Source organism: Blastococcus sp. SYSU DS0541 (genome assembly GCF_054050875.1).
The window spans coordinates 1-56,913 of record NZ_JBJHAD010000012.1; the positions used below are offsets into that span (position 1 = coordinate 1).

55 protein-coding genes and 1 tRNA gene (1 of these 56 only partly in view) are annotated in these 56,913 nt (G+C 74.0%); 21 read left to right on the forward strand and 35 right to left on the reverse strand.

The genetic code is table 11. The features are described 5' to 3' along the window. Positions 1-322: uroporphyrinogen-III C-methyltransferase (locus ACI794_RS13685; protein ID WP_456616637.1), on the forward strand; the 322-nt coding region annotated here is incomplete at its 5' end. Between the two features lie 10 nt (positions 323-332). Here ACI794_RS13685 and ACI794_RS13690 read toward each other — a convergent pair. Then, positions 333-965 carry a class F sortase gene (locus tag ACI794_RS13690; RefSeq protein ID WP_456616638.1) on the reverse strand — a complete coding sequence of 211 codons (633 nt, stop codon included), beginning with the start codon at positions 963-965 and terminating at the stop codon, positions 333-335. After that, complete coding sequence (locus ACI794_RS13695; protein ID WP_456616639.1) at positions 943-1,779, reverse strand: hypothetical protein; 837 nt, start codon at positions 1,777-1,779, stop codon at positions 943-945. The genes ACI794_RS13690 and ACI794_RS13695 overlap by 23 nt, the downstream gene beginning before the upstream one ends. Positions 1,780-2,004: 225 nt before the next feature. On the opposite strand from ACI794_RS13695, the gene ACI794_RS13700 reads away from it, so the two are divergent. From ACI794_RS13700 to ACI794_RS13710, 3 genes are read left to right on the forward strand one after another with little or no spacing between them, the layout of a single operon-like run. After that, a complete protein-coding gene (locus tag ACI794_RS13700; RefSeq protein ID WP_456603805.1) occupies positions 2,005-2,940 on the forward strand; it encodes an ABC transporter ATP-binding protein in 936 nt (311 codons plus the stop codon). Next, positions 2,937-3,791, forward strand: coding sequence for an ABC transporter permease (locus ACI794_RS13705; protein ID WP_456603804.1), 855 nt, complete (start codon positions 2,937-2,939; stop codon positions 3,789-3,791). The genes ACI794_RS13700 and ACI794_RS13705 overlap by 4 nt, the downstream gene beginning before the upstream one ends. 3 nt (positions 3,792-3,794) lie before the next feature. Continuing rightward, on the forward strand, positions 3,795-4,088 hold the full coding sequence (locus ACI794_RS13710) for a helix-turn-helix transcriptional regulator (protein ID WP_456603803.1): 294 nt from the start codon (positions 3,795-3,797) through the stop codon (positions 4,086-4,088). Between the two features lie 101 nt (positions 4,089-4,189). Here ACI794_RS13710 and ygiD read toward each other — a convergent pair whose 3' ends face one another. Continuing rightward, positions 4,190-5,041: a 4,5-DOPA-extradiol-dioxygenase gene (gene ygiD, locus ACI794_RS13715; protein WP_456580214.1), complete on the reverse strand. Its 852-nt coding sequence runs from the start codon at positions 5,039-5,041 to the stop codon at positions 4,190-4,192. A gap of 86 nt (positions 5,042-5,127) precedes the next feature. Further along, positions 5,128-5,823 (reverse strand): (2Fe-2S)-binding protein, encoded by a 696-nt coding sequence (locus ACI794_RS13720; protein ID WP_456616640.1) that lies wholly within the window; start codon positions 5,821-5,823, stop codon positions 5,128-5,130. A gap of 133 nt (positions 5,824-5,956) precedes the next feature. Between ACI794_RS13720 and acs the strand changes: the two genes are divergently transcribed. The 3 genes from acs (at position 5,957) to ACI794_RS13735 (ending at position 9,488) form a co-directional block, all read left to right on the forward strand. After that, positions 5,957-7,906, forward strand: a complete 1,950-nt coding sequence (acs, locus tag ACI794_RS13725) for an acetate--CoA ligase (protein WP_456603801.1) — start codon at positions 5,957-5,959, stop codon at positions 7,904-7,906. Between the two features lie 149 nt (positions 7,907-8,055). Next, on the forward strand, positions 8,056-8,556 hold the full coding sequence (locus tag ACI794_RS13730) for a phage holin family protein (RefSeq protein ID WP_456603800.1): 501 nt from the start codon (positions 8,056-8,058) through the stop codon (positions 8,554-8,556). Positions 8,557-8,561: 5 nt separating this feature from the next. Next, on the forward strand, positions 8,562-9,488 hold the full coding sequence (locus ACI794_RS13735) for an alpha/beta fold hydrolase (protein WP_456603799.1): 927 nt from the start codon (positions 8,562-8,564) through the stop codon (positions 9,486-9,488). A 115-nt stretch (positions 9,489-9,603) separates the two neighbouring features. On the opposite strand, the gene ACI794_RS13740 is transcribed toward ACI794_RS13735, so the two are convergent. From ACI794_RS13740 to nth, 5 genes are read right to left on the reverse strand one after another with little or no spacing between them, the layout of a single operon-like run. After that, on the reverse strand, positions 9,604-10,785 hold the full coding sequence (locus tag ACI794_RS13740) for a MarP family serine protease (protein WP_456603798.1): 1,182 nt from the start codon (positions 10,783-10,785) through the stop codon (positions 9,604-9,606). A 2-nt stretch (positions 10,786-10,787) separates the two neighbouring features. After that, complete coding sequence (locus tag ACI794_RS13745) at positions 10,788-11,276, reverse strand: plastocyanin/azurin family copper-binding protein (protein WP_456616641.1); 489 nt, start codon at positions 11,274-11,276, stop codon at positions 10,788-10,790. After that, a complete protein-coding gene (locus tag ACI794_RS13750; protein ID WP_456616642.1) occupies positions 11,273-12,025 on the reverse strand; it encodes an NUDIX hydrolase in 753 nt (250 codons plus the stop codon). Before ACI794_RS13750 ends, ACI794_RS13745 begins: the two co-directional genes overlap by 4 nt. Continuing rightward, positions 12,022-12,594 carry a TlpA family protein disulfide reductase gene (locus tag ACI794_RS13755; RefSeq protein ID WP_456603795.1) on the reverse strand — a complete coding sequence of 191 codons (573 nt, stop codon included), beginning with the start codon at positions 12,592-12,594 and terminating at the stop codon, positions 12,022-12,024. The genes ACI794_RS13750 and ACI794_RS13755 overlap by 4 nt, the downstream gene beginning before the upstream one ends. Next, positions 12,594-13,394: an endonuclease III gene (nth, locus tag ACI794_RS13760; protein ID WP_456603794.1), complete on the reverse strand. Its 801-nt coding sequence runs from the start codon at positions 13,392-13,394 to the stop codon at positions 12,594-12,596. The genes ACI794_RS13755 and nth overlap by 1 nt, the downstream gene beginning before the upstream one ends. A 99-nt stretch (positions 13,395-13,493) precedes the next feature. Here nth and ACI794_RS13765 point away from each other — a divergent pair, with 99 nt between their 5' ends. Beyond that, the gene (locus tag ACI794_RS13765) at positions 13,494-13,733 is read left to right on the forward strand and encodes a hypothetical protein (RefSeq protein ID WP_456580204.1); all 240 of its coding nucleotides are present in this window, start codon (positions 13,494-13,496) and stop codon (positions 13,731-13,733) included. 140 nt (positions 13,734-13,873) lie between these two features. Then, positions 13,874-14,548, forward strand: a complete 675-nt coding sequence (locus ACI794_RS13770; RefSeq protein WP_456580203.1) for a Crp/Fnr family transcriptional regulator — start codon at positions 13,874-13,876, stop codon at positions 14,546-14,548. Positions 14,549-14,660: 112 nt separating this feature from the next. Here the strand turns inward: ACI794_RS13770 and ACI794_RS13775 are convergent, their stop codons facing one another. Genes ACI794_RS13775 through ACI794_RS13785 form a run of 3 tightly spaced genes read right to left on the reverse strand, consistent with a single transcriptional unit; the run spans position 14,661 to position 16,095 of the window. After that, positions 14,661-15,452, reverse strand: coding sequence for an NUDIX hydrolase (locus tag ACI794_RS13775; protein WP_456603793.1), 792 nt, complete (start codon positions 15,450-15,452; stop codon positions 14,661-14,663). Then, on the reverse strand, positions 15,449-15,928 hold the full coding sequence (locus ACI794_RS13780) for a RidA family protein (RefSeq protein ID WP_456603792.1): 480 nt from the start codon (positions 15,926-15,928) through the stop codon (positions 15,449-15,451). The genes ACI794_RS13775 and ACI794_RS13780 overlap by 4 nt, the downstream gene beginning before the upstream one ends. Then, entirely contained in the window at positions 15,925-16,095 is a 171-nt protein-coding gene (locus ACI794_RS13785) for a hypothetical protein (RefSeq protein ID WP_091929285.1), read from the reverse strand. The genes ACI794_RS13780 and ACI794_RS13785 overlap by 4 nt, the downstream gene beginning before the upstream one ends. A 109-nt stretch (positions 16,096-16,204) precedes the next feature. Here ACI794_RS13785 and ACI794_RS13790 point away from each other — a divergent pair, with 109 nt between their 5' ends. Genes ACI794_RS13790 through ACI794_RS13800 form a run of 3 tightly spaced genes read left to right on the forward strand, consistent with a single transcriptional unit; the run spans position 16,205 to position 20,770 of the window. Continuing rightward, positions 16,205-17,197 (forward strand): ArsA-related P-loop ATPase, encoded by a 993-nt coding sequence (locus tag ACI794_RS13790; protein ID WP_456603791.1) that lies wholly within the window; start codon positions 16,205-16,207, stop codon positions 17,195-17,197. Then, positions 17,197-18,423 (forward strand): ArsA family ATPase, encoded by a 1,227-nt coding sequence (locus tag ACI794_RS13795; RefSeq protein WP_456580199.1) that lies wholly within the window; start codon positions 17,197-17,199, stop codon positions 18,421-18,423. Before ACI794_RS13790 ends, ACI794_RS13795 begins: the two co-directional genes overlap by 1 nt. A 40-nt stretch (positions 18,424-18,463) precedes the next feature. Then, complete coding sequence (locus ACI794_RS13800) at positions 18,464-20,770, forward strand: transglycosylase domain-containing protein (protein ID WP_456616643.1); 2,307 nt, start codon at positions 18,464-18,466, stop codon at positions 20,768-20,770. 63 nt (positions 20,771-20,833) lie between these two features. Here the strand turns inward: ACI794_RS13800 and ACI794_RS13805 are convergent, their stop codons facing one another. Beyond that, positions 20,834-21,286 carry a GatB/YqeY domain-containing protein gene (locus tag ACI794_RS13805; protein WP_456603789.1) on the reverse strand — a complete coding sequence of 151 codons (453 nt, stop codon included), beginning with the start codon at positions 21,284-21,286 and terminating at the stop codon, positions 20,834-20,836. 51 nt (positions 21,287-21,337) lie between these two features. Here ACI794_RS13805 and ACI794_RS13810 point away from each other — a divergent pair, with 51 nt between their 5' ends. The 3 genes from ACI794_RS13810 (at position 21,338) to ACI794_RS13820 (ending at position 24,247) form a co-directional block, all read left to right on the forward strand. Further along, positions 21,338-22,249, forward strand: a complete 912-nt coding sequence (locus ACI794_RS13810) for a metallophosphoesterase (protein ID WP_456603788.1) — start codon at positions 21,338-21,340, stop codon at positions 22,247-22,249. Positions 22,250-22,309: 60 nt separating this feature from the next. Next, a tRNA-Pro gene (locus ACI794_RS13815) sits at positions 22,310-22,383 on the forward strand. 67 nt (positions 22,384-22,450) lie between these two features. Beyond that, complete coding sequence (locus ACI794_RS13820) at positions 22,451-24,247, forward strand: prolyl oligopeptidase family serine peptidase (RefSeq protein WP_456616644.1); 1,797 nt, start codon at positions 22,451-22,453, stop codon at positions 24,245-24,247. 65 nt (positions 24,248-24,312) lie between these two features. Here the strand turns inward: ACI794_RS13820 and ACI794_RS13825 are convergent, their stop codons facing one another. Further along, the gene (locus ACI794_RS13825; RefSeq protein WP_456616645.1) at positions 24,313-25,362 is read right to left on the reverse strand and encodes an aspartate-semialdehyde dehydrogenase; all 1,050 of its coding nucleotides are present in this window, start codon (positions 25,360-25,362) and stop codon (positions 24,313-24,315) included. Further along, on the reverse strand, positions 25,359-26,627 hold the full coding sequence (locus tag ACI794_RS13830) for an aspartate kinase (RefSeq protein WP_456580193.1): 1,269 nt from the start codon (positions 26,625-26,627) through the stop codon (positions 25,359-25,361). The genes ACI794_RS13825 and ACI794_RS13830 overlap by 4 nt, the downstream gene beginning before the upstream one ends. Positions 26,628-26,701: 74 nt before the next feature. On the opposite strand from ACI794_RS13830, the gene ACI794_RS13835 reads away from it, so the two are divergent. Continuing rightward, a complete protein-coding gene (locus ACI794_RS13835) occupies positions 26,702-28,297 on the forward strand; it encodes a phospholipase D-like domain-containing protein (RefSeq protein WP_456616646.1) in 1,596 nt (531 codons plus the stop codon). 56 nt (positions 28,298-28,353) lie between these two features. Here the strand turns inward: ACI794_RS13835 and fdhA are convergent, their stop codons facing one another. Continuing rightward, positions 28,354-29,568: a formaldehyde dehydrogenase, glutathione-independent gene (gene fdhA / locus ACI794_RS13840; RefSeq protein WP_456603784.1), complete on the reverse strand. Its 1,215-nt coding sequence runs from the start codon at positions 29,566-29,568 to the stop codon at positions 28,354-28,356. A 779-nt stretch (positions 29,569-30,347) separates the two neighbouring features. Between fdhA and leuA the strand changes: the two genes are divergently transcribed. Then, positions 30,348-32,081, forward strand: coding sequence for a 2-isopropylmalate synthase (gene leuA / locus ACI794_RS13845; protein WP_456616647.1), 1,734 nt, complete (start codon positions 30,348-30,350; stop codon positions 32,079-32,081). Between the two features lie 24 nt (positions 32,082-32,105). On the opposite strand, the gene mnhG is transcribed toward leuA, so the two are convergent. The 9 genes from mnhG to ACI794_RS13890 all read right to left on the reverse strand — a co-directional run bounded on the left by mnhG (position 32,106) and on the right by ACI794_RS13890 (position 42,691). After that, entirely contained in the window at positions 32,106-32,555 is a 450-nt protein-coding gene (gene mnhG, locus ACI794_RS13850) for a monovalent cation/H(+) antiporter subunit G (RefSeq protein WP_456603782.1), read from the reverse strand. Continuing rightward, a complete protein-coding gene (locus tag ACI794_RS13855) occupies positions 32,552-32,878 on the reverse strand; it encodes a monovalent cation/H+ antiporter complex subunit F (RefSeq protein WP_456603781.1) in 327 nt (108 codons plus the stop codon). Before ACI794_RS13855 ends, mnhG begins: the two co-directional genes overlap by 4 nt. Next, positions 32,875-33,477: a Na+/H+ antiporter subunit E gene (locus ACI794_RS13860; RefSeq protein WP_456603780.1), complete on the reverse strand. Its 603-nt coding sequence runs from the start codon at positions 33,475-33,477 to the stop codon at positions 32,875-32,877. The genes ACI794_RS13855 and ACI794_RS13860 overlap by 4 nt, the downstream gene beginning before the upstream one ends. Next, positions 33,474-35,270: a Na+/H+ antiporter subunit D gene (locus tag ACI794_RS13865; RefSeq protein ID WP_456603779.1), complete on the reverse strand. Its 1,797-nt coding sequence runs from the start codon at positions 35,268-35,270 to the stop codon at positions 33,474-33,476. The genes ACI794_RS13860 and ACI794_RS13865 overlap by 4 nt, the downstream gene beginning before the upstream one ends. Next, positions 35,267-35,797 carry a Na(+)/H(+) antiporter subunit C gene (locus ACI794_RS13870; protein WP_456580185.1) on the reverse strand — a complete coding sequence of 177 codons (531 nt, stop codon included), beginning with the start codon at positions 35,795-35,797 and terminating at the stop codon, positions 35,267-35,269. The genes ACI794_RS13865 and ACI794_RS13870 overlap by 4 nt, the downstream gene beginning before the upstream one ends. After that, positions 35,794-38,679 (reverse strand): Na+/H+ antiporter subunit A, encoded by a 2,886-nt coding sequence (locus ACI794_RS13875; protein ID WP_456616648.1) that lies wholly within the window; start codon positions 38,677-38,679, stop codon positions 35,794-35,796. The genes ACI794_RS13870 and ACI794_RS13875 overlap by 4 nt, the downstream gene beginning before the upstream one ends. 273 nt (positions 38,680-38,952) lie before the next feature. Then, positions 38,953-40,773, reverse strand: coding sequence for an ABC-F family ATP-binding cassette domain-containing protein (locus tag ACI794_RS13880; RefSeq protein WP_456603777.1), 1,821 nt, complete (start codon positions 40,771-40,773; stop codon positions 38,953-38,955). Between the two features lie 29 nt (positions 40,774-40,802). Beyond that, complete coding sequence (locus ACI794_RS13885) at positions 40,803-42,095, reverse strand: MFS transporter (RefSeq protein ID WP_456603776.1); 1,293 nt, start codon at positions 42,093-42,095, stop codon at positions 40,803-40,805. After that, a complete protein-coding gene (locus ACI794_RS13890) occupies positions 42,092-42,691 on the reverse strand; it encodes a helix-turn-helix domain-containing protein (protein WP_456616649.1) in 600 nt (199 codons plus the stop codon). Before ACI794_RS13890 ends, ACI794_RS13885 begins: the two co-directional genes overlap by 4 nt. 193 nt (positions 42,692-42,884) lie before the next feature. Between ACI794_RS13890 and ACI794_RS13895 the strand changes: the two genes are divergently transcribed. From ACI794_RS13895 to ACI794_RS13905, 3 genes are read left to right on the forward strand one after another with little or no spacing between them, the layout of a single operon-like run. Continuing rightward, positions 42,885-43,898 carry a pirin family protein gene (locus ACI794_RS13895; RefSeq protein ID WP_456603774.1) on the forward strand — a complete coding sequence of 338 codons (1,014 nt, stop codon included), beginning with the start codon at positions 42,885-42,887 and terminating at the stop codon, positions 43,896-43,898. Positions 43,899-43,908: 10 nt separating this feature from the next. After that, entirely contained in the window at positions 43,909-44,877 is a 969-nt protein-coding gene (locus ACI794_RS13900; RefSeq protein ID WP_456616650.1) for a pirin family protein, read from the forward strand. Further along, positions 44,877-45,299: a PPOX class F420-dependent oxidoreductase gene (locus ACI794_RS13905; RefSeq protein ID WP_456603772.1), complete on the forward strand. Its 423-nt coding sequence runs from the start codon at positions 44,877-44,879 to the stop codon at positions 45,297-45,299. The genes ACI794_RS13900 and ACI794_RS13905 overlap by 1 nt, the downstream gene beginning before the upstream one ends. Positions 45,300-45,347: 48 nt before the next feature. Here ACI794_RS13905 and ACI794_RS13910 read toward each other — a convergent pair whose 3' ends face one another. Continuing rightward, on the reverse strand, positions 45,348-46,106 hold the full coding sequence (locus ACI794_RS13910; protein WP_456603771.1) for a VOC family protein: 759 nt from the start codon (positions 46,104-46,106) through the stop codon (positions 45,348-45,350). Positions 46,107-46,168: 62 nt separating this feature from the next. Continuing rightward, the gene (locus tag ACI794_RS13915) at positions 46,169-48,232 is read right to left on the reverse strand and encodes a TPM domain-containing protein (RefSeq protein ID WP_456603770.1); all 2,064 of its coding nucleotides are present in this window, start codon (positions 48,230-48,232) and stop codon (positions 46,169-46,171) included. Positions 48,233-48,352: 120 nt separating this feature from the next. Here ACI794_RS13915 and ACI794_RS13920 point away from each other — a divergent pair, with 120 nt between their 5' ends. After that, a complete protein-coding gene (locus ACI794_RS13920; protein ID WP_456603769.1) occupies positions 48,353-48,715 on the forward strand; it encodes a Rieske (2Fe-2S) protein in 363 nt (120 codons plus the stop codon). Between the two features lie 78 nt (positions 48,716-48,793). Here the strand turns inward: ACI794_RS13920 and ACI794_RS13925 are convergent, their stop codons facing one another. From ACI794_RS13925 to ACI794_RS13960, 8 genes are all read right to left on the reverse strand, one after another. Continuing rightward, positions 48,794-49,966: an ABC transporter ATP-binding protein gene (locus ACI794_RS13925; RefSeq protein ID WP_456603768.1), complete on the reverse strand. Its 1,173-nt coding sequence runs from the start codon at positions 49,964-49,966 to the stop codon at positions 48,794-48,796. Continuing rightward, a complete protein-coding gene (locus ACI794_RS13930) occupies positions 49,963-51,003 on the reverse strand; it encodes an ABC transporter ATP-binding protein (RefSeq protein ID WP_456616651.1) in 1,041 nt (346 codons plus the stop codon). The genes ACI794_RS13925 and ACI794_RS13930 overlap by 4 nt, the downstream gene beginning before the upstream one ends. Continuing rightward, positions 51,000-51,941: an ABC transporter permease gene (locus tag ACI794_RS13935; protein ID WP_456603766.1), complete on the reverse strand. Its 942-nt coding sequence runs from the start codon at positions 51,939-51,941 to the stop codon at positions 51,000-51,002. Before ACI794_RS13935 ends, ACI794_RS13930 begins: the two co-directional genes overlap by 4 nt. A 31-nt stretch (positions 51,942-51,972) precedes the next feature. After that, on the reverse strand, positions 51,973-52,977 hold the full coding sequence (locus tag ACI794_RS13940; protein WP_456603765.1) for an ABC transporter permease: 1,005 nt from the start codon (positions 52,975-52,977) through the stop codon (positions 51,973-51,975). A gap of 103 nt (positions 52,978-53,080) precedes the next feature. Next, positions 53,081-54,790 carry an ABC transporter substrate-binding protein gene (locus ACI794_RS13945; protein ID WP_456603764.1) on the reverse strand — a complete coding sequence of 570 codons (1,710 nt, stop codon included), beginning with the start codon at positions 54,788-54,790 and terminating at the stop codon, positions 53,081-53,083. 312 nt (positions 54,791-55,102) lie between these two features. Beyond that, positions 55,103-55,702 (reverse strand): recombination mediator RecR, encoded by a 600-nt coding sequence (gene recR / locus ACI794_RS13950; protein ID WP_456603763.1) that lies wholly within the window; start codon positions 55,700-55,702, stop codon positions 55,103-55,105. Positions 55,703-55,746: 44 nt separating this feature from the next. After that, positions 55,747-56,085, reverse strand: coding sequence for a YbaB/EbfC family nucleoid-associated protein (locus ACI794_RS13955; RefSeq protein WP_166533398.1), 339 nt, complete (start codon positions 56,083-56,085; stop codon positions 55,747-55,749). Positions 56,086-56,219: 134 nt separating this feature from the next. Then, a protein-coding gene (locus tag ACI794_RS13960) for a DNA polymerase III subunit gamma and tau (RefSeq protein WP_456616652.1) crosses the window boundary here: on the reverse strand, positions 56,220-56,913 show its 3' portion. 1,712 nt of this gene lie beyond the right edge of the window; the window shows 694 of its 2,406 coding nt (coding positions 1,713-2,406); the start codon falls outside the window, past its right edge — the gene reads right to left on this strand; the stop codon is at positions 56,220-56,222.

Below are 56,913 nucleotides of genomic sequence, written 5' to 3' on the forward strand. Positions count from 1 at the left end.
CACCCACGAGTTCGTCGTCGTCTCCGGCCACCTGCCCCCCGACCACCCCGCATCCCTCGTCGACTGGCCCGCCCTCGGCCGCCTCCGCGGCACCCTCGTCGTCCTCATGGGCGTCGACACCGCCCCCGCCATCGCCGCCGCCCTCATCCAGCACGGGCGCGCACCCGACACCCCCGTCGCCGTCGTCTCCGACGGCTCCACCCCCACCCAGCGCACCCTGCGCACCACCCTCGCCGGCCTCCCCGCCACCCTCATCGAGCACACCGTCCGTCCCCCGGCGGTCTGGGTCGTCGGCGAGGTGGTCGCGCTCGCGGAGGGCTAGGTGGGTACAGCTAGGCGCCCTCGGCCAGGCTCGCGAACACCACGGTGTTCTCGGTGCTGGTCCCCGCGGCCTCGTCGAACTCGCCGCCGCAGGTCACCAGCGCGACGTCGGCCTCCGCCGGGTGGCCGTTGAGCGCGTCCGAGAGCGCCGAGGTCCCCTTGTCCAGGCCGGTGAGGGGTTCGCCGAGCACGCTCAGCCGCAGGACCGCGCCCTCGGCGTCGCGCAGCACCACCTCGTCGCCGGGGGCGAGCTCGTGCAGACGGTTGAAGACGGCCTCGCCGCCGTCCTGCTGGTGTCCCAGGACCACCGCCATCCGACCCGAGCCGGGCGCCGGGCCGTCGGACCACCACGAGGTGGTCAGCATCGACTCCGGGACCCCGTAGCCGTCGACGGTCTGCCCGGTGAACGGGTTCTCGTAGGCCACCGTGCCGCGGGCTTCGACCACGGTGTCCACGCCGATGGCCGGGATGGCCAGCCACGCGGGCACGATCGGCCCCGCGGCCGCCTCCTCCGACAGCGCGAACACCGCGTCGTCCCCGGCCGGCGGGCGGGCGGTGACGACCCACAGCACCGCGAGGCCGGTCGCCAGGGTGACGAGGAAGGCCGCGACGGTGCGGAGGTCAGGCGCCCGGGTCGGCCGCACGACGGGACCTCAGCCGGCCGGCGCTCCCCGCACCGGCCACGACGGCGAGCGCCAGGGCGCCCAGCGCTCGGGGGACGCCGTCGTCCTCCTGCTCCGCACCGGTGGGGGCGTACCCGGGGTAGGTGACGGGCTGCGCCACCGGGTGCTCGACCGGCGCGGGCACTGCGGGCGCCGGGTCCGGCGAGGGAGCCGGCGGCTCCTCCTCGGCCGGCAGCGCCGGGACGCAGGTGGGCAGGGTCTCGGCCAGCAGGTGCAGGCCCTCGACGACGGCGGAGTCGCTGACCAGCGCGGGGTCGAGGGCGCCCTGCAGCTCCTCGCCGAGGCCGAGCAGCCCCTCCAGGCCACCACCGCCGGCCACGCCCTCGAGCGCGTCGCGGAGGTCGGCGACCACGTCGACCAGCTCGACGGGGACGGCCACGAGCCCCTCGACCACCAGCTCGACGGAGTCCACGATGCCGGTCACGCAGCTCTCCGGGAGCCCGAGCGCCGCGGCCAGCTGCTGCAGCGCCGCCTCCAGCTCGGCCGGCACCGCCACGGCGGGCACGGGGACGACGTCGGGCTCCCCGTCGTCGTCGCCGGGCTCCGCGCCCTCCTCAGCGGGTGCGCCGGGGAGGCCCGGGGCCTCGGGGACCACGGGCACGGAGCCGTCGCCGACCACGCCCTCCAGGATGTCGGTCACCGGCTGCAGCGGGTCCGCCGGCTCGTCCGCACGGGCGAGACCGGGAACGGCCACGAGCGCGGCGGCGAGCCCCGACGCGACCAGGGCCCGGCGGCCGCGCGGCCGTCCGGTGCGGTGCAGGGAACGCGACGACAAGGAGTGCCTCCCGGTACTGGTACGTGTGACGCCACTTGCACACACGTAACGAGGTCGCGCGCCGGAGGTGACGGATCCGTCCGTCTTCGCGGAGCGTCTTCGCTCTCCGCAGCCGGACGGTGACGCCCACATGGCCGTCGGCGACGCCTCGCTCGGTGCACTTGTGCTGCGGATATAGCAGACCTACTATCTGGCGCACAGACGAGCGCACAGGGATGTGGCGGCATGGGTCCTCAGCGGGACACGTCAGGCGAACCGGTCGTCCGGACCCGGGGGCTGCGGATGGCCTACGGCGAGCAGGAGGTCCTCACCGGCGTCGACCTCGACGTCCGCCCGGGCGAGGTGGTCTGCCTGCTGGGTCCCAACGGCGCCGGCAAGACCACGACGATCGAGATCCTCGAGGGCTTCCGGCTGCCGTCGGCCGGCGAGGTGCAGGTGCTCGGGGAGGACCCGGCCACCGCGGGCGACGCCTGGCGCGCCCGCGTCGGCGTGGTGCTCCAGTCGTGGCGCGACCACGCCCGCTGGACGCCGCGCCGGCTGCTCACCCAGCTGGGCGGCTACTTCACGCCCTACTCGACCCCCGAGCGGCCCCGCCCGTACGACGTCGACCACCTGCTGGCCACCGTGGGGCTCGGTGAGCACGCCGACCGCAAGATCGGGACGCTCTCCGGCGGCCAGCGCCGCCGGCTCGACGTCGCCGTCGGCATCATCGGCCGCCCGGAGCTGCTCTTCCTCGACGAGCCGACGGCCGGCTTCGACCCGCAGGCCCGGCGGGACTTCCACGACCTGGTGCACCGGCTCTCCGACCTGGAGGGGACGAGCATCCTGCTCACCACCCACGACCTGGCGGAGGCGGAGAAGCTGGCCGATCGGATCCTCATCCTCGCCCACGGCCGGATCGTCGCGTCCGGCAGCGCGGAGGAGCTGACCCGCCAGGTCGCCGGCACGGCCGAGGTGCACTGGGCCTGCGGCAGCGAGCGCTACGTGCACCCGACCGACGACGTCGTCCCGTTCGTGCGCCGGCTCTTCGAGGAGCACGGCGACCGGCTCACCGACCTCGAGGTCCGCCGCGCCAGCCTCGAGGACACCTACCTGGCGATGGTGCAGCGCTTCGAGTCCGGCAGCCCGGCCGGACCGGTCCTGGAGGAGGTCGCCCGATGAACCCCACCCGGCACGCCATCGCGCTCGGCCTGCGCCGCGGCTGGACGGAGTTCCTGCTCAGCCTGCGCAGCCCCCAGGACCAGGGCTTCTACCTGTTCACCGCCGTCGGCACGCTGGCCTACCTCTGGTTCAACCGCGACAACGAGCTGGAAGGCACCGGGCTGATGTACCCGACGTACGCCCTGCCGAGCATCCTCGGGGCGCTGGTGGCCTTCGGCGTGGTCATCGGCCCGGCGTTCGCGCTGGCCATGGAGCGCGAGGACGGCACGCTGCTGCGGCACAAGGCGCTCCCCCACGGCATGCCGGGCTACGTGACCGGGCAGCTGACCTACCACTCCCTCGGCCTGTTCCCGTCGCTGCTGACCATCCTCGTGCCGAGCTTCCTGCTCTTCGACGGCCTGATGCACGGCGGCGCGGCCGGGTGGGGCACCGTCGCCTGGGTGATCGTCCTCGGCATGCTCGCCACCCTGCCGCTGGGCATGATCCTGGGGTCGGTGGTGCCGAGCACGCAGAAGGTGGGGACCTGGGGGATGCTGCCGGTCCTGCTGCTCACCGCCATCTCGGGCATCTTCTTCCCGATCCAGGTGATGTGGGGCTGGGTGCAGGCGGTCGCCCAGGTCTTCCCGATCTACTGGATCGGACTCGGGCTGCGGTCGGCGTTCCTCCCCGACTCGGCGGTCACCGTGGAGCTCGGCGACTCGTGGCGGACCGGTGTGACGGTGCTCGTGCTGGCCGCCTGGGCGGTGTTCGGTGCGCTGGTCACCCCCCGGGTGCTGCGCCGCATGGCCCGCCGGCAGTCCGGGTCGCAGGTGCAGGCGGCCCGCGAGGCCACCCTGCAGTGGGTGCACTGATCGGTGGCACCCGAACGACCCACCGGTGACCGCACCGGCGACGCCGTCCACAACCGGATCGCGCTGCTGCGCGCCGAGCAGCAGGTGACCCGGCGGGAGCTCGCCGACGCGCTCGGCGTCCACTACCAGACCGTCGGCTACCTGGAGCGCGGCGAGTACAACCCGAGCCTGCACCTGGCGCTGCGCATCGCCGAGTTCTTCGGCGTGCCGGTCGAAGCGGTGTTCTCGACCCGGCCCTTCCCCCGGATCACCGACCTCCACCGCGCCCCCGCCGAGGAGGGCCCCCGCACCGCCTGAGCCTCACCCGCGGGAATTGACCCCGGTGACGTGCTGGAACGGCCCCCTCGCAGGGACCCGCCGTGAGCCTGCGGAGGGTGGGGGGGCGACGGGGTCCTTCCTCAGATGTTGGCCCCGTCCGGGGGCGGACCCTCGGGCAGCGCCGCGGCGACGCCCGACCCCGACACCTCGGGGGCGTCCATGCCCACGCTGTAGGCGGTCATCGACAGCGAGCCGTAGGCGTACCCGTCGACGAGCACGTCGACCGGCGCGGAGGTGGCACCGGCGACGCCTGCGACGTAGAGCAGCGGGAGGAAGTGGTCCGGCGTCGGGACGGCGAGGTCGAAGTCGCGGTGCCCGTCCAGCCGGCCGAGGTCGGCGGGGTCGGTGAGCATGCGCTCCTTGGCGGCCTCGTCGAACCGCTGCGCCCAGTCGAAGCCGGCATCGGGCAGCGCCCGGCTGACGCCGCCGAGGTTGTGCACGACGTTGCCGCTGCCGATCACCAGCACGCCGTCCTCGCGCAGCGGCGCCAGCGCCGCCCCCAGCTGGAGGTGGTAGTCGAAGGGCTTCAGCGCGTTGATCGACAGCTGCACCACGGGGATGTCGGCGTCGGGGAAGGCGTGCATCAGCACCGACCACGTGCCGTGGTCGATGCCCCAGCTGTCGTGGTCGGCGCCGACCCACGTCGGGTGCACGATGTCGGCCACCTCCTCGTACAGCTCGGGCAGCCCCGGTGGCTCGTACCGCACGTCGAAGAGCTCCCGCGGGAAGCCGAAGAAGTCGTGGATGGTCCGCGGCCTGGGCATCGCCGTGACCGCGGTCGCCTGCACGTACCAGTGCGCGGAGACGACCAGGATGGCCCGGGGCCGGGGCACGGATCGGCCGAAGGCCCGCCAGGCCTCCGTGTAGCGGTTGCTCTCCAGGGCGTTCATCGGATTGCCGTGACCGAAGAACGCGGCAGGCATCACGGGCATCGCTGACCTCCGCTCTCGTGGCGTCGGCCGATCATCTCCCGCGGTGCCTCCCGGTGCGACGTCGCGGCCGCACCCGGAACGACCGCTCAGCGGGGCAGCCGGCGGGCCGCGTCCTCGAGCAGGATCCGCCGCTCGGCCGGCGGGCGGCGGGGGCAGGACAGGCAGGTCGCGCCGTGCGGGAGGCGGTCGACCAGGCAGCAGGACGCCCGCGAGGTGAACAGCACGCCGTCGACGTCGACGTAGCGGGGCGCCGGCAGCGGCGGACCGACCGCCCCGGCCAGCGGGACGGCGAGGGCGGTGACGGCGGCGACATCCCCGAGGGCCCGCCCGAGGGTCAGCAGCCCGTTGGCCAGCGAGTCGGTGGCGATGGCCCACAGCGGCCGGGGTCGCATCGCCCCGGCCTCGGCCAGCGCGGGGATCACCGCCGACAGCGTCTCGCGGAGCCCGGTGGCCGGCTCCTTCCCGATCGCGGACGACAGCGCGGCCACCGGGAGCCCGCCCGGGCCGAGGAAGACCGTGACGTCCCCGGGCCGCCCCGACAGCGGCCGACCGGCGGCCAGCCCGGCCAGCACGGGCGCCATGAGCACCGCCGACGCCGAGTACCACCACACCGTGGCCCGCACCCGCAGCTCGCCGGCGCCCCGGGCCGTGAGCAGGCGCCCCAGCAGCACCGGGTCGGCCAACCGCTCCACGGGGACGGCGACCGCCCCCGGCGGGGGGACCAGGCCGAGGGCCGCGGCGCCGGGGATGCGGGCTGCGACCTGCGCCTGCGGACCGCTCACCGGGCCAGTGTGGCCGGTCGTCGCTCCGCGCGTCTCGTGGGGCAGACGACCGGGCGCTACGGCCATACGGTGTGTCGTGGAACACGCTGCACCGCCGCGGGTGGCACGCGGCGCCGGACTCGGGAGGGACCCCATGAGCGAGACGACCCAGGTGGACGGCCGGACCTTCGCGCCGCCGGAGGCACTCGCGGCCCAGGCGAACGTCGGCCCCGACGTCTACGACGAGGCCGCCCGCGACCGGCTGGCGTTCTGGGAGTCCGCGGCGCGCCGGCTGACCTGGGACCGGGAGTGGGACGAGGTGCTCGACTGGAGCAACCCGCCCTTCGCCAAGTGGTTCGTCGGCGGCAAGCTCAACGTGGCCTACAACTGCGTCGACCGGCACGTCGAGGCCGGGCACGGCGAGCAGGTGGCCTACCACTGGGAGGGCGAGCCGGGCGACACCCGCACGATCACCTACGCCCAGCTCAAGGACGAGGTGAGCAAGGCCGCGAACGCGCTCACCGAGCTCGGCGTGAACGCCGGTGACCGAGTGGCGATCTACCTGCCGATGATCCCCGAGGCGATCATCTCGATGCTGGCCTGCGCGCGCATCGGCGCGGTGCACATGGTCGTCTTCGGTGGCTTCTCCGCCGACGCCCTGGCGAGCCGGCTCGACGACGCCGGCGCCGTCCTGGTCATCACCGCCGACGGCGGCTACCGCCGCGGTGCGCCGAGCGCCCTCAAGCCCGCCGTCGACGACGCGGTGGGCCGCAGCCCCGGCGTCCGCAACGTCCTGGTGGTGAAGCGGACCGAGCAGGACGTGGAGTGGACCGAGGGCCGCGACCTGTGGTGGGACGACGTCGTCGGCCGGCAGTCCACCGAGCACGCGTGCGAGTTCTTCGACGCCGAGCACCCGCTCTACATCATGTACACCTCGGGCACGACGGCGAAGCCGAAGGGCATCCTGCACACGTCCGGCGGCTACCTGACCCAGGTCGCCTACACGCACTGGGCGACGTTCGACCTCAAGCCCGACACCGACATCTTCTGGACGGCGGCCGACGTCGGCTGGGTGACCGGCCACAGCTACATCGTCTACGGGCCGCTGGCCAACCGGGCCACCTCGGTCATGTACGAGGGGACGCCGGAGACGCCGCACCGCGGCCGCTGGTTCGAGCTGATCCAGAAGTACGGCGTGACGATCCTCTACACCGCGCCCACGGTGATCCGCACGTTCATGAAGTGGGGCGAGGACGTCCCCGCCGGCTTCGACCTCAGCTCGCTGCGGCTGCTCGGCTCGGTCGGCGAGCCCATCAACCCCGAGGCGTGGCTCTGGTACCACGAGCACATCGGCGGCGGCCGCTGCCCGATCATGGACACCTGGTGGCAGACCGAGACCGGGGCGCACATGCTCACCCCGCTGCCCGGCGTCACCACCCTGACGCCCGGCTCGGCCCAGCACCCCTTCCCCGGCATCTCCGCGAAGGTCGTCGACGACGAGGGCAACGAGCTCACCGACGACTCCACCGGGCTGCTGGTGCTCACCGAGCCCTGGCCGGCGATGCTGCGCACCATCTGGGGCGACGACGACCGCTACGTGGACACCTACTGGTCGCGGTTCGGCACGAACGTCTACTTCGCCGGGGACGGCGCCAAGAAGGACGCCGAGGGCAACATCTGGCTGCTCGGCCGGGTGGACGACGTGATGAACGTGTCCGGCCACCGCATCTCCACGACCGAGGTGGAGTCCTCGCTGGTCGGCCACCCGACGGTCGCGGAGGCCGCCGTCGTCGGCGCCAGCGACCCGACCACGGGCCAGGGGATCGTCGCCTTCGTCATCCTCCGCGGGAACGCCGAGGACTCCGGCGACGAACTGGTGCAGACGCTGCGCAACCACGTGGCCCGCGACATCGGCCCGATCGCCAAGCCCCGCCAGATCATGGTCGTGCAGGAGCTGCCCAAGACCCGCTCCGGGAAGATCATGCGCCGGCTGCTGCGCGACATCGCCGAGAACCGGGAGCTGGGCGACGTCACCACGCTGACCGACTCGTCGGTGATGAACATGATCAAGGAGAAGCTCCCCGCCGCCCCCGCGGAGGGCTGACCCCACGGGCATAGGAAGCTCTCCCTGCGTCTCGACCCACGGGACCGCAGGGAAAGCTTCCTCTGCCTCGCCGAGATCAGGACGCGGTCCCGGTGATCATGGGGCACGATCGTCCTGACCAGCACCGCCCGACCGGAGGAGAGCCACCCGTGGCCCACAGTGTGTCGACCACCCGCACCGACGGCAGCAGTGCGGCGGCCGAGCCCTCCATCGGCACGCTGGTGCAGAGCGCGATGGCCGACGTCTCGACGCTGGTGCGCAACGAGATCGAGCTCGCCAAAGCGGAGATCGGTGCCTCGGCGAAGAAGGGCGGCATCGGGGCCGCCTCGTTCGCCGCGGCCGGCGTGCTCGCCGCCTTCGCCGGCATCTTCTTCTTCATCGCCCTGGCCGAGTTCCTCACCTGGCTCGGCCTCGCGCGGTGGATCTCCTACGCCATCGTCTTCCTCCTGCTGATCACGCTGGCCGGCATCGCGGCCCTCGTCGGGAAGAAGATGATCAAGAAGGTGGAGAAGCCGGAGCGCACGATCGAGTCCCTGCGCGAGCTCCCCGAGGTCATGCACCGCGAGGCCCCCGGCGCCCGGCACCGCGAGGTCCCCGTCGTGAGCGGCGGCAAGGTGGAGCTGCGCGGCAACGGGCCCTACCGGGTCTGAGGCCGATGACCGTCCCGCCGGACGGCCGTCCCGACGCCATCAGCGTCCTGCTCCCGGGTCCGTGGACCCACCGCGACATCTCCGCCAACGGCGTGCGGCTGCACGCGGCGGAGGCCGGGGACGGGCCGCTGGTCCTGCTGCTCCACGGCTTCCCGCAGTTCTGGTGGACCTGGCGCGCCCAGCTCACCGGGCTGGCCGAGGCCGGGTTCCGGGTGGTGGCGCCGGACCTGCGGGGCTACGGGGCGAGCGACAAGCCGCCCCGCGGGTACGACCTGCCCACCCTCTCCTCGGACGTCGCGGCGCTGGTGCGGGCGCTCGGTGAGCGCGACGCCGTCGTCGTGGGGCACGACTGGGGTGGCCTGCTGGGCTGGACGGCGGCCGCGCTGCACCCGCGGGTGGTCCGCCGGCTGGTGGTCGTCTCGACGGCGCACCCCCGGCTGCTGCGGGCCGGCATGACCGACCGCCGGCAGCGCCGGGCGCTGCGGCACACGCTCGGCTTCCAGCTGCCGCGGCTGCCCGAACGGCGGATGACCCGGATCGACGACGACCCCGTCGCCGACCTGATGCAGCGCTGGGCCGGCCAGGAGTGGGCCCGCACGGCCGACTTCGCCGCGGCGGTGGAGCGCTACCGCGCCGCGGCGCGCATCCCGCAGGCCGCCTACGGGGCGATGGAGTACTACCGCTGGGCCGGCCGGTCGCAGCTGCGCCCCGACGGGCTGCGCTACGCCCGCCGGATGGCCGCCCCCATCACCGCCCCGACCCTGCAGCTGCACGGCGCGGACGACCCCTACATCCTCCCGGGGACGGCGCGCGGCTCGGGCCGCTACGTCGCAGGCGCCTACGAGTGGCGCGAGCTCCCCGGCATCGGCCACTTCCCGCAGGAGGAGTCCCCCGGCGAGATCACCCGGGCCATCGCCGCCTGGGCCGCGTAGCGCAGCGGAGCGGCCCGCGGTGAGCGGATGGAACGGCCCCTGGTGAGCGGCTGGAACGGCCCCTTCGCAGGGCCCCGGCCTGAGCTTGCGAAGGCTGGGGGGCGAAGGGGTCCTTCTACTCGCAGGGCCCCGTCGGGACCTCGGTGCGGGCGACGTTGCCCGCCTCGGCGGCCCCGGCGACCTGGGGGCCGGTGAGCGCGTAGCCGGTCTGCGGGTCGTCGATCGCCGAGGCGAAGACCACGCCGAGCACGCTGCCGTCGGGGGCGAACAGCGGCCCGCCGGAGTTGCCGGCGCGCACCTGGCCGAACAGGGCGTAGACGTCGCGGACGACGGTCTGCGTGTTGCGGAAGTCGGGGCCGCTGATCTCGCCGCGGTCCCGGACGCGGGCGGGCCCGACGTACAGCGGCCCGCCGCCGGGGAAGCCCATGATGATCGCGTCGTCGCCGGAGTCGGCCGTGCCGGCGCTGAACCGCAGCGGCACCTGCGGCAGCCCGGGCACGGCGAGCACCGCGACGTCGATCTCCTCGTCGACCACGACCGGCACTGCGTCGTACTCCCGGCCCTCGGCGACCACGACCGGGTCGCTGACGCCGGCGAGCACGTGGGCGTTGGTCATGACGCGTTCCGGCGCGTAGACGAAGCCGGAGCCGTCGATCTGCCGCGAGCAGGACGGCGCCACGCCGCGGATCCGCACCACCGAGCCCTGGACGGACTCGACCACGGTGCTGTTCTGCAGCTCGGGGTCGGGGGCCGGGACCTCGCGCGCCTGCGTGGGGGTCAGCGGGTCGAGGACGTCGGGCAGCCCGCGCCGGTCGATGGCCTCGCGCAGGTCCTCGTAGACGGTGCGCACCTCGTCGGGGACGACCTCGTCCACGGCCTGCACCAGCGCCGACTGACGCACCTGCCCGGCCACCTGGGGGAACGGCGAGCTGGCCAGCGGGGAGGCGACCATCCACGCGACGAGCAGCACCGCGGCCGCCGACACCACCGCTCCGGCGACGGAGTCGACCATCTTGGCCGGCTCCCAGGTGACCCGGGAGCGCAGCGCCCGGCCCGCCGCCCCCGCCAGGATCTGGCCGAGCAGCGCTCCGGCGAGCACGACCACCAGCGCGGCGAAGACCCTGCTCACGCTGGAGCCGTCGATGCGGTCGGCGACCGGCCCGGCCAGCTGCGCGCCGAGGACGGCCCCGCCGAGGAAGCCGAGGATCGAGGTGGCCGAGACGAGCAGGCCCTGCCGGAACCCGGAGAGGGCGAACACGAGGGCGAGCGTGATGAGCAGCAGGTCGACCAGGGACACCGCTACCCGCTGACCGTCATCGTGCCCACCTGCCCGAGCTGGAGGTGGAAGGTGCAGGCGAAGGGGTACTCGCCCGGCGTCGTCACCTCGAACTCGATCGTCTCCTCCTCGCCGGCGGCGAGCAGGGAGAACCCGGCGTCGACGGGCTCGGGCAGCTCGGCGTCGGTGAACTCGAGGTTGTGCGGCATGCCCTCGGCGACGTTCACCAGGGTCAGCCGCACCGTCCCCGGCTCGACGGTGAAGGTGGCGGGGGTGAAGACGTAGTCGTCCTGGGTCTGGAGGGTGACCTCCTGGACGCCGTCCTCGGCGATCGTGACCTCACCGAGCCCCTCGGCGGCCGGCGCCGCGGTCGTCTCCGCCGCCGCGCCGCCACCGCCGCCGCCGCACCCCGTGAGCAGGGCCAGCGCGACCGCGACCGCCAGGGCCTTCTCGCGCGGGCCCGCCGCGAGCCGGCCAGCGGTGGTGGGCAGGGCGGTCCTCCTCGCGCTCATCGGGGCCGAACCGTACGCGCCGCGGCGCCGTCGGGCGCGGGATCGGCCACCGTCGGCGCGGCGGTGTCGCTCGCCGGGTCGTCGTCCCCGGAGCCGGGCAGCGTGTACGGGCGGAGCCGCACCGGGTCGATCGGCCGGACGTCGGCGGCGTTCCACGGCCGGGCCAGCCCCGCGGCCTCGAGGATCGCGTCCAGCAGCCCGGCGGTGAAGCCCCACACCTCCATGTCGGCGACGCAGAACGCCGGCCCGATGAAGCCGGCCGGGTGCCGCACGCGGTAGCGGTTGGCCGGGTCGACGAGGTCTGCCAGCGGCACCCGCGCCACGCGGGCCACCTCGTCCGGGTCGCCCACCGTGACGTCGCGCGGGTCGTCCCACCAGCCCACGACAGGGACGACCAGCCGGTTCGACGGCGGCACGAAGAGCTCCTGGAGCGTGGCCACGACCCGCACCCCGTCGGGGTCGACGCCCGCCTCCTCGTGCGCCTCGCGCAGCGCGGTGCCCACCGGGAAGTCGTCCCCCGGGTCGACCCCGCCCCCGGGGAACGCGGGCTGACCCGCGTGGCTGCGCAGGTGCGCGGACTTCTCGATCAGCAGCAGGTCGGGCCCGGCCGGCCCCTCGCCGAACAGGATGAGGACGGCGGAGCGGCGCGCGGTCGCGGTGGCCTGCGGCATGCGGTGGCGCAGCGGGAGGTCGTCGGCCCGCTCGACCAGCCGCTGCAGGTACGCGGGCAGCCCGTCGGTGGCGGTCACAGCTGCACCCCCAGGTGCTCGGCGACAAGCCCGCGGAGCTCCTCCACCGAGCTGACCGGACCGGCTTCGGTGTGCACCAGCCCGCCCTCGGCGTCGAGGAAGTAGGTGAACGGCAAGGCGTTCAGGCCCAGCTCCGCCATGAGCTGCCCCTCGCCGTCGTACGCGCTGGGGAAGGTGACGCCCGCGTCCTGCGCGAACGAGGCGGCCTGCGGCAACCCGTCCTTGCTGATCACGCCGACCATCCGGACGCGGTCACCGGCGAGCTCGGAGAACCCCTGGAGCAGCGGCATCTCCTCCCGGCACGGCGGGCACCAGCTGCCCCAGAGGTTGACCACGGTGGGGACGCCGGGGGCGCGGGCCAGATCGAGGGACCCGCCGCCGGGGCAGTCGAAGGACAGCGGGGGCAGGAGCTCGGCTCCGGCGGCCGCGGCGCCGGGCTGCTCGGGGCAGGCCGTCAGCGCCTCGGCCGGCGGGGACGACGACGGCGCAGCGGCCGCTCCCCCGCCGTCGTCCGAGGTGCAGCCGGCGAGGGCGAGCAGCCCGACCGCGGTGAGGGCGAGGCGGCGCATCACTCGGTGTCCGAAGCGCTCGGGGTCTTCACGAGCGCGAGCGCCAGCTCCGGGTCGACCGGGCCGATGCCGAACGAGGGGCACCACCGGGCCAGGCCGCAGGCGCCGCAGGCGGCCTTCTTCGCGTGGCACACGCGGCGGCCGTGGAAGATCACCCGGTGGCTGAAGTCCGTCCACTCCTTCTTGGGCACCAGCTGCGCGATCTCCGCCTCGACCTTGACCGGGTCCTCCTCCGCCGTCCAGCCGAACCGGCGGACCAGGCGGCCGAAGTGGGTGTCCACGGTCAGCCCGGGGACGCCGAACGCGTTGCCCAGCACGACGTTCGCCGTCTTGCGCCCCACGCCGGGCAGCGTCACCAGGTCGGCCATCCGGGCGGGCACCTCGCCGTCGAAGCGCTCGACGAGGGCCTGGCTCAGCCCCAGCACCGAGTTCGCCTTGGCCCGGAAGAAGCCGGTGGGCTTGAGGATGGTCTCCAGCTCCTCCCGGTCGGCGCCGGCGAGGGCGACCGCGTCGGGGTAGCGGGCGAAGAGCGTCGGCGTCACCTTGTTGACCATCTTGTCGGTGGTCTGCGCCGACAGCACCGTGGCGACCAGCAGCTCGAAGGCGTTGGTGAAGTCGAGCTCGCAGTGCGCGTCGGGGTGGATGACGGCCAGCTCGCGGGCCATGCGGCGGGCCCGGCGGGTGCGGGCCAGCGGGGTCTCCCCCGGGTCGTACGGCGACGCCCCGGTCAGTGCGGCTGGGGTGGGGCGCCGGACCCGGGTGGGGCGCGCGTAGGCCGGTGAGGACGCGGGGGCGGACACGCGGTCGAGGGTATGCGGCCCGGCTGACCGTCTCCCGGCGTGCCATGATCGAGGACGGTCCGCTTCCCCCGTCCCGCCGACGAAGCAGAGGAGATCGGGATGGTCGCCCTCAGTGTCATCCTCTTCCCGCCGCTGCTGATCGCCTTCCTGCTGGTGATGGAGCGGGTCGAGGAACCCCTCCGCCGCCCGGCGTCGCCGCGCGAGGTCAGCGAGTTCCTGGACACGGCCACGCCCGGCGAGGTCGACACCCTGGCCACCTCGGGCATCCGGCGGGCGCTGTTCCGCTGGCGGCGTCGCCGGCACCGCAGCCGGCGTTCCGAGAACCCGCCCCTGGTCTGAGCGGCCCGGCTGTGGCGCCGGTCATCTCGCTCCGAGGAGGGACGACCGGACCACCGAACGGGTGACCGACCGCACAGCCACCTAGACTCACGTCGGGCGCGGGCACCCCTGCGCCCGCAGACAGTGCGAGAGGACGTGCAGTGGACGAGGTGCTGGCCCAGTCGGGGCTCTTCCAGGGGCTCTCCGAGGATGCGGTGGACCCCGTCATCAGCCGTCTCGAGACGATCACCCTCCCCCGGGGTCGGGTGATCTTCAACGAGGGCGAGCCCGGCGACAGCCTCTACATCGTCATGACCGGCAAGATCAAGCTGTCCCGCCGGTCGCCCGACGGCCGGGAGAACGTGCTCGCGGTCATGGGCCCCTCCGACCAGTTCGGCGAGCTGTCGGTCTTCGACCCGGGGCCGCGCACGGCGACGGCCACCGCCGTCACCGACGTCAAGCTGGCCCGGATGCCGCAGTCGGTGCTGCTGCCCTGGATCGAGGCGCACCCGGAGATCGGCGAGCAGCTGCTGCGCGTGCTGGCCCGGCGCCTCCGCCGCACCAACGACTCGGTCGCCGACCTGATCTTCACCGACGTCCCCGGCCGCGTGGCCAAGGCGCTGCTGCAGATGGCCGACCGGTTCGGCAGCCGGGACAACGACGGGTTGCGGGTCAAGCACGACCTGACCCAGGAGGAGCTGGCCCAGCTGGTCGGCGCCTCCCGCGAGACGGTCAACAAGGCGCTCGCCGACTTCGTGCACCGCGGCTGGATCCAGCTCCAGGGCAAGTCCGTCGTCGTCCTCGACGAGGAGCGCCTGCGCCGCCGCGCGCGATGACGGCACCCCACCGCTGAACGCCAGAGGCCCAGAACCGCGACGGTTCTGGGCCTCTCGCGTTCAGTGCTGCAGGCAGGGGTGACGGCACCTGGCCGCGGTGCGACGCGGAGCGTCACGAGGGAAGCGGCACGGCCAGCCGGATGCGGGTGCCGTCGGGCAGCACCGCCCAGCGGCCGTCGGGGGTCTCCTCGAACCGCGGGCTGATCGGGTGCATCGGCTCCGGCGGGGAGCCGGCCAGCGCGGCGGCCACGTCCGGGAACCCTGCGAGCTGGCCCAGCGTGTGGGACGTCGGCGGCAGCATCGGGCGGGTGCCGCCGTGCAGCTCGGCCAGCGCGGCGGCCGGGCTCAGCCAGGCGGCCTCGTCGGCCTCCCCGGAGACGTCCCGCGCCTCCTGGCCGACCGGCAGGGCGGCGGCGAAGAACTTGGTGTCGTAGCGGCGGGGCTCGACGGGCGGGGTGATCCAGTGCGCGAAGGGGCGCAGCAGGTCCGACCGCAGCACCAGCCCCCGGTCGGCGAGCAGCTCGGAGAGCGACAGCTCGCGGCTGAGCAGCCCCTGGCGCTGCCGCTCCCAGTCGTCGCCGGAGACGTCCGGCACGACGCCACCGTCCGGCAGCCCCGCCAGCAGGACCCCGGCCTCCTCGAAGGTCTCGCGCACCGCGGCGCAGACCAGCTCGCGCGCCGTGCGCTCGTCGCAGCCGAAGGCGGTGGCCCACTGCGCCGGGGTGGGGCCGGCCCAGCCGATCTCCGTGTCGCCGTCGCGGGGGTCGACGCCCCCGCCGGGGTAGGCGGTCATCCCGCCGGCGAAGGGCATGCCCTTGGTGCGCCGCAGGAGGTACACCTCCAGCCCCGGCTCGCCGTCGCGCAGCAGCAGGACGGTCGCCGCCTGCTTCGGCTCGGCGCTCACCTCAGCTCGACGGTGAGCTCGACCTCCACGGGCGCGCCCAGCGGCAGCTCGGCCACGCCGACGGCGCTGCGGGCGTGCTGCCCGGCCTCGCCGAAGATGCGGCCCAGCAGCTCGCTGGCGCCGTTGACGACCCGCGGCTGCCCGGTGAAGCCTTCGACGCTCGCGACGTAGCCCACCACGCGCACGATCCGGGCCACGGAGTCCAGCCCCACCAGGTCGTCGACGGCCGCCAGCGCGTTCAGCGCGCACACCTTGGCGTCGGCCGCGGCGGCCTCGACGTCGACCGACCCGCCGACCTTGCCGGTGCGACGCAGCCCGCCGTCGACGAACGGCAGCTGGCCCGAGGTGAACACCAGCGACCCGGCCCGCACGGCCGGCACGTAGGCGGCGACGGGCGCCGCCACCGCCGGCAGCCGGATGCCCAGCTCGGCGAGCCGGGCGTGCCAGCCCTGCGCCGGCGCACCGGGCGCGGTCACACCGGCCGCTTGAGGTAGGCGACCAGCTGCTCGGCGCCACCAGGGCCGGGGAGCACGGTCACCAGCTCCCACCCGTCGACGCCCCAGGAGTCGAGGATCGCCTTGGTGTTGTGGATCAGCAGCGGGATGGTCGCGTACTCCCACTTCTGGCGGGCAGTTTCGCTCATGACCCCGACGCTAGCGCAGCCGGTGACCTGACCGGGCGGCCCCGTGCAGGGCCCCGCTCCGAACCTGCGAGGAGTGGGGGGCACGGGGTCCTTCTCCTAGGCTGGGGCGGTGCCCCCCGAACTGACACCCGCGCGCCTGCACGTGGTCACCGGCAAGGGCGGGACGGGCAAGACCACCGTCGCCGCAGCGCTGGCCCTGGCACTGGCCGCCGACGGGCGCTCGGTGCTCCTCGTGGAGACCGAGGGCCGGCAGGGCATCGCCCAGCTGTTCGACACCCCGCCGCTGCCCTACGAGGAGCGGCGGGTGGCCGTCGCCCGCGGCGGGGGCGAGGTGAAGGCGCTGGCCATCGACGTCGAGGAGGCGCTGCTGGACTACCTCGACATGTTCTACAACCTGCGGCGGGCGGGCCGGGCGCTGCGGAAGATGGGCGCCATCGACTTCGCCACCGCCATCGCCCCGGGGCTCCGCGACGTCCTGATCACCGGGAAGATCAAGGAGGCGGTCACCCGCCGGAAGGACGGCCGGCACGTCTACGACTTCGTCGTCGTCGACGCGCCGCCCACCGGGCGGATCACGCGCTTCCTCGGGGTCACCGGGGAGATGTCGCAGCTGGCACGGTCCGGCCCGATCAAGACCCAGAGCGACGGCGTCATGGCGGTGCTGCGCTCCCCCGAGACGGCGGTGCACGTGGTGACGCTCCTGGAGGACATGCCCGTGCAGGAGACCGCGGACGCCATCACCGAGCTGCAGGCCGCCGGGCTGCCCCTGGGCTCGGTGGTGGTCAACATGGCCGCGGAGCCGGTGCTGCCGCCGGAGGCCCTGTCCCGCGCGGTCGCCGGCGAGCTGACCGCAGCGGAGCTCGCCCCCGCGCTGGGCGCCGCGCACCTGCCCGGCGCCGAGCAGCTGGCCGAGGCACTGGTCTCCCAGGTGGTGGAGCACGCCCGCCGCTGGGCGTCGCAGGACGCGCTGCGCGCCCAGGTCGAGGGGCTCGGCCGCCCGATCGTCGAGATACCGCTGCTGCCGGGCCCGATGGACCTCGGCTGCCTCTTCGAGCTCGCCGGCCGGCTCGAGGACCACCTGGCCGCGGCGGTGACCCGCTGATGGCCGCGGACACGACGGCGGCCCGGGCGGCCGCCGGGTCCCGTGCGCCCCGCGAGGCGCCGGCGATGGACCTGGCCGCGCTGATCGAGGACCGGCAGACCCGCATCGTCGTCTGCTGCGGCGCCGGCGGCGTGGGCAAGACGACGACGTCCGCGGCCCTCGCGCTCGCCGCCGCGGAGGCAGGGCGCACCGTCGTCGTCCTGACGATCGACCCGGCCCGCCGGCTGGCCCAGTCCCTGGGGCTGACCGAGCTGGACAACGAGCCGCGGCAGGTCGACGTCCCCGGGGCGCCGGGCGAGCTGCACGCGATGATGCTGGACATGAAGCGGACGTTCGACGACATCGTCACCGCTCACTCCACGCCCGAGCGCGCCCAGCTGATCCTGGACAACCCCTTCTACCAGGCGCTCTCCTCCTCCTTCGCCGGGACGCAGGAGTACATGGCGATGGAGAAGCTGGGCCAGCTGCGGGCCAGCGACCAGTGGGACCTGATCATCGTGGACACCCCGCCGTCGCGGTCGGCGCTGGACTTCCTCGACGCCCCGAACCGGATGGGCCGCTTCCTCGACGGCACGATGATCCGGCTGCTGATGGCGCCCAGCCGGGCCGGGTTCAAGTTCGCCAGCGCCGGTTTCCTGCTGTTCAGCCGGATCGTCAGCAAGATCCTCGGCGGCCAGCTGCTGCGGGACATCTCCGCGTTCGTCTCCGCGCTGGACACCATGTTCGGCGGGTTCCGGGAGCGCGCCACCGCGACGTTCGAGCTGCTGCGCCGCCCCGGCACGTGGTTCGTCGTCGTCGCCGCCCCCGAGCCGGACGCCCTGCGCGAGGCCTCCTACTTCGTCGACCGCCTCTCCGCCGAGGGGATGCCGCTCGCCGGGCTCGTCGTCAACCGCACCCACCCCCCGGCCACCACGGCACTGTCGGCGACGCGGGCCGAGGGCGCCGCCGAGGAGGTCGCCGAGAGCGGCGACGACGGCGCCGCGCTGGCCGCCGCCGCGCTGCGGGTGCACGCCGAGCGCATGCAGCAGGCCATCCGCGAGCAGCACCTGGCCGACCGCTTCACCAGCGCCCACCCCGACGTCGCGCTGCGGACGGTGCCGGCCGCCGCCGGCGACGTGCACGACCTCGAGGGGCTGCGGGTGATGGCCGAGGCGCTGACCGGGCCGGACGACGACACGCCGACCGGCACGCCCCGCACGCGCGTCCTCCCCGCGCGCCGCGCCTGAGCACGGCTCTCACCCGTCCGGGCGACGTACCCTGACCGCGATGTCGGAGAACGCGCGCGCCACGACCCGTCTGCTCGCCAAGCTCGCCGCGACGATCGTCGTCGCCGGTGCGCTGCTGGCCGGACTCATGCTGCCCTGGATCGGAGGCACCGGCCTGGCGGCACGCAACTCCGTGTCCCTGCTGGACGCCCTGCCGGTGGAGCTCACCGACAAGACCCCTGCGGGCGTCACCCGGGTGCTGGCCTCCGACGGCTCGCTGATCACGAACTTCTACGAGCACAACCGCACCCCGGTGACCTCCGACCAGATCGCCGACGTCATGAAGCAGGCCCTCGTCGACATCGAGGACTCCCGCTTCTACGACCACAACGGCCTCGACGTGCAGGGCACCATGCGCGCGCTGGTGCGCAACGTCGCCGCCGGTTCGGTCCAGGAGGGTGGCTCCACCCTCACCCAGCAGCTGGTGAAGCAGACCCTGCTGCAGACGGCGACGACGGAGGAGGACCGGGAGGCCGCCGACGCCGAGACAGTCGGGCGCAAGCTGCGGGAGGCGCGGCTCGCCCTGGCCCTGGAGGACACCTACTCCAAGGACGAGATCCTCACCCGCTACCTGAACATCGTCTACTTCGGGCAGGGCGCCTACGGCATCCAGGCCGCCGCCCAGCGCTACTTCAGCGTGAACGCCGCGGACCTCACCCTGCCCCAGGCGGCGATGCTCGCCGGGCTGGTGCAGAGCCCGTTCTACGACGAGCCGATCAACAACCCGGAGAACGCCCAGATCCGGCGCAACCAGGTGCTGCAGCGCATGCACGACCTGGGTCACGTCACCGAGCAGGAGCTCGCGGAGATCACCCCGCAGCCGGTGCAGGTGGCGCCGGGCCAGGCACCGCCGAACGGCTGCATCGACGCGACCATCGGCGGCTTCTTCTGCGACTTCACCCGGCAGCACCTGATCCAGGACCTGGGGCTGACCAAGGCGCAGCTGGAGAAGGGCGGGCTGACGATCACCACGACGCTTCGCCCGGACATGCAGATCGCCGGCGACCAGGCCGTGCTGGACACCGTGGCCATGGGGGCGGGGACCGTCGCCGTCTACGACGTGATCGAGCCCGGCACCGGCAAGGTGCTCGCGATGAGCGTCAACCGCCGCTTCGGCTGCGACGCCCCGGACTGCGAGTCGGTCAACTTCGCGACCATCCCGACGAAGGGTTCGGGGTCCACCTTCAAGACCTTCGTCGCGGCCGCCGCGCTGGAGCAGGGGCTGCCGGCCAGCCACACCATCACCACGAACGAGCCCTACCGCTCCACGGTCTACGAGAGCTACAACCCCGAGACCCGGCGGATCGAGCCGTACTCGGTCGGCAACGTGGGCAACAGCTACCCGCGCACGCTGACCATGACCCAGGCGCTGTACATGTCCTCCAACACCTACTTCCTGGCGCTGGAGGACGCGCTCGGCCGCATCGAGCCGGCCGTCCGCATGGCCGAGCGCCTGGGCATGACCTTCGACTACTCGGTCACCCAGACCCCGGCGCAGCAGATCATCGACGAGAACCGGCCCTCCTTCGCCTTCGGTACCGACGGCGTGAGCCCGCTCGACCTGGCCAACGCCTACGCGACGATCGCCGCCGGCGGGGTCAAGTGCACCCCGACCCCGGTGCTGTCGATCACCACGCCGAACGGCGAGCCGCTCCTCGGCGAGGACGGGCAGCCCGTGGTCGGGGAGAACGCCTGCGAGCAGGTGATCGAGCCCGGCCTCGCGAACACGCTGAACCAGATGATGATCAAGGACGTCCAGCCGGGGAACCCGCTGCAGACCGGTGCCCGCGCGCACATCCCCGGCCACCAGATCGCAGGCAAGACGGGAACGGTGAACGAGCGGGATTCCGTGGCCTTCGTGGGGACGACGCCCCGCTTCGCCGCCAGCGTCATGCTGTTCCGCCCGCGGGACACCAACGACGTCGGCAGCTACGGCGGTGGGCTGCCGGCCGGCATCTGGCGCCGGGCGATGGCGCCGATCCTGACCAGCCAGGAGCCTGTGCCGTTCCCGCCGGCCGACCCGCGGTACGCCGGTCGCGGCGTCGACGCCCCGCCGGAGGTCAGCAGCCCGTTCCGGCCCGACGACAACGCGTCCAGCCGTTCGGGCAACCGGTCCGGGAACACCGGCGGCAGCACCACCCCACCGCCGGCGCCTGAGGCACCGCCGCAGCCGGAGCAGCCGGCCGGGACGGAGCAGCCGGCCGAGCCCGCGACGGAGCAGCCGGCGGCCGAGGCCGCGACGGAGCAGCCGGCGGCCGAGGCCGGGATCCCGGCACCGGACACGGACGAGGTCACCGTCACGGACTGACCTGGCCCACGACGAGGGGCCGGACCCACGGGTCCGGCCCCTCGCGCGTCCTCCGGGCGGCGGTCAGCCGAGCTGGCGGCGGACCTCCGCGGCGACCCGGGAGCCCTCGGCGCGGCCGGCCACGACGCCGTTGGCGGCGCCCATGACCTTGCCCATGTCCTTCATGCCGGAGGCGCCGGTGCGGGTGATGACGTCGGCGACGATCGCGGCGAGGTCGGCGTCCTCGAGCTGTGCGGGCAGGTAGCCGGCCAGCACCTCGCCCTCGGCCTGCTCGCGGGCGGCCTGCTCGGTGCGCCCGGCGGAGCCGAAGGCCTCCGCGGCCTCGCGGCGCTTCTTCGCCTCGCGGCGGAGCACGGCCTGCACCTCGTCGTCGCTGAGCTCGCGCGACTCCTTGCCCGACACCTCCTCGGCGCTGACGGCGGCCAGCACCATGCGGAGCGTGGCGGTGCGCAGCTCGTCGCGGGCCTTCATGGCGGTGGTCAGGTCGGTGCGCAGCTGTTCCTTGAGGTCGGACACGGCTCCAGCCTGACACGACGCCGTCCCCGGGTGCGCCCGTAGGCTCGGCGGGTGCGCTGGTACACCGCCCTCCCCACCGCCGCCGTCGCCTCGGGCGCGGCCGTGACCGCCTACGCGAGCCTCTACGAGCGCACCCGCTGGACCCTGCGCCGCTTCGACGTCCCGGTGCTCGCCCCCGGGTCGGCCCCGCTGACGATCCTGCAGCTCTCCGACCTGCACATGACGGCCGGGCAGCGCAGCAAGCAGGAGTGGGTCGCGGGGCTGGCCGCGCTCGAGCCGGATCTGGTGATCAACACCGGCGACAACCTCGCGGGCTTCGACGCCGTGGCGCCCACCCTGAGCGCGATGGACCCCCTCATGGACCGGCCCGGGGCCTTCGTCCTCGCCAGCAACGACTACTTCGCCCCGCGGCCGAAGAACCCGTTGAAGTACTTCAAGCGCGACCACAAGCGCGTGCACGGCGAGGAGCTGCCCTGGCAGGACCTGCGCGACGGGATGCGCGGGCGCGGCTGGCTGGACCTCACCAACGCCGCGGGCGAGCTCACCGTCGGCGGACGGCGGATCGTCTTCGCCGGCGTCGACGACTCGCACCTGCGGCGGGACCGCTACGACCTGGTCGCCGGCCCCGCTGACCCTGCGGCCGACGTCCGGATCGGCCTGGCGCACTCTCCCGAGCCGCGGGTGCTCGACCGGTTCGCCGCCGACGGCTACGACCTGCTGCTGTGCGGCCACACCCACGGCGGCCAGCTGCGGGTGCCGTTCTACGGCGCGCTGGTCACCAACTGCGGCATCGACCGCGACCGCGTGCGCTGGCTGCACCGCTGGGCGGAGCCGACGCCGGAGCACCCGGCCGGCACCTGGCTGCACGTGTCGGCGGGGTTGGGCACCAGCCCCTATGCACCCGTGCGCTTCGCCTGCCCGCCCGAGGCGACGCTGCTGACGCTCACGGCGCGGCCCTCCTGAACCGCCGGTCCCCCGCCGCCGAGCCGCACCGCGCCTAGCGCTAGACTCGTCGACGCACCTCGGGGTGTGGCGCAGCTTGGTAGCGCGCGTCGTTCGGGACGACGAGGCCGCAGGTTCAAATCCTGTCACCCCGACCCTCAGCTCAGGGGCCGCCGCGAGGCGGCCCCTGAGTCGTTCCCGGGTCGCTGCGAGGATGGACGCGTGACCGCTGAGCAGACCGCATCCGCCGCCCTACCCCCCGAGGTCACCGCCCGCTGGCAGGCCCGCTTCCGCGCACCCCGGGTGTCGCTGCCCGACTGGGCCGAGGACGCGCCCCACCGGAACCTGTACAGCTCCGACGTCAGCGGCGTCGTCGAGCAGTACGCCTGGGACCGCGAGACCGGCACCCACCGCCAGGTCACCGACCGGCCCAACGGCACGCTGATCGCGACGCTGGACCGCGACGGGTCGACCATCTGGTGGTTCGCCGACACCGACGGCGACGAGTTCGGCGTCTGGACGACCCAGCCCTTCGAGGGCGGCGAGGACACCGTCGCCGTCCCCGAGGTCGGTCCGGCCTACCCGGCAGGGCTGGAGCTGGGCCGGGAGCTGGTCGCGATCGGCCGCAGCACCGACGAGGGCAGCGAGCTGTGGGTGGCGCCCACCGGCGGGACGCCCCGCGTGGTCTACCGGCACCCCGACCCGGCCTCGGTCGACGCGCTGACCCGCGACGACGAGCTGCTGGTCGTCTCGCACTCCGAGCACGGCGACCCGCGCTACCCGGCGCTGCGCGTGCTGCGGACCTCCGACGACGCCGTCGTGGCCGAGAAGTGGGACGGCGAGGGCCGCGGGCTGCACGCCCTGGAGTTCGCGCCGCTGCCCGGTGACCGCCGGCTGCTGGTCGGGCACGAGCGCCGGGGCCGCGAGGAGCTGCTGGTCTGGGACGTCGCCGCCGACTCCGAGACCGAGATCGTGCTCGACCTGCCCGGCGACGTGACCGCCGGCTGGTACCCCGACGGCTCGGCGCTGCTGGTGGGCCACGACCACGCGGCCCGCAGCGAGCTCTACCGCTACGACCTCGCCACCGGTGCGCTGGAGAAGCTGGACACCCCGCCGGGCGTCGTCCGCGGCGCCACCGCCCGCCCCGACGGCACCGTGGAGCTGGCCTGGTCGAACTCCGAGCGCCCGCCGGTCATCCGCCGCGCCGACGGTCCCGTGGTGCTCTCGGTCTCCGACCAGGAGCCGCCCGCGGCCTACCCGGTCGAGGACCGGTGGGTCCCCGGCCCGGGCGGCGACGTGCACGCGCTGCTGGTGCGCCCGGCGGGCGACGGGCCGCACGCGACGGCGTTCCTGGTGCACGGCGGCCCGGAGGCGGCCGACGACGACTCCTACCGCGCCCGACGGGCGGCCTACGTGGACGCCGGCTACGCGGTCGTGCACGTCAACTACCGGGGCTCGACGGGCTACGGCTCGGCCTGGCGCGACGCGCTGACCGGGCGCCCAGGGCTCACCGAGCTCGAGGACGTCGGCGCGGTCTACGACGCGCTGGTGGCCGAGGGCGTGGTCGACCCGCAGCGGGCGCTCCTCAGCGGCGGCTCGTGGGGCGGGTTCCTCACCCTGCTGGGCCTGGGCACGCAGCCCGAGCGCTGGGCGGCCGGGATCGCCGAGGTCCCGGTGGCCGACTACCTGGCCGCCTACGAGGACGAGATGGAGGGCCTGCGGGCCTACGACCGGGCGCTGTTCGGCGGCTCCCCGGAGGAGGTGCGCGACGTCTACGTGCGCTCCTCCCCCATCACCTACGTCGACGCCGTCGCCGCGCCGGTGCTGGTCGTCGCCGGCGCCAACGACCCGCGCTGCCCGATCCGGCAGATCGACAACTACCTGGGCGAGCTGGAGCGGCTGGGCAAGCCGCACGAGGTCTACCGCTTCGACGCCGGTCACGGCTCGCTGGTGATCGAGGAGACGATCCGCCAGGTCGAGGTGGCGCTCTCCTTCGCGCTACGACACGTGAAGCCGTAGATCCCGCGGTGATCATCGTCATCCGGCTGCGCCCACCGGCGTGGCGGGCAGCCGGATGACGATGATCAACGACGGGAGGCGGCGATCAACTCGGCGATCTGGACGGTGTTGAGGGCCGCGCCCTTGCGCAGGTTGTCGTTGCTCACGAAGAGCACGAGCCCGCGGCCGTCGTCCACGCTCTGGTCCTGCCGGATGCGGCCCACGTAGCTGGGGTCGCGACCGGCGGCCTGCAGCGGGTTCGGCACGTCGGAGAGCTCGACCCCGGGCGCCGCCCGCAGCAGCTCGGTGGCCCGCTCGACCGAGAGGGGCCGGGCGAACTCGACGTTCAGCGACAGCGAGTGCCCGGTGAACACCGGCACGCGCACGCAGGTGCCCGCGACCCGGAGGTCGGGGATGCCGAGGATCTTGCGGCTCTCGTTGCGGAGCTTCTGCTCCTCGTCGGTCTCGAAGGAGCCGTCGTCGACGACGGAGCCCGCCATCGGGAGGACGTTGAACGCGATCGGGGCGACGTACTTCACCGGGTCGGGGAAGGCCACGGCCGACCCGTCGTGGGCGAGCGCGTCGGCCTTCTCCACCACGGCCTTCGCCTGGCCGTGCAGCTCCTCGACGCCGGCCACCCCGCTGCCCGAGACCGCCTGGTAGGTGCTGGCGACGATCCGGGTCAGCTGCGCCTCGTCGTGCAGCGGCTTGAGCACCGGCATCGCGGCCATGGTGGTGCAGTTCGGGTTGGCGATGATGCCCTTGCGGATCTCGCCCAGCGCCTGCGGGTTGACCTCGCTGACGACCAGCGGGACGTCGGGGTCGCGCCGGAACGCCGAGCTGTTGTCGATCACGGTCACGCCCGCCTCGGCGAACCGCGGCGCCTGCGCCCGCGAGGTGGTGGCCCCCGCGGAGAAGATCGCGATGTCCAGCCCCGCCGGGTCGGCGGTGGCGGCGTCCTCGACGGTGATCTCGCCGCCGGCCCAGGGCAGGGTGCTGCCGGCCGAGCGGGCGGAGGCGAAGAAGCGCAGCTCGTCGAGGGGGAAGGCGCGCTCCGCGAGGAGGTCGCGCACCACCCGCCCGACCTGCCCGGTCGCGCCGACGATGCCGACGCGCAGCCCACCGTTCGTGCTCATCGTCCGGTCCCTCCGTAGACCACGGCCTGGGCCTCGTCGGTGCCCAGGTCGAAGGCGTCGTGCACCGCGCGGACGGCGATGTCGACGTCGGTGTCGCGGCACACCACGGAGATGCGGATCTCCGAGGTGCTGATCAGCTCCAGGTTGACACCCGCGTCGGCCAGCGCGCCGAAGAACTTCGCCGAGACGCCCGGGTGGGAGCGCATGCCCGCACCCACCAGGCTCACCTTCCCGATGTGCTGGTCGAAGCTGACGTCGGTGTAGCCGACGGTGTGCTTGACCTTCTCGAGGGCGGCCAGCGCGGCGGGGCCGTCGCTCTTGGGCAGCGTGAAGGAGATGTCGGCGAGCTTGGAGGCCTCGGCCGACACGTTCTGCACGATCATGTCGATGTTGACCTCGGCGTCGGCGAGGACGCGGAAGATCTGCGCCGCCTCGCCCGGCCGGTCGGGCACCCCGAACACGGTGATCTTGCCCTCGGAGCGGTCGTGCGCGACGCCGGAGATGATCGCCTGTTCCACGGTGAGGTCCTCCATCGAGCCGGTCACGGTCGTGCCGGGGAGCTGGGAGTAGGAGCTGCGGACGTGCACGGGGATGCCGTAGCGGCGGGCGTACTCGACGCAGCGGAGCATGAGCACCTTGGCCCCCGAGGCGGCGAGCTCCAGCATCTCCTCGTAGGTGATGGTGTCGAGCCGCCGGGCGTTCGGGACGATCCGCGGATCGGCCGTGAAGACACCGTCGACGTCGGTGTAGATCTCGCAGACGTCGGCGTTCAACGCCGCCGCGACGGCGACGGCGGTGGTGTCCGAGCCGCCGCGCCCCAGCGTGGTGATGTCCTTGGTGTCCTGGCTGACGCCCTGGAACCCGGCGACGATGACGACCGACCCCTCGTCGAGCGCCGACTTGAGGCGGCCCGGGGTGACGTCGATGATCCGCGCCTTGCCGTGGCTGGACGTGGTGATGACGCCGGCCTGCGACCCGGTGAAGGAGCGGGCCTCGTAGCCGTGCTCGGAGATCGCGATCGCGAGCAGCGCCATCGAGATCCGCTCGCCGGCGGTGAGCAGCATGTCCAGCTCGCGACCGGGCGGGTCGTCGGTGATCTGGCTCGCCAGGTCCAGCAGCTCGTCGGTGGTGTCGCCCATGGCGGAGACCACGACGACCACGTCGTCGCCGTTGTTCTTGGCCGCGACGATCCGCTCCGCGACGCGCTTCATGTGCTCTGCGGAGGCGACGGACGAGCCGCCGTACTTCTGGACGACGAGGGCCACGGGACATGAGGCTACCGAGGTCGTCCACGGCACGAGCGCTTGCATCCGGCGGGCCCGACCGTTGTGATCATCGCGTGGACGATCCGAGTCGCTGGCTGCTCACCGCGGAGGAGCGCGGCAACCCGGGCACCCCCCTCCCCGCCTGGACCGACGGCAACCTGGTCCGTCCGCTCGTCCACGGTTCGGCGTACTTTCAGCGGCTCGTCGAGGTGGTCGAGCAGCTGGGCGAGGGCGACCGCCTGTGGTTCACCGACTGGCGCGGCGACCCCGACCAGCGACTCCGCCCGGAGGGGCCGACCGTGGACGAGCTGTTCAGCGCGGCCTCGCGCCGCGGCGTCGACGTGCGCGGTCTGGTGTGGCGCTCGCACACCGACGCCCTCTCCTACAGCAAGGAGCAGAACCGGTCGCTGGACCGGGAGATCGAGGAGGACGGCGGGAAGGTCGTGCTCGACCAGCGCGTGCGCCGGGTCGGCAGCCACCACCAGAAGATCGTGGTCATCCGCTGCCCCGCCGACCCCTCGCTCGACGTCGCCTTCGCCGGCGGGATCGACCTGTGCCACAGCCGCCGCGACGACGCCGTGCACGAGGGCGACCCGCAGGCGGTCGACATGGCCTCCGGGTACGGGCCCACCCCGCCGTGGCACGACGTGCAGGCCGAGATCCGGGGGCCGGCGGTGGCCGTCCTGGACACCGCGTTCCGCGAGCGCTGGGACGACCCGACCAGCCCCGTGCAGGGGAACCCGATCGCGTACGTCGTCGACCGGTTCCGCCACGCCCGGCTGGACCACTCCCCGCTGCCCCCCGAACTGCCGCCGCCGCCGCCGTGCGGTCCGCACCTCGTGCAGACCCTGCGCACCTACCCGAAGATCCGCCCGCGCTACGACTTCGCCCCCGAGGGCGAGCGTTCCATCGCCCGGGGGTACACCAAAGCGGTCAAGGAGGCCCGGCGGCTGATCTACCTGGAGGACCAGTACCTCTGGTCCTCGGAGGTCGCGCAGCTGTTCGCCGACGCCCTGACCGACAACCCCGGGCTGCACCTGGTCGTCGTCGTCCCCCGGATCCCCGACCAGGAGGGCGCGTTCAACGCGACGCCGCAGTACGTCGGCCGCCGGCAGGCGATCGACCTGTGCATCCGGGCGGGCGGGGTGGACCGGGTCCACGCCTTCGACGTCGAGAACCACGCCGGGACGCCGGTCTACGTGCACTCCAAGGTCTGCGTGGTGGACGACGTGTGGGCCAGCATCGGCAGCGACAACTTCAACCGCCGTTCGTGGACCCACGACAGCGAGCTCTCCACCGCGGTCCTCGACATCACCCGCGATCCCCGCGAGCCGTTGGACCCGGCCGGGACGGGCGACGGCGCACGCACCTTCGCCCGGGACCTGCGGCTGGAGTTGGCCCGCGAGCACCTCGACCTGGCGGCGGACGGCAGCGAGGACGAGCTGCTGATCGACCCGGAACGCTTCGTCGCGACGCTCGAGCAGCGGGCCGGTGCACTCCAGGAGTGGCACGACGGCGGACGACGGGGAGCCCGGCCGGCCGGACGGCTGCGGCCGCACCGGCCGGAGAAGCTCGGCCGGCTGACCAGGCTCTGGGCCACGCCGGTCTACCGGATGCTGGTGGACCCCGACGGCCGACCGCTGCGCCTGCGGCTGCGCAAGCAGTTCTGACCGGCTGACGGGGCGACGGCCGGAGGCGCGCCGCCCCGCCAGCGGTCAGGCTCTCGTCAGGCCACCATGCCGTGCGGATCCAGCACGTACTTCTTCGCCGCGCCGCTGTCGAAGTCGGCGTACCCCTGCGGCGCCTGGTCGAGGGGGATGACCGTGGCGTTCACAGCCTTCGCGATCTGCACCTTGTCGTGCAGGATCGCCATCATCAGCTGGCGGTTGTACCGCATGACGGGGCACTGGCCGGTGGTGAAGGACAGGGACTTGGCCCAGCCGGTGCCGAGGCTCAGCGACAGGGAACCGACCTTGGCCGCCTCGTCGATGCCGCCGGGGTCTCCGGTGACGTAGAGGCCCGGGATGCCGATGGCCCCACCGGCGGCCGTCAGCTCCATGAGGGAGTTGAGGACCGTGGCCGGCGCCTCGGTCGCCGCGCCCTCACCGTGCCCGCGGGCCTCGAAGCCCACGGCGTCGACCGCGCAGTCCACCTCGGGGACGCCGAGGATCTGCTCGATCTGGTCCTTGGGATCGCCCTTGGAGATGTCCACCGTCTCGCAGCCGAAGCTGCGCGCCTGCGCGAGCCGTGCCTCCACCAGGTCGGCGACGACGACGACGGCCGCCCCGAGCAGCTGCGCGCCGACGGCGGCGGCCAGGCCGACCGGCCCCGCACCGGCGATGTACACCGTGGAGCCGGGCTTCACCCCGGCCGTGACGCAGCCGTGGAACCCGGTCGGGAAGATGTCCGAGAGCATCGTGAGGTCGCGGATCTTCTCCATCGCCTGGTCCCGGTCGGGGAACTTCAGCAGGTTCCAGTCCGCGTAGGGGACCATCACGTACTCGGCCTGACCGCCGACCCAGCCGCCCATGTCCACGTAGCCGTAGGCGGCGCCGGGGCGGGCGGGGTTGACGTTGAGGCAGATCCCGGTCTTGCCCTCCTTGCAGTTGCGGCACCGGCCGCAGGCGATGTTGAACGGCACCGAGACGAGGTCGCCGACCTCGATGAACTCGACGTCGCGGCCCCGCTCGATCACCTCGCCGGTGATCTCGTGCCCCAGCACGAGGTTCTCGGGAGCGGTGGTGCGGCCCCGCACCATGTGCTGGTCACTGCCGCAGATGTTGCTGGTGACGACCTTGAGGATGACCCCGTGCTCGGTCTTGCGGCCGACGTTCGCGGGATTCACCCCCGGGCCGTCCTGCAGTTCCAGCTTCGGATAGGGGATGTCCTGCACCTCGACCTTGCCGGGGCCGGTGTAGGCGACGCCTCTGTTGCCTGCCATGTGTCCGTTTCCCTCCATGAGCCTGGATGCGCGGCGGGCCGGGCCCGATCCGCGCCGTGCTGCGACGCTCCTGACCGCACTGCCGGGTGCGGTCGCCGACTCACCTCCTCCGGTCGGGCCGGTCCACGTCGTGCGGTCGGCCTGCTGACGGTCGGTCGCGGCAACCGGTGACCCCGCACCGGCGCGCCGACGAGCCGGGCCACCCGGGAGTGCCCACGTCGGTGCAGGGGAGGCGGCGGGCCCCGGTGAGGACGACGGTCACCGAGGGGTCGATGTGCGCCTCGGACGTGGTCCCGGACGGACGGGTGACCAGCGCGTTCACCCGGGGCCTACGTGGTCGGGCTCTCCGCCGCCGACGGTCCGAGCCGCCACGCCGGGCCCCGGACGGGGCACCACCAGCAGTGCCGTCCCGACCAGGTCCGCGGCACGACGCCGGTCGATCGAGCCCGACATGACGCCCCCCTCTGGACGCTCATCCCGCACATGTGTCGCACGTCACACTCTGGCCCCTGGTGACCTGGCGCGCAACGCACGCGGCCCCCGGCGCGACGAGCGCGTGCTGCCGATCCCCGCCGTGGACCGCCCGTGCGCTGCGATCAGGGCCGATCCGCTGCTACCGTGGCGCCGTGCGCGGCAGCCTCCTGCTTACCCGCCGCGGCGAGGCCCTCTCCTAGGTCGGCTTCCTCGCCGCGGGGTTCCGGCGTCCCCGGCGTCCGCTGACCGTCCCCGGAGCCGTGCGCACTCCGCGCACGGCAGCCCGTACCAGGAGCCCTCCCCCCATGAGCGAGACCCACCCGCACGCCCGGCACCCCCAGCAGCCGTCCGGCATGCCGATCCACCGCTACGTGCCCTTCGCCCCGGTGGCGCTGCCCGACCGCACCTGGCCCGACGTCGTGACGACGCAGGCCCCGCGCTGGTGCGCCGTCGACCTGCGCGACGGCAACCAGGCGCTGATCGACCCGATGACGCCCGACCGCAAGCGGCGGATGTTCGAACTGCTCGTCCGCATGGGCTACAAGGAGATCGAGGTCGGCTTCCCGGCGGCGAGCCAGACCGACTACGACTTCGTCCGCCAGCTGATCGAGGACGACCTGGTCCCGGACGACGTGACGATCCAGGTGCTCACCCAGGCCCGTGACGAGCTGATCGAGCGCACCTTCGAGTCCCTGCGCGGGGCGAACCAGGCGATCGTCCACCTCTACAACTCCACCTCCACGCTGCAGCGGCGGGTCGTCTTCGGCTCCGACCGCGCCGGCATCGTCGACATCGCCGTCCACGGCGCGCAGGTCGTGCGCAAGCTCGCCGAGCAGATGGGCGACACCGACATCCGGTTCGAGTACTCCCCCGAGTCGTTCACCGGCACCGAGCTCGACTTCGCCGTCGAGATCTGCGACGCCGTCACCGACGTCTGGGAGCCCACCCCCGACCGGCCGACGATCCTCAACCTGCCGGCCACGGTCGAGATGGCCGAGCCGACGGTCTACGCCGACCAGGTCGAGTGGATGCACCGCCACCTGGGCCGGCGCGACTCGGTGATCCTGAGCCTGCACCCGCACAACGACCGCGGCACCGCCGTCGCCGCGGCCGAGCTCGGCTACCGGGCCGGCGCCGACCGCATCGAGGGCTGCCTGTTCGGCAACGGCGAGCGCACCGGCAACGTCGACCTGGTCACCCTGGGCCTGAACCTGTTCAGCCAGGGCATCGACCCGCAGATCGACTTCTCCGACATCGACGAGATCCGCCGCACCGTCGAGTACTGCAACCAGCTCGGCGTCCACGAGCGGCACCCCTACGGCGGCGACCTCGTCTACACCGCCTTCTCCGGCTCCCACCAGGACGCCATCAACAAGGGCTTCAAGGCGCTGCAGGCCGACGCGACCGCGGCCGGGGTCCCGGTCGAGCAGCAGACGTGGGCCGTGCCGTACCTGCCGATCGACCCCAAGGACGTCGGTCGCAGCTACGAGGCCGTGATCCGGGTGAACAGCCAGTCCGGCAAGGGCGGCGTCGCCTACATCATGAAGACCGAGAACCACCTGGACCTGCCGCGCCGGCTGCAGATCGAGTTCAGCGCCGTCGTCCAGCGGCACACCGAGGACGAGGGCGGCGAGGTGACCGCCGAGCAGATGTGGACGGCGTTCTCCAACGAGTACCTGCCCGACGCCGACGCCCCGTGGGGGCGCTTCTCGCTCAGCGGCCACCGGCACACCGCGCACGCCGACCAGCTCGACGAGGTGGTCGTGGAGCTCGTCGACTCGGGCGTACCGGTGACGGTGGAGGGCCGCGGCAACGGCCCGATCGCCGCGTTCGTGGACGCGCTGAAGACCGTCGACGTCGACGTCCGCGTGCTGGACTACGCCGAGCACGCCATGTCCGCCGGCGGCGACGCCCGCGCGGCGGCCTACGTCGAGTGCGCCGTCGGCGACCGGGTGCTGTGGGGCGTGGGCATCGACCCGAACATCCTCACCGCCTCCCTGCGCGCCATCGTCTCCGCGGTCAACCGCGCTGAGCGCTGATCCGGCCGGGACGGGGCGCGCCGCTCAGCGCGCCCCGTCCTCCCGCTCCTCGCGGCGGCTCTCCGCCAGCGCCCGCCCCGGGTCCTCCGGCGGGGCGTCGGCCGGCTCGTCCCCGCGGTAGACCCGGTCGGGCCGGCGTTCGGTGTGCAGCTCGTCGACCAGCAGCAGGTCGCGGCGCACGTGCCGGCGCCGGTAGGCGACCCGGCTGATCATGTGCGCGCTCACGGGTGCGGTGAGCATCTGGAAGACCGCGACCAGCAGCAGCATCCACGTCGCCGACCAGCCCTGCAGTCGGATCGCTCCCCCCACCATGATCAGCAGGACCCCGAGCACCTGCGGCTTCGTGCCCGCGTGCATCCGGGCGAGCACGTCGGGGAAGCGGAGCAGCCCCAGCCCCGCGGTGAGGCACAGCACCGAACCCAGCAGCACCAGCGCGACGGCGATCCCGTCGCCCACGGTCTCGACGTCGTTCACCGCGACACCTCCCCGTCGGCCGGCCGGTCGTCGACGTCGATCCCCTGCGTGCCCAGGTTCGAGTGGATGAGCATGCCGCCGATGTAGCGGGCCACCGACACCGAGCCGACGAACGCCAGCAGCGACACCACGACGAGCACGGGCACCACCGTGGGATCCCGCTCCAGCGTCGCGTGGACGGCCAGCCCGGCCGCGATGATCACCAGCAGCGTGTCGGTCGCGACCACCCGGTCGAGCAACGAGGGGCCCAGCGCCAGCCGCACCAGCGCGAGCAGCGCCCCGGTGCCCAGCAGGAGGTAGGCCGCCCAGTAGACGACGGTCACGGTGTCCTCCGCCCCTCGCCGACGGAGTCGGTCGGGGCGCCGGCGCTGACGGCCGCCACCTCGTCGGGCGAGCCGAACGCCCGGACCACGCGCTCCTCCATGGTCAGCACCGACTCCCGCTGGCGCTCCACGTCGCGCGCGTCGGTCACGTGCAGGACGTGCACCGCCAGCCGCCGCTGCTCCCGGTCCATGTCGATGACCATCGACCCGGGCACCAGCGTCAGGGCCTCGGTGATGATCGTCAGCAGCAGGTCGGAGTCCGTGCGCAGCTGGACCATGATGATCGCGCTGCGGCTGATGCCGCTCGGGCGCACCGTCTGCCACGCCACCTGGGCCCCGGAGGTGACCAGGTCCGCCAGGAAGGTGCCGACGAACGCCAGCAGCCGGACCGGGCGCACGGTGACGCCGCCGACCACCGGCGGCAGCGGCAGCAGCAGCGTCACGGCCAGCGCGACCACCGCACCGGACAGCAGGTTGGCCCACGACCACGTGCCCCAGAGCAGGTTCCACACCAGCACCAGCCAGACCAGCAGGGGCAGCTGGTGGCGCAACTGGTGGGCCATGCCGCTGCCTGCGCTCTCGCGCGGCACCCCGCTCACGGGGCGTTCTCCGCGTCGACGACCGCCGTCACGTACGGACGGCGGTCGAGCAGGTCGCCCGCCGCGCGGTCGGCCACCGCGTACAGGGGCCCGGCCAGGACGGTGAGCGACACGGTCACGGTGACCATCGCGGCGGTGGCGGCGAGCATGACCCGCGGCAGCGGCCGGTCCGGCCGGACCTGCTCCGGGTCCTCGCCGAAGCCGTCCGTGGCCGGCGTCGTCGCCGTCGCCACCGCCGTGTGCCGCTCCCAGGCCGCCCGCCGCGCCGCCGAACGGCCGGGACCGGCGGCGTTCGCGGCACCCGGGGCCGTGGCATCCACCGGTACCGGCTCCCTGTCGTCCGTGGGCCCGGGGCCGTCGGCCTGCGGCTCACCGGGCTCGGGCGTGGGCGGCTGGGGCAGCGGCTCGGGGTGGAGCTCGGGCCCCGCGTCCGCCGCCGCTGCCGCGTCGGTGTCCCCGGCCGGCGCATCGGCCGGTGGCCGCCAGAACGCCCGGGTCCACACCCGCGAGACCGCGAGCAGGGTGAGCAGGCTGGTGACCGCGCCACCGGCCACGAGGACCAGGGGCAGCCACCCGCCGTCGGCCACGCCAGCCTCGAGCAGCCCCAGCTTCCCGATGAACCCGGAGAACGGGGGGATGCCGGCCAGGTTCATGGCGGGGACGAAGAAGAGGACGGCGAGCAGCGGCGAGGCCTTGGCCAGGCCGCCCAGCCGGTCGACCGCCGTCGCCCCGCCCTGCCGTTCGACCAGACCCGCGACGAGGAAGAGCGTGGTCTGGATGGCGATGTGGTGGACGACGTAGAAGACGGCGCCGGCCAGCCCCGCCCGGGAGGCGAGCGCGATGCCGAACACCATGTACCCGATGTGGCTGACCAGGGTGAACGACAGGATCCGCCGGATGTCGGCCTGCGCCACGGCGCCGAGGATGCCGATCAGCATGGTGGCCAGGGCTGCCCACATGAGCACCGTGTCCAGCCCGCCACCGGGGAAGAGCAGCGTCTGCGTGCGGATGATCGCGTACACGCCCACCTTGGTCAGCAGCCCGGCGAACACCGCGGTGACCGGAGCGGGTGCGGTCGGGTAGCTGTCGGGCAGCCAGGCCGACAGCGGGAAGACCGCCGCCTTGATCGAGAAGGCGATCAGCAGCAGCGCGTGGATGAGCAGCTGCGTGCCCTCGGGCAGCTCCCCCAGCCGCCCGGCCAGCTGGGCCATGTTGACCGTGCCGGTCGAGGCGTAGACCAGGGCGATCGCGGCGAGGAACAGCAGCGAGCTGAGCAGGCTGACGATGATGTAGGTGACGCCCGCGCGGATCCGGGGTGCCGAGCCGCCGAGGGTCAGCAGCACGTAGCTGGCGGTCAGCAGGATCTCGAAGCCGACGTAGAGGTTGAACAGGTCGCCGGCGAGGAAGGCGTTGGCCACGCCCGCCATGAGCACCAGGAACGTCGGGTGGAAGATCGACACCGGCGCCTCCTCGTCGCCGTCGGCCGCACCCTGGCCGACCGCGAAGACGAGCACGCCCAGGCCCACGGTGAAGGCGACCACGAGCATCAGCGCCGACAGCCGGTCGACGACCAGGACGATGCCCAGCGGCACCTCCCAGCCGCCCAGCGACACCGCCACCGCCCCCTGGGCGTCGGCGAGGAAGAGCAGCGCCACCGACACACCGAGGACCGTGGTCAGCACCAGGATGCTCAGCGTGCGCTGCACCCGCGGGTGCCGGCCACCGACCAGCAGGGCGGCCGCCGCGCCCAGCAGCGGCAGCAGCACCGGGAGCGGGCTGAGGATGCCGGTCACGAGCGCCTCCGCCGGGTGGGCGGCAGGTCGACGTCGTCGGACGGGACGCCGGCGTAGTGCCGCCGCAGCAGCTCCTCGACGTCGTCCCCCTCGCCGTGCAGGCTGTCGGCGTGCCCGGCCGGCCGGTCCTCGGGGGCGAGGTCGTCGGGGTCGATCTCGTCGGCATCGGTGCCCGAGCGGGCAGCCACCCGCCGGTCCTCCTCGTCGATCCCGACGACCTCCTGGCGGACGAGCCGCCAGGAGCGGTAGATCAGGGCCAGCAGGAACGACGCGATGCCGAAGGTGATGACGATCGCCGTGAGGACGAGCGCCTGCGGCAGCGGGTCGCTCATCTCCTCGGGCTCGGCGAAGCCCACGATGGGCGCAAGCCCCGTCGGCCCCCCGGCGGAGAGCAGCAGCAGGTTGGTCGCGTTGCCCAGCAGCAGGAAGCCGAGCAGGACGCGGGTGAGGCTGCGGTCCATGAGCAGGTACACGCCGGCGGCGTAGAGGCCCGCGACGATGACCGGCAGGACGACGGTCGGGGTCATCGGAGCACCACCTCGTCCGCGCCGACCTCGATCGGGTCATTCTCGTCGGCCTGGCGGTCGAGCTCCGCCCCGAGGCTGCGGAGCACGTCGAGGACCAGGCCGATCACGATGAGGTAGACCCCTGCGTCGAAGAAGAGCGAGGTGACGAGCTTGACGTCGCCCAGCACCGGCAGCGTCGTCTCGAGGATCGCCGTCTCCAGCACCTCGGCGCCGAGCACCAGCCCCATGGCGCCGGTCCCGCCGGCGAACAGCAGCCCCGCGCCCAGCAGCAGACCCGGGTCGACCGGCGCCGCCTCGCCGAGCTCGTAGCGGCCGCCGGCCAGGTAGCGGAGCACGAGCGCCAGCCCCGCGACGAGCCCGCCGGCGAAGCCTCCGCCCGGCTGGTTGTGCCCGCTGAACAGCAGGTAGACGGAGAACACGACGATGGTGTGGAACAGGATGCGGGTGATCACCTCGAGCACCACCGAGCGCCGCTCGGGCGAGAGCGCCGCCGTCGCCGAGAGCCACTGCCGCCGGGGCGCCCGGCGCGACCGGCGGGCGGCGCGGGCCGCCCGCACCGGGTCCAGCCGCTCCACCACGCCGGTGCGCCGCCGGAGGAAGACCAGGCTGGCCACGCCCGTGGCCGCGACGACCAGCAGGGAGATCTCCCCGAGCGTGTCCCACGCCCGGAGGTCGACCAGCGTCACGTTGACGACGTTGCTGCCACCGCCGATCTCGTACGCCGCCTCGGGGAAGTCGACCGACACCGGCGTCGCCTCGCGGGCGCTGAGTGTCACCGCGCCGACCGCCCCCATGAACAGCCCCACGCCCGCGGCGATCACCCCGCGGACCGCCCGCTCGCCGGGCCGGTGCCGCTCGGAGATGTCCTTGGGCAGCTTGCGCAGGACGAGCACGAAGACGACCAGGGTGAGGGTCTCGACGAGGAACTGGGTGAGCGCGAGGTCGGGGGCGCCCTGCAGGGCGAAGAGGACGGCGAGGCCGTAACCGGTGACGCCGACGACCAGCACCGCCGACAGCCGCTGGCGGATCCGCAGCGCCATGACGGCGGCGAGCAGCACCACCGCCCCGACCAGTGCCTGGATCGGGGTGTCCCACGCCCGCCACTCCCCCGGCCACGGCGCCCGGAACAGCAGGATCGACCCGGGCAGGGCCAGGACGACGACGAGGATGGTGCCCAGGTAGGCCGGCAGCGAGCCGCGCTGGGTGGTGCCGGTGACCAGCACCGCGAGCCGGTCGAGAGCCTGCATGGTGTTCCAGTAGCCCTCGTCGGCCGAGGCGCCGACGGCCCGCCGCTGCTGGAAGCGGAACACCGCCGAGCGCGCGGCGAACAGGGCCGCGCCGCCGAGCAGGGTGAGCGCCGACAGCGCCAGGGCCGGCTGCCAGCCGTGCCACAGCGCCAGCTTCTCGGCCTCCTCGGTCACGAGCGGCAGCCCGTCGGCGTACCCGGCGACCAGCGGCTCGAGCACCGGGCTGAACGGTCCGGCGAGCAGCCCGGTCAGCGCCAGCGCCGCGGGGGCGGCGAGGAACAGCGCGTGCGGCGGGTGGAGCAGCTCGGCGGGCTCCTCCGGTTCCAGGCCCGGCTTGCGGGCGAAGGCGCCCCACAGGAAGCGCAACGTGTAGGCGGCGGTGAGCACCGAGCCGAGCACCAGCCCGACGAGGACGACGACGGCCGCCGTCCGGTCGGGCAGCCCGCCGTCCCACAGCGCGGTGAACGCCGCCTCCTTGCCGACGAACCCGAGCAGCGGGGGGACACCGGCCATGCTGAGCGCGGCGAGCGTCCCGATCGCCGCCACCACGGGCAGCCGCCGGCCCAGCCCGGACAGCCGGCGCAGGTCGCGGGTCCCGGTGGCGTGGTCGACGACCCCGACGGTGAGGAAGAGCGTGGACTTGAACAGCCCGTGCGCCAGCGTCATGGCCAGCCCGGCGGCGGCCAGCTCCCGGCTCCCCCCGCCGACGAGCACCATGAGGAAGCCCAGCTGGCTGACCGTGCCGAAGGCCAGCAGCAGCTTGAGGTCGTTCTGGCGCAGCGCGCGGTAGCCGCCGACCAGCATCGTGGCCAGGCCCAGACCGAGCACGACCGGCCGCCAGCCGGGCACGTCGGCGAACCCGGGGGCCAGCCGCGCCACCAGGTAGATGCCGGCCTTCACCATGGCGGCGGCGTGCAGGTAGGCGCTGACCGGGGTGGGCGCCTCCATGGCGGCGGGCAGCCAGAAGTGGAACGGGATCATCGCGGACTTGGTGACCGCGCCGACGACGACCAGCATCGTCCCGGCCACCAGGAGCGGACCGCTGCCCGGGTCGGCGACCACCTCCGACAGCAGGTAGCTGCCGCTGGTCTCGCCGAGCATGATCAGCCCGACGAGCATGGCCAGCCCGCCCGCGGTGGTCAGGATGAGCGCCTGGCTGGCCGCCCGCCGGGCCGCCAGCTTCGCCCCCGAGCCGCCGATGAGCAGGAACGAGAAGACGGTCGTGAGCTCCCAGAAGACGTACAGCATCAGCAGGTCGTCGGCCAGGACCAGGCCCAGCATGGAGCCGGCGAACGCGGTGAGGTTGCCGGCGAACCGCGGCGTCCCCTCGTCGCCGGGCTCGAAGTAGCGCGCGCAGTAGACCATCACCAGCGCGCCGACCCCGGTGACCAGCAGAGCGAAGGTGAGCGACAGGGCGTCCAGCCGGAGGGCCACCTCGAGGCCGAGGGCCGGCACCCAGGGGACGGTCTCGGTGACCTCGCCGCCGCCGGTCACCGTGGCCAGCCGGGTCAGCACCCACGCGAAGCCCACCGCCGGCACCAGCGCCAGCGCCAGGAAGGCGTTCCGGCCCCACCAGCGCACGAGCAGCGGTGCCACCAGCGCGGCCAGCAGGTGCAGCAGCAGGACAGCGAGCACGGGTCTCCGGGAGTCTCGGTGGGCTCGGGGACGACCACAGACGTCCGGGGACGGCCGGCGGTGGCCTCAGATTACGGCCGGACCCCGACGTCCGCCCGACGTGACCAGCCCGCTCGCGCAGGCGAAGGCCACCGCGCCCGACGCACCCCGCCGCCCCGGCGATGATCAGGTTGCCTGATCATCGAGCGTCCTCCCTCACCGTGCGCCGTGAGGGAGGACGCGCCGCCGTGAGGGAGGACGGCGGCCGGGCCCGCGAGGGAGGACGACGAGCGCTCAGCCCTCGGCGGTCTCCGCCGCGGCCAGCCACTCCTCCTCCACCTGCTCCTTCTCCGCCTGCAGCTCCTTCAGCCGGGCGTCGAGCTCGGCGGCCTTCGCGTAGTCGGTGGCCGCCGCCGCGAGCTGCTCGTGCAGCTTCTTCTCGTCGGCGTCCAGCTTGAGCATCCGCCGCTCCAGCTTGGCGGCCTCCTTCTTCGCCGCCCGCGCCTCGGCCGCCGACACCGCGGGGGCCGACGTCGAGGGCGCGCCCACCGGACGCGGACCGTCGCTCCCGTCCGCCGTGGTCAGCGGGGCGCCGCCGGCCGCTCGGCGCCGCAGGTACTCCTCCACCCCGCCGGGGAGCTCGGCCAGCGTGCCGTCGCCGAGCAGCGCGACCACCTTGTCGCACACGCGGTCGACGAAGTACCGGTCGTGGCTGACCACCAGCACCGTGCCGGGGAAGCTGTCGAGCAGGTCCTCCAGCGCCGTGAGGGTGTCGATGTCCAGGTCGTTGGTCGGCTCGTCGAGGATCAGCACGTTGGGCTCGGCCATGAGCAGGCGCAGCAGCTGCAGCCGCCGCCGCTCGCCGCCGGAGAGGTCGCCGACCGGCGTCCACTGCCGGTTGGCGAGGAAGCCGAAGCGCTCGGCCAGCGACGAGGCGGAGATCTCCTGGTTGCCGATGCGGGCGATGCGCGCGACCTCCTGCACCGCCTCCACCACCCGGAGCGCGCGCGGCAGCTCGGTGACGTGCTGCGACAGGTACGCCGGAGACACCGTCTGCCCGACGACGACGGATCCCGAGTCGGGCTGCGTCTCCCCCACGAGCAGCTTGAGCAGCGACGTCTTGCCCGCGCCGTTGACCCCGACGATGCCGATCCGGTCACCGGGGCCGACGTGCCACGTGAGGTCGCGGAACAGCGTCCGGGGGCCCTCGTCGGTGGGCACGGCGTAGTCGACGTCCTCCACGTCGTAGACGGTCCGGCCCAGGCGCCGGGCGGCGAAGCCCTTGAGCGCCATCGAGTCGCGGGCCGGCGGCTCGTCGGCGATCAGCGCCTGCGCGGCCTCGATGCGGAACCGGGGCTTGCTGGTGCGGGCCGGCGGGCCGCGGCGCAGCCAGGCCAGCTCCTTGCGCACCAGGTTCAGCCGCCGCTCCTCGGTGACCGAGGCGATCCGGGCGCGCTCGGCCCGGGCCAGCGTGTACGCCGAGTAACCGCCGTCGTAGGAGTGGACGTCGCCGTCGGCGACCTCCCACGTGGTGGTGCAGACCTCGTCGAGGAACCACCGGTCGTGGGTGACGACGACGAGGCCGCCGCTGCGCTGCTTCACGTACTCGGCGAGCCACGCCACCCCCTCGACGTCGAGGTGGTTGGTGGGCTCGTCGAGCACCAGCAGGTCCAGCGGCCGGATGAGCTGGGCGGCCAGCGCGACGCGGCGACGCTCGCCCCCGGACATCGGCGCCACCGGCGCGTCCAGCCCCAGCCGGTCGAGCTCCAGGCCGGTCAGGACCGAGCGGACGGCGGGGTCGCCGGCCCACTCGTGCTCGGCGGCGAACATCGACGGGGGCAGGACGACGTCGCGCACCGTCGTCCCGGGCGGGAGGGTGCCGGACTGGTCGAGCACGCCCATCGCGAGGTCGCCGCGGCGGGTCACACGGCCCGAGTCCGGGTCGTCGGTGCCGGTGATCAGCGACAGGAGCGTGCTCTTGCCGCCGCCGTTGCGGCCGACGATCCCGATCCGCTCGCCGGCTGCGACGCCGAGCGAGACGTCCTCGAGCACGACGGTCGTGCCGTGGGCCTTGTGCACCCGCTCGAGGTTGACCAGGTTGAGGGGCGCGCTCATCGGCTGCTGCGGGGAGGAGTCATGGGCCCTCAGTATCCGACGGACGCCCCGTCCCGGACCACGGCGGCCCCGGCCGCGGTCGACCGGGGCAGCCGCAGGCAGCCCAGGGCGCCGAGCGCGACGACGCCGGCGACGACGAGGAACCCGGTCCCCGTGCTGGCGGCCGCGGCGAGCGGGGGCACGGTGAGGTTGCCGACGATCCCGCCGACGGCCAGCGACAGGGACATCGCCGAGACCGCTGTCGCCCGGTGCACGGCGTCGACACGGGTGTGCAGGACGGCGCTCAGCAACGGCCAGACCGCGCCGTGCGACAGGTAGTACAGGGCGAAGCCGGTCGCGGCCGGCGCGAGCGCGTCGGGCCCGGCGACCAGGGCGAGCGCCGAGCCCCCGAGGACGAAGAGGACGACACCGGCCGCCGCGGTGGAGCCGCGCAGCAACCGCCGCAGGTGCGGAGCGAGCACCGCCCCCACCGCCGCCCCGCCGAAGGAGATCGCCAGGACGACGCCGTACACCGCGGCGCCGTCGTCCCGGCCGCCGGTCAGCTCGGCGAACCGCACGGGGCCGAGCAGCTCGCACACGACCAGCCCGACGCCGCCGACGGCGGTCAGCAGCAGGACCAGCCGCATCGGCCCGTCGGTCACCGACAGCCGCACCGCGCCGGCCAGCGTGCGCGGCAGCGCCCGGGCCCCGGCCGCGAGAGCGCCCCCCAGGCTCCCCTCGCGTGTGGCACGGTGCTCGGTCAGCAGTCGCAGCACCGCGGCGACGTACACGACGTCCAGCACCGCCGCGCCGAGGTAGGGCAGCGCGAGCCCCTCGGCCCCGGAGCTCCCGAGCAGCGAGGGCAGGAAGCCGCCGACGACCGCGCCGACCGCGAGGCTGGCGCCGTCGGCGGCCGAGTGCTTCGCCAGGCCCGGGGCGACGTCCGCCTTCGGCTCCAGCCGGTGCACCGTGTCGACGTACCACGCCTCGAGCGGGCCGGAGTCCAGCACGCGCCCCAGCCCGAGCGCGAGGACGCCGACCAGGAAGCCGGTGAACGTCGTCGCCGTCGCGATCAGCAGGCAGGAGGCCAGGTGCAGCAGGGCGCCGGCGACCACGACGGGACGGCGGCCGAAGACGTCGGCCAGCCCACCGGTGGGGAGCTCCAGTGCGACGACCACCACCCCGTGGACGGTGAACAGCAGGCCGATCTCGGCGAGCGTGAGGCCGCGCGCCTGGGCGAGCAGCACGGTGATCGGCGTGGTCAGCCCGACCGGCAGCCAGCGCAGCGCCGTCAGCCCGACCAGCCGCCGGGTCGCGGAGCGGACGGTGGCCGGGCCGGTCACGACGGCCACTCGGGGACCGGGAGCACGTCGAGCAGGACGCAGACCTGCTCACCGCCCTCGGCGGGCGCGCCGGCCGGGTGGGCCTCGACCCAGCGGGCCAGCGTGGCGGCCAGCTCCTCGCTGAGCGCGCGGGCCTGCTCGGGCGTGAGCCGCAGGGCGTAGTCGTTCAGCGAGGCGGCGTCGGCCCAGGCAGGGTCGAGCCGCTCCCGCTGCGCGTACCAGGCGTCGACCACCGCCGCCTGCCGGTCCACCTGCAGCCGGGTCATCTCCTCCTGCACCTCCGCACCCCCCTCCTGGGCGAGGAGGTCGGCGGCGCGCCAGCTGGTCATCCGGTGACGGGCCCGCCACCAGCGCTCGCGGCCTGTCCCCTGGTCCTCGACCTCCTCGACGAACCCGTAGGCGGCGAGCTGCCGCAGGTGGTAGCTGGTCGACCCGCTGCTCTCCCCCACCGCTCGCGCCAGCCCGCTGGCCGTCGCGGGGCCCTGCAGGCGCAGCAGGCCGAGCAGGCGGTTGCGCAGGGGGTGGGCGAGCGCGCGCAGGGCCCGGACGTCGGTCACGCGGACGGCCGGCTCGACCGGGCTGGTAGGCGGGGTCACGGCTGCAGCGTAGGGGTGCAAAGACTCCTTTGCAAAGATCTCTTTGCGTTCGCTCGCCGACGCGTTCTGGACACCGGCCGCATCGGCCGCCGAGGGGCCACTGCGCAGATCCCGTCTGCCGGAAGGGGGAAGACAACGGGCGCATGCGGGGTTAGGCTCACCACTAGTTGAGCCCTCAATCAAGGAGGCCGGCATGCCCGCCGTGACCGTCGAGGACACCACCACCCTGCCGCGGGTCCCGCTGCCCGCCCCGCGCACGGTGCGCCGCCGCACCCGGTCGGTGACGACGGCGCCGTCGGGCTTCGAAGGGGAGGGCTTCCCCGTGCGCCGGGCCTTCGCCGGGGTCGACCTGAGGGCGCTCGACCCGTTCCTGCACATGGACCAGATGGGCGAGGTCGAGTACGCGCCCGGCGAGCCCAAGGGCACCAGCTGGCACCCGCACCGCGGCTTCGAGACGGTCACCTACCTCATCGACGGGACCTTCGAGCACGCCGACTCCCACGGCGGTGGGGGCACGATCAGCAACGGCGACACCCAGTGGATGACGGCGGGCGGAGGCGTCCTCCACATCGAGCGCCCGCCGGAGCACCTCGTGACGAGCGGCGGCCTCTTCCACGGTCTCCAGCTGTGGGTCAACCTGCCCAAGGCGCAGAAGTGGGTCGAGCCGCGCTACCAGGACCTGCGGGCCAAGGAGTCGGTGCTGCTGGCCAGCGCGGACGCCGGCGCCCTGCTGCGGGTCATCGCCGGCGAGGTCGGCGGCCACACCGGCCCGGGCTCGACGTACACGCCGATGGCGATGGTGCACGCCACGATCGCCCCCGGCGCGACCATGGACCTGCCCTGGCGGCCGGACTTCAACGCCCTGGTCTACGTCCTCTCCGGCGCCGGCTCGGTCGGCATCGACGGCGCCCCGGTGCGGACCGGCCAGCTCGCGGTGCTCGGCCCCGGCGACACCGTCACCGTGCGCGGCGCGGTGCACCAGGAGTCGCGCACCCCGGCGCTGGACGTCGTCGTCCTGGGTGGCCGGCCGATCAACGAGCCGATCGCCATGTACGGGCCGTTCGTCATGAACACGGCGGACGAGGTCAGGGACGCGTTCGCCGACTACTCCGCCGGCCGGCTGGGGTCCATCCCGGCGCAGCGCGTCGAGGGACCGGTTCCCCACGGCGACGTCCGGGGCGAGACTGCAGGCGACGCCGAGCGGTAGGAGCCGCGCCATGAGCAACCTCGAACCGCGCCCACCCGCCCACGGCCTGGGCGGGCTGGCGGGGACCACCGCCGGCCCGGCCCTGGACCTGCTGCCGGGCAGGGAGGTCATGCTCGGCGAGAGCACCCGCGTGCGCCGGCTGCTGCCGACGCTCGGCCGCCGGATGGTCGGCGCCTGGGTCTTCGTCGACCACTACGGCCCCGACGACGTCACCTCCACGCCGGGCATGCAGGTGCCGCCCCACCCGCACACGGGGCTGCAGACGGTGTCGTGGCTGCTGGACGGCGAGGTGCACCACCGCGACTCGCTCGGCAGCGACGTCCGGTTCCGCCCCGGCGAGCTGGCGCTGATGACGGCGGGGCACGGCATCGCCCACTCCGAGCAGTCGCCGGCCACCCACCCGCGGTTCCTGCACGGTGCGCAGCTGTGGGTGGCGCTGCCCGAGGGGGACCGCGAGGTCGCCCCGCACTTCGAGCACCACGCGGCGCTGCCGGGTTTCAGCTCCGACGGGCTGACCGCGACCGTGCTCATGGGCTCCTTCGGCGGCGTCACCTCGCCGGGGCGCGCGTACACCCCGCTGGTCGGCGTCGACCTGGACCTCGCCGCCAGGGCCGACGTCGAGGTCCCGCTGGAGCCGGAGTTCGAGTACGGGCTGCTCACCGCCTCGGGGTCGGTGTCGGTCGACGACGTCCCGCTCGAGCCGGGCGCGATGCTCTACCTCGGCACCGGCCGGCGGAGCCTGCGGGTGCGGGCGGGTGCGGCGTCCCGGTTGCTGCTGCTCGGCGGCGAGCCGTTCGAGGAGCGGCTGGTGATGTGGTGGAACTTCGTCGGCCGGTCGGGCGAGGAGATCGCCGAGTACGCCGAGGAGTGGAACGCGGAGTCCCGGCGCTTCGGCACGGTCGTCGGCTACGACGGCGACCGCCTCGAGGCCCCACCGCTGCCACCGGTCCCGCTGGTCGCGCGCGGACGGGTCCGGTAGTGGCCGCCGACCCGCGGCTGCTGCAGTTCGTCGCCGAGCAGCGCTGGGGCGTGCTCGCGACGATCAAGCGCGACGGCCGGCCGCAGCTCTCCAACGTCGGCTACGCCTGGGACGACGGCCTGATCCGCGTCTCGGTGACCGCCGACCGCGCCAAGACCCGCAACCTGCAGCGCGACCCGCGGGTCACCCTGCACGTGGCGTCGAAGGACTTCTGGACCTGGGTGGCCGTCGAGGGCACCGCCGAGCTCACCGCGGTCGCGCAGGACCCGCACGACGCCGCGGTCGAGGAGCTGATCGCCTACTACCGCGGCATCTCGGGCGAGCACGAGAACTGGGACGAGTACCGGGCGGCGATGGTCGCCGACCGCCGACTGGTCGTCCGGTTCCGCCCGGAGCACGCGTACGGCCAGCTGCCCGGCTGACCCCGGCGTCGCCGGTGCGCCCCGTTCGCACCGGCTACCGGGTGCACATCACCCGGCCGGGACCTCCATCACCGAGAACGGCGCGCCCCACGGGTCGGCGACGACCGCGAAGCGGCCGTACTCGGTGTCCTCGGCCGGCAGCAGGACCTTCCCCCCGGCGGCGGTCACCGCGGCGACCGCGTCGTCGGTGGAGGCCACCGCGAAGCAGCTCGCCCAGCCCTTCGGCGCCCCGGGCACGACGCCGCCCAGCCCGCCGAGCGGATCGCCGTCGGTGGCGAAGGTCGTGTAGCCCTCGGCGGCGGGGACCTCCTCGAACCGGAACCCGAAGACCGCGGTGTAGAACTCCCGAGCCGCAGCCGGGTCGTCCGCCGCCAGCTCGTTCCAGACCAGCGAGCCGGGCTCGTTGTACCGCTGCACGCCGGTGTGCGAACCGGACTGCCAGAGGCCGAACGGGTTCCCCTGCGGGTCGAGCGCGACGACCATCGTGCCCATCGGCCCGACCTCCATCGGCTCCACCAGCACCGTCCCGCCGGCCTCACGGATGCGGGTGACGGCGGCGGCCGCGTCGTCGGTCGAGAAGTAGGTGGTCCAGCGGGGCGGGTCGTCCGGGTCCATCTGCGGGCCGAGCCCGGCCACCTGGAGCCCGTCCTTGTGCGCGTTCAGGTAGCCGCCGAACTCCGGCTCACCGCCGGTGTACTCCCAGCCGAGCAGGCCGGCGTAGAACGTCTTCGCCGCCTCCAGGTCGGCGGCTCCGTAGTCGATCCAGCAGGGCGTTCCGGGCGGCCAGGGGGTCTCACGGGTGGGCATGGGTGCCTCCTCCTGTTGTGGGGGAGGTCACCATCCCACCGGGCACCGACAGTTCGGCGGGGTCAGAACGTCCCGCCGCCGCTGCGGCCGCCGCCGCCGAACGAGCCGCCGCCGCCGAGGCCCCCGCCGCCGAAACCACCGCCGCCGCCCCGGCCGCCGAAGCCACCACCGAAACCGCCGCCGAAGCCACCCGAGCGGCCGCCGAACCCGCGACCGCCCCCCAGCAGGATGCCGCCGAGGACCAGGCTGCCGAGGTCGACCCCGCCGCGGCGGTAGCCCCCGCCGTAACCACCGAAGCCGCCCGGGCCGCCGGGCCCGTACCCGGAGCGCCACCGGTCGACGTCGTCCTGCGCGAGGTCCAGCGCGTGCTGGGCGAGCAGCCCGGCCTGGTGCGCCTCGCGGAGCGCGCTCACCGGGTCGGTGCGCCCCAGCTCGACGGCGGCCTCCAGGTGCCGCTGCGCCTCGGCCAGCCGGGTGCGCGCCTCCGGCCCCACCGCCCCGCGCCGGGTGTCGACGAAGTCGGCGGCGGCGCCCACGGCCGAGCGGGCGGTGAGCAGCGCCTGGTCCAGCGCGGCCGCGGCCCGGCGCGCCTGGGTCTGGGCGTCACGGGCCGCCGACAGCGCCTCCTCCAGCGCGGCGTCGGCGTCCTCCAGCTGGCGCAGCGCGGCCAGCGGGTCGCCCGGGGAGCCGTCGGCCGGCCGCAGCGCGGCGTCCGCCGCCGCCAGCGCGGCCTCGGCGCGGGCGATCTGCGGTGGCAGGCCGCTGCGGTCGCCCCCGGCCACCAGCGACCGGGCCTCGGCGAGGTCCTTCTCCGTCTCCGCGCGCGCCGCACCCACCCGGTCGGCGGCCGCGGCGAGGTCGGCGGCCAGCCGGCCGACGGCGTCCAGCAGCGTGCCGGTCTGCGCCACCGCGTCCTCCGCGGCGCGGATGTCGCCCACCGCCTCCCCGCTGCGGCCGGCGGCGAGCGCCTCCCGGGCCTCCCGCACCTCCTCGTCGGCGGCGTCGAGCCGCGCGGCGGCCTCGGCCACGTTGTCGGCGACGGCGGTCACGGCCCCGCCGGAGTACCGCTGCCGGAGCCCCGCCAGCCGCTGCTCCTCCTGCGGCAGGCGCGCCCGCAGCGCCGCGATGCGCGGCTCGAGGCCGGCGAGCACCTCCGGGGCCGTGCGCTCCAGGTCGCGCAGCTCCTGGAACGCCGCGCTCTGCTCGTCGAGGCGGCCGCCGGCGGCGCCGGTGAGCGCCAGGATCTCGGCCAGCATGCGGCGCCTGGTCGGCTCGTCCTCGGCGACGTCGTCGTCCAGCTCCTGCCGCAGCGCGAAGGCACGGCCGAGGTCGGCCTTCGACCGCGCCAGCGCCGCGTCGAAACCGGCGACCGCCTCCTCGCCGTACTGCGACCGCGCGAAGTCCAGGTCGAGCTGCGAGGTCTTCATCGCCTCGTCGAGCGAGAGCAGCGACTCGCTGGCGCGGCCCTGCAGCTCGTCGGTGGGCACGCCCTCGTACGGGTCGGGCTCGGCCCGCCGGCGGCGCGGCGGCAGCGCTCCGCCACCGCTGCGGCGGGACCGGGCGAGCAGGTAGACGCCACCCCCGACCACCGCGATGCCGCCGAGCACCAGCAGCGCGCCCCCGCCACCGGAGCCGTCGTCGGCGGCCACCGCCGGCTCCTCGCTCGCCGCCGTCCCGCCGTCGCGAAGCAGGTCGGCGAAGGCGGCCACGCCGCCGGCCCAGTCCCCCTCGGCGAGCTCCGGGGCGACCTGCTCGTCGGTCAGCTCGTCGAAGGCGTCGCCGGTGACCGGGAAGTCTGCCGGCCGCACGGTGCCGTACCGCTCGTCGTCCACCGCGACGGCGAGGAGCGCATCCTGCTCGCCGAGCTGGCTGAGCTCGGCCGTGGCCTGGGCCCACTCCCCCTGGTCGGCGCCGTCGAAGCTGGACACGAAGACCACGTACAGCTCCGTGCCGGTGTCCGCGCGGAGGTCGTCGAGCACGTCCTGGACCTGCGCGGCGCCGCCGCCGAGCGCACCGACCTGGTCGGTCACCTGGTCCGTGAGCCGGAACGGGGGGACCGCCCACGCGGGGCCGCCGCCGAGCACGAGGACGGCGAGCACCGCCAGGACCACGCACAGCCGGCGCACGGGTACCTCCTGGAGCGGCGGACGTCGGTCGGCAGAACCCTACCGACGGCGGAGGGGTCCGGCCCGGCCGCGGTGGGTAGGGCGGTCGCGCCGCCGAACGCCGTCCGCGAGGAGACCCGCGTGCCCGAGCCCGACTCGATCCCCGCCGCCGACCTGCCGCCGCGGGCGGTCCGCCCCGTCGGCGGCTGGGCCGTGGGCAACCGGGGGGACGACCGGTACTTCGCCGTCTCCCGCCGGTGCCGCCACCAGCTGGCCGACCTCGCCGACGGCAGCGTGGACGCCGACGGGTGCCTGGTCTGCCCGTGGCACCAGAGCCGGTACGACGTGCGCACCGGGGAGATGGTCGACGGGCCCCGCGGGTTCCTGGGCTACCACGGGCCGACGCCCGGCTACAGCGGCCTGGTCCGGCTGCTGGGCAGCATCGCCCGGCTACGCGTCCGCCGGGCGGTCCGCCGCGGCGACGACGTCGTCCTGACCGACTGAGGCATAGGAGGCTCTACCTGCGTTCCCGGGCCCGGAGACGCATGCACAGCTTCCTGCGCCCCGGAAGGGGCGAGGCGGTCAGCCCTGCTCCTGCCGCGGCAGGGGCTCGTCGCGACCGAGGAACGGGGTCGGGTCGTCGTCCCCGGTGCGCCCGCCCGTGTCCGGCCCGGTGGCCGCACCCGCGTGCAGCACCTCCTCGGGGGGCCGCGGCCGCAGCACGCCGTCGCGGATCTCCTCGGCCCAGTGGCAGCTGACCAGCCGCCCCGGGCCCAGCTCCCGGAGCACCGGCACCTCGTCGTCGCAGCGCGTCTCCTGCCGCCAGGGGCAGCGGGTGTGGAACCGGCAGCCGCTCGGCGGGTCGGCCGGCGAGGGCAGGTCGCCGGCCAGCAGGATCCGCTCCCGCTGCTCCTCGATCTCCGGGTCGGGCACGGGGACGGCGCTCATCAACGCCCGGGTGTAGGGGTGCAACGGCTGCTCGTAGAGGTCGTCGGCCGGCGCCTGCTCCACCAGCGAGCCCAGGTACATGACGCCGACGACGTCGCTGATGTGCCGGACGACGGCGAGGTCGTGCGCGATGACCAGGTAGGTGAGCCCCAGCCGCTCCTGCAGCTCCTCGAGCAGGTTGAGCACCTGGGCCTGCACCGAGACGTCCAGCGCGGAGACCGGCTCGTCGGCGATCAGCAGGTCCGGCTCCAGGGCGACGGCGCGGGCGATGCCGATGCGCTGCCGCTGGCCGCCGGAGAACTCGTGCGGGTACCGGCGCAGCGCCGCCGAGGGCAGCCCGACGGCGTCCAGCAGGCCGCGGATCTTCTCCGCGATCCCGGCCTTGCCCCCGGCGAGCCCGTGGGCGTGGAGCGGCTCGGAGAGCAGCGACTCCACGTTCTGCCGCGGGTCCAGGCTGCCGAGCGGGTCCTGGAACACCATCTGCATCCGCTGGCGCATCCGGCGGAGCGGCTCGCCCGTGAGCGCGGCGACGTCGGTGCCGTCGAACAGCACCCGGCCGGAGGTCGGCTCCTCCAGCCGCAGGATGGCGCGGCCCAGCGTCGACTTGCCGCAGCCGGACTCCCCCACCAGCCCGTAGGTGGCGCCGCGCTGCACGGTGAGCGAGACGCCGTCCACGGCCTGGACGTGGCCGACCGTGCGGTCGAAGAAGAGCCCCTTCCGGATCGGGAAGTGGACCTTGAGGTCCTCCACCCGGAGGAGGTCCTCCTGGCCGGTGGCCGGGGTGCCGGCGGTCGGGGCGGCGGTCATCGGGCGGCTCCGGAGGCGGTGGCGCCCGACGACGCGGACGGGTGCTCGATCGGGTGGCGGCAGCGCAGCTCCCGGCCAGGGCCGTCCGGCACCAGCGGCACCGTGCTGCCCGACACCTCGGTGAGGCAGTCGTCCTGGGCGTTGTCACAGCGCGGCGCGAAGGCGCACCCCTCCGACCACGGGATGGCGTCGCGGGCCGAGCCGCGGATGGGCGTGAGCGGCGCGCCGCGGGCGGAGTCCAGCCGGGGAACCGACGCCAGCAGCCCGCCGGTGTAGGGCTGGCGGGGGCGGGCGAACAGGTCCCGCCGGTCCGCGGTCTCGATGATCTTCCCGGCGTACATGACGTGCACCCGGTCGCAGAGCCCGGCGACGACGCCGAGGTCGTGCGTGATCATCACCAGCGCCGTCCCCGAGTCGACGACGAGCTCGCGCAGCAGTTCGAGGATCTGCGCCTGGATGGTGACGTCGAGCGCCGTCGTCGGCTCGTCGGCGATGAGCAGCCGCGGCGCGCAGGCCAACGCCATCGCGATCAGCGCCCGCTGCCGCATCCCGCCGGAGAGCTGGTGGGGGTACTCCTTGAGCCGGCGTCCGGGGTCGGGGATGCCGACCCGGTCGAGCAGCCGGACCGCCTCGTCCCTGGCCTCGGCCTTGCTCATGTCGCGGTGCTCCAGCAGCACCTCGGTGACCTGCGTGCCGATCGGCACGGTCGGGTTCAGCGAGGAGAGCGGGTCCTGGAAGACCATGCCCATGTCGGCGCCGCGCAGCCCGCGCAGCACGTGGTCGGGGGCGTCGACGAGGTCGTTCCCGTCGAAGCGGACCGAGCCGGTCACCTCGACCCCGCGCCGGGGCAGCAGTCCCATGATCGCCAGGGAGGTGACCGACTTGCCGCAGCCGGACTCCCCCACCAGGCCGATCGTCTCCCCGGGCGCCACCGAGAAGCTGACGCCGTCGACGGCGAGGGTCGGCTGCTCGCCGCGGCGGGTGAACCGGACGGCGAGGTCCTCCACCTCGAGCACCGGTGCCTGCAGGGGGCTCACCTCCGGAACTTCGGGTCGAGGGCCTCGCGCAGCCGCTCCCCGAGCAGCGTGAAGCCGAGCGCGACGACGATGATGCACAGCGCCGGCCAGACCGCGAGCGCCGGGCGGATGGACAGGAAGTCCTGGGCGTTGGCCAGCATGGCGCCCCACTCGGGGCGGGCGATGTCGGGATCACCCAGGCCGAGGTAGGACAGCGCCGCCGCCTCGATGATCGCCGTCGCCAGGGACAGGGTCGCCTGGACGATGACGGGCGAGAGGGAGTTGGGCAGCACGTGCCCGAACACGATCCGGCTCTTCTTCACACCCAGCGCCCGCGCCGCGAGGGCGTAGTCGCTGCCGCGCTGGGCGAGCATCGAGCCGCGCAGCAGCCGGGCGAAGATCGGCACCTGGACGACCGCGATCGCGATCATCAGCGCGTACTGGTTCTGCCCCAGCAGCACCGAGATGGTGATCGCCATGAGCAGGCCCGGGATGGACAGGAGGATGTCGACGAAGCGCATGACCGCGGTGTCGACCCAGCCACCGAAGGCGCCGGCCAGCACGCCCAGGGCCATCCCGGCCACCAGGCCGAGCACGGTGGACACCACACCGATCATCAGCGACTGCCGCGAGCCGTAGATCAGGCGGGAGAGCAGGTCGCGGCCGAGGTTGTCCACGCCGAGGGGGAAGCCCTCCTGCGACCCGGGGATGGTGCCGGGTCGGATCTCCGACAGCAGGTACTGGGTGACCGGGTCCTTCGGCGCCAGCAGCGGCGCGAACGCCGCCACGACCAGGAAGACCAGCACGATGACCGCGCCGGTGATCGCCACCGGGTCCCGGCGCAGCCGGCGGAAGGCGCTGCGGGTCAGCGACAGCCCGGCATCGCCCTCGGGCAGCTGGCCGGCCCGGGCCGCGAGGGCGTCGATGCGCTGGCGCTTGTAGTCCCCGAGCGCCGTCACCGCTCCGCCCCCCGGTCCGGATCCGCGAGCGTCATCGGACCCTCACCCTCGGGTCGAGCAGGCCGTAGGAGATGTCGACCAGCAGGTTCACCAGCACGTACACGATCGCCAGCATGAGGATGAAGCCCTGCAGCACGGCGAAGTCCCGGAGCCTGATCGCGTCGTACAGCGTCGAGCCGACCCCGCCGAACGCGAAGACCGTCTCGGTGAGCACGGCCCCGGACAGCAGCAGGCCCGTCTGCAGGCCGATGGTCGTCGAGACGGGCAGCAGCGCGTTGCGGACGATGTGCCGGCGGCGCACCGTCGCCATCGCCAGCCCCTTGGCGTTCGCCGTCCGCACGTAGTCCTCGTTGACCACGTCGAGCACCGAGGCCCGGGTGATCCGGACGATGATCGCCAGCGGGATCGTGCCCAGGGCGATGGCCGGCAGCACCAGGTGCATCAGGGCGTCCCAGGCGGCGTCCCACTCGCGGGTGAGCAGGCCGTCCAGGACGTAGAAGTTGGTGATCCGCGTGGCGTCGATGCGCACGTCCTGGCGCCCTGACCCGGGCAGCCAGCCCAGCTCGACGGCGAACAGCAGCCGGAGCAGGTAGGCGAGGAAGAAGACCGGGATCGCGACGCCGATGAGCGACCCCACCACGGAGGCGGAGTCGAGGAACGTGCCGTGCCGGCGCGCGGCCAGGTAGCCCAGCGGGATGCCGACGCCGATGGCGAAGACCATCGCCAGGAGGGTCAGCTCGATGGTGCCGGGGAAGCGCTCGAGGAAGACGTCGGTGACCGGCCGCCCGTACTGGGTGGAGTTGCCGAAGTCGAGCTGGACGGCGCGGCCCAGGAAGCGGAAGTACTGGACGTAGAGCGGCTCGTCCAGGCCGAACAGCTCGTTGTACTGGGCGATGGCCTCGGGCGTGGCGCGTTCACCGAGGGCCGCCTGGGCGGGCCCTCCCGGCAGTGCGCGCAGCCAGGCGAAGAGCAGGACGGAGAGCCCCAGCAGGATCGGGATCAGCTGGAGGAGCCGCCGGACGATGAAGCGGAGCACGTGCTCGGACCAGCCTTTCCGGAGAGCGCTGTCCTGTACCGGACCGTCGACCGCGCCGGCGGTGGCGTCGCTGCCACCGCCGGCGCGGTCGAGGTGGGACGGGCTACTCCTCCAGGGAGACCGTCGAGAAGTCCTCGGCGGTCAGCGGGCTCGGCTCCAGCCCCTGGACGTTGTCGGCCACGACGAGCGCCGGCGGGGAGTGCGAGATCGGGACCGCCGGGAGGTACTCCTTGATCAGGCGGTTGGCCTCCTGGTACAGCTCGGTCCGGTTCGCCGGGTCGGGCTCGGCGTCGGCCTCGGCCAGCGCCTGGAAGATCTCCGGGGCGCTGAACGCGCCGAACTCCGCGGACGCCTGGTTGTTCTGGTCCTCGGCGAAGAAGGTGCCGATGAAGTTGTAGGCGTCGTTGTAGTCACCGGTCCAGCCGAGCAGGTGGATGTCGGCCTGCCCCGCCTGCACCGCCTGCAGGTAGTCCGGGTTCCACTGCAGCGCGACCGGCTCGATGTTCAGGCCGACCTCGCGCAGGTCCTCGGCGATCACCTGGAACATCGCGGCCGGGTCCGGCAGGTACGGCCGGCTGACGTCGGTCGGGTAGTAGAACCGCAGGGTGGTGCCGGTGGCGCCGGCCTCCTCCAGCAGCTGGCGGGCCCGCTCCGGGTCGTACTCGTAGGTCGGCACGTCCTCGGCCCAGCCGTCGACCGTCGGCGGCATGAAGTTCGTCGCCACCTCGGCGCCCTCGGGGAGCAGCGAGTTCACGATGGTCTCGCGGTCGATCGCGTGCGCGATGGCCTGCCGGACGCGCGGGTCCTGCAGCGCGGGGTTGGCCTGCGTGCCCTCGACGTTCCCGCCGTTGAAGCCCAGGTACAGGATGTTGAACGGGTCGCGGACGAGGACCTGGAAGCCCTCGCTCTCGAGGGTGTCGTAGTCGGCGGGCGAGACGAAGTCGTAGCCGTCGATCGTGCCGGCCTGCAGCTCCTGCCGGCGGGTGTTCCCCTCGGGGATGGTGCGGAAGATGATCTCGTCGAGCAGGGCCGGCTCGCCCCAGTAGTCCTCGTTGCGGACGATGGTGACCTCACCGTTGCCGCGGTCCCAGCTGTCGAACTTGAAGGGGCCCGTGCCGGTCGGGTGCTCGAGGGCGTACTCGGTGTAGGTGATCGCGTCCTCGGAGCCCGACAGGTTGTCGGCGTCGTACTCCTGCAGGGCCGTCGGGCTCTGGATGGAGAACGCCGGCAGCGACAGCGCGGCGGGGATCTTGCTGGTCACCTGGTTGAACGTGATGACCGCGGTGTTCTCGTCGACGGCCTCGCAGCCCTCGTAGATCCCGGGGTTGTCGCTGTTGGCGAAGCCGCCGAACACGGCCTGGTAGTAGTACGAGGCGCTCGGGCTCTGGGCCAGGCCCTCGAAGTTGTGCCAGCGGTCGAAGTTGAAGCACACCGCCTCGGCGTTGAAGTCCGTGCCGTCGTGGAACTGCACGCCCTCACGCAGGTTGAAGGTGTACTCCAGGCCGTCCTCGCTGACCTCCCAGTCCTCGGCCAGGGCCGGGACCAGCTCGGTCGTGCCCGGCTCGTTGGTGAGCAGCCCCTCGTGGATCTGGCGGGCGATCCGGAACGTCTCGCCGTCGCTGGCGAACGCCGGGTCGAACATGGCGGGGTCGCCGGCGGCGCCGAAGACCAGCGTGCCGCCGGACTGCGCTTCGCCCCCCTCGCCGCCGCCCTCGCCGGAGTCCCGGTCGCTGGAGGCGCAGGCCGAGAGTGTGACTGCGGTGAGCGCCGCCGCGGATGCGGCGAGCGCTCGGCTGGTACGACGACGTGTCATCGCGGAAGACCTGCCTCCTCGGCCACGGCGGGCCGGACGAGTTCCGGACGTGGAGCCTGCGGACGCGAAGGCGTCCACGGGCGCCTGTGGACCCTAGGCGGCGCCCGTCGCTCCACGGCAGGCCCGATCGTCCATCGAAACCAAGCCGTGACCTCAGCCACCGGCGGGGAGGCCGGCGCGGTCACGCCGTGACGCCGCGGGACTCCGGCCCGTCGTCAGGCGGGCATCGAACACCTTGGTGAGGTGCTGGAACGGCCCCGCTGCAGGGGCCCGCCGCAAGCTTGCGAGCGGTGGGGGCAGCGGGGTCCTTTGTCAGGCGTCGATGCGGCGGCGGCCCTCGAAGGCCCTGCCGAGGGTGACCTCGTCGGCGTACTCGAGGTCGCCACCCACCGGCAGACCGCTGGCCAGCCGGGACACGGCCAGCCCCATGGGCCCGACCAGGCGCGCGAGGTAGGCAGCCGTCGCCTCCCCCTCGAGGTTGGGGTCGGTGGCGATGATCAGCTCCTTGACCGCGCCGTCCATCAGCCGGGTCATGAGCTCCTTGACCCGCAGGTCGTCCGGGCCCACCCCGTCGATCGGGCTGATCGCGCCGCCGAGCACGTGGTAGCGGCCGCGGAACTCCCGGGTGCGCTCGATGGCGACGACGTCCTTGGGCTCCTCGACGACGCAGAGCACGTCCTCGGCCCGGCGCGGGTCGCGGCAGATGCGGCACTGCTCGGCCTCGGCGACGTTGTAGCAGGTCACGCAGAAGCGGACCGACTCCTGGACGCGCGTCAGCGCCGCCACCAGGCGGCTGACGTCGGCGGACTCGGACGACAGCAGGTGGAACGCGATGCGCTGGGCGCTCTTGGGCCCCACGCCGGGCAGGCGACCGAGCTCGTCGATCAGGTCCTGGACGGCACCCTCGTACACGGTGCTCCTCGGGTGTGCGAAGTGGATCGGGCGGGTGCGCCCGATCAGAGGCCGGGCAGCCCCAGGCCGCCGCCCAGGCCACCGGCGAGCGGCCCCATCCGGCTGGCGGTCAGCTCGTCCGCCGCGCGCTTGGCGTCCCGGACGGCGGCGACGACGAGGTCCTGCAGGGTCTCCAGGTCGTCGGGGTCGACGGCGTCCGGCGCGATGGTGAGCGCGGTGAGGTCGCCGTCGCCGGTCATCGTCGCCGAGACCAGCCCGCCACCGGCGGTGCCCGTGACCTCGGTGGCCGCCAGCTCCTGCTGGGCGGCGGCGAGCTGCTGCTGCATCTGCTGCGCCTGCTTCATGAGCTGCGACAGGTCGGGCTGCTGGCCTCCGGGGAACATGCCACGAGAGTAGGCCGCGGGTGCGACAGGTGAGGGCGCGCCGCCCCGGGTGCTGCCTGCGTCGAGTTGCCGGCCCCGCCCCCTGCAGGGATCCGACGCGGGCCTGCGAGCGGCGGGGAGCAGGGGGGCCTTCGTCAGCTGTCGACCGGGCGGGCGCCCAGCTGCGCCCGCAGCAGCTGCAGCGCCGCCTGCTCCTGGTCGACGGCGGGTGCGGCCTCCCGGCCGTCCCCGTCCGCCCCCTCCGCGGCGCGCTCGGCCATGAGCTCGCGCGCCTCGGCCGCCTCCGCCGCCCGGGCCGCCTCGCGGGCGGCCTCCGGTGCGGCGTTCCGGGCGCCGGGGGTGGCGGGCCCGGCACCGTCGACGACGGCGTCGATGCGCCAGCGGACCCCGAGCAGCTCGTTGAGCGCCTCGCGGAGGACGTCCTTGTTCAGGTCGTCCCCCAGCCGGCGGGCGAGCGCCGGGGACGAGGTCGACAGCGTGAGCACGCCCGCCGAGAGCTGGTGGACCTGGGCGTTCTTCAGCAGGGCCTCGGTGGTGCGCTTGTGCTTCTTGACGATCGCGAGCAGTTCGGGCCACACCCGGCGGACGTCGGTCGTGGTCAGCTCGCCGTCACCGGCCGGCTCCGGGTTGGCCGACACCACGGGCGTCGGCTCGCCGCCGCGCGGGGCGGGCGAGGACTCGGCGGCGGCGCGGGGCGGGGACGCCGGAGGCCGTGGCTGCTCCACCCGTGCGGCGGCGGCCCGGGCGGCGGCCGGCTGCGCGGGGTGCGGCCAGTCCTCGTCGTCGGTGGGCTCGGGCGGCAGCGGGATGTCCGGCTCCTCCGCCGTC

Coding starts and splice junctions, on each gene's coding strand:
- ACI794_RS13700 (WP_456603805.1), top strand. CDS start 2,005: ATGGGTCCTCAGCGGGACACGTCAGGCGAACCGGTCGTCCGGACCCGG.
- ACI794_RS13705 (WP_456603804.1), top strand. CDS start 2,937: ATGAACCCCACCCGGCACGCCATCGCGCTCGGCCTGCGCCGCGGCTGG.
- ygiD (WP_456580214.1), bottom strand. CDS start 5,041: ATGCCCGTGATGCCTGCCGCGTTCTTCGGTCACGGCAATCCGATGAAC.
- acs (WP_456603801.1), top strand. CDS start 5,957: ATGAGCGAGACGACCCAGGTGGACGGCCGGACCTTCGCGCCGCCGGAG.
- ACI794_RS13735 (WP_456603799.1), top strand. CDS start 8,562: ATGACCGTCCCGCCGGACGGCCGTCCCGACGCCATCAGCGTCCTGCTC.
- ACI794_RS13745 (WP_456616641.1), bottom strand. CDS start 11,276: ATGAGCGCGAGGAGGACCGCCCTGCCCACCACCGCTGGCCGGCTCGCG.
- ACI794_RS13755 (WP_456603795.1), bottom strand. CDS start 12,594: ATGCGCCGCCTCGCCCTCACCGCGGTCGGGCTGCTCGCCCTCGCCGGC.
- ACI794_RS13765 (WP_456580204.1), top strand. CDS start 13,494: ATGGTCGCCCTCAGTGTCATCCTCTTCCCGCCGCTGCTGATCGCCTTC.
- ACI794_RS13785 (WP_091929285.1), bottom strand. CDS start 16,095: ATGAGCGAAACTGCCCGCCAGAAGTGGGAGTACGCGACCATCCCGCTG.
- ACI794_RS13795 (WP_456580199.1), top strand. CDS start 17,197: ATGGCCGCGGACACGACGGCGGCCCGGGCGGCCGCCGGGTCCCGTGCG.
- ACI794_RS13800 (WP_456616643.1), top strand. CDS start 18,464: ATGTCGGAGAACGCGCGCGCCACGACCCGTCTGCTCGCCAAGCTCGCC.
- ACI794_RS13825 (WP_456616645.1), bottom strand. CDS start 25,362: ATGAGCACGAACGGTGGGCTGCGCGTCGGCATCGTCGGCGCGACCGGG.
- fdhA (WP_456603784.1), bottom strand. CDS start 29,568: ATGGCAGGCAACAGAGGCGTCGCCTACACCGGCCCCGGCAAGGTCGAG.
- leuA (WP_456616647.1), top strand. CDS start 30,348: ATGAGCGAGACCCACCCGCACGCCCGGCACCCCCAGCAGCCGTCCGGC.
- ACI794_RS13870 (WP_456580185.1), bottom strand. CDS start 35,797: ATGACCCCGACCGTCGTCCTGCCGGTCATCGTCGCGGGCCTCTACGCC.
- ACI794_RS13880 (WP_456603777.1), bottom strand. CDS start 40,773: ATGAGCGCGCCCCTCAACCTGGTCAACCTCGAGCGGGTGCACAAGGCC.
- ACI794_RS13895 (WP_456603774.1), top strand. CDS start 42,885: ATGCCCGCCGTGACCGTCGAGGACACCACCACCCTGCCGCGGGTCCCG.
- ACI794_RS13900 (WP_456616650.1), top strand. CDS start 43,909: ATGAGCAACCTCGAACCGCGCCCACCCGCCCACGGCCTGGGCGGGCTG.
- ACI794_RS13910 (WP_456603771.1), bottom strand. CDS start 46,106: ATGCCCACCCGTGAGACCCCCTGGCCGCCCGGAACGCCCTGCTGGATC.
- ACI794_RS13925 (WP_456603768.1), bottom strand. CDS start 49,966: ATGACCGCCGCCCCGACCGCCGGCACCCCGGCCACCGGCCAGGAGGAC.
- ACI794_RS13945 (WP_456603764.1), bottom strand. CDS start 54,790: ATGACACGTCGTCGTACCAGCCGAGCGCTCGCCGCATCCGCGGCGGCG.
- ACI794_RS13955 (WP_166533398.1), bottom strand. CDS start 56,085: ATGTTCCCCGGAGGCCAGCAGCCCGACCTGTCGCAGCTCATGAAGCAG.